This is a genomic window from Corynebacterium sp. ACRPZ (genome assembly GCF_022346205.1).
GTDB lineage: Bacteria > Actinomycetota > Actinomycetes > Mycobacteriales > Mycobacteriaceae > Corynebacterium > Corynebacterium lehmanniae.
In genome coordinates, this window is the sequence record NZ_JAKRMR010000012.1 from 55,134 (window position 1) to 98,327 (window position 43,194).

The 43,194-nt window shown below is 67.0% G+C and carries 41 protein-coding genes, 2 tRNA genes and 1 pseudogene (1 of these 44 cut by a window edge); 26 read left to right on the plus strand and 18 right to left on the minus strand.

Features of this window, described 5'->3' with window-relative positions:
- Nucleotides 1-497, minus strand: partial view of a mechanosensitive ion channel family protein gene (locus MHX64_RS09145; protein WP_239356627.1) — the 5' portion only. 460 nt of this gene lie to the left of the window's left edge; the window shows 497 of its 957 coding nt (coding positions 1-497); the start codon lies at nucleotides 495-497; the stop codon falls past the left edge of the window.
- 65 nt (nucleotides 498-562) lie between these two features.
- Here MHX64_RS09145 and MHX64_RS09150 point away from each other — a divergent pair, with 65 nt between their 5' ends.
- Nucleotides 563-1,705: a cystathionine gamma-synthase gene (locus MHX64_RS09150; protein ID WP_239356626.1), complete on the plus strand. Its 1,143-nt coding sequence runs from the start codon at nucleotides 563-565 to the stop codon at nucleotides 1,703-1,705.
- Here MHX64_RS09150 and pepN read toward each other — a convergent pair.
- The gene (gene pepN / locus MHX64_RS09155) at nucleotides 1,692-4,085 is read right to left on the minus strand and encodes an aminopeptidase N (RefSeq protein WP_239356625.1); all 2,394 of its coding nucleotides are present in this window, start codon (nucleotides 4,083-4,085) and stop codon (nucleotides 1,692-1,694) included. The two genes, MHX64_RS09150 and pepN, sit on opposite strands and share 14 nt — an antisense overlap.
- Nucleotides 4,086-4,118: 33 nt before the next feature.
- On the opposite strand from pepN, the gene MHX64_RS09160 reads away from it, so the two are divergent.
- Both MHX64_RS09160 and MHX64_RS09165 read left to right on the plus strand, forming a co-directional pair.
- Nucleotides 4,119-4,736, plus strand: a complete 618-nt coding sequence (locus tag MHX64_RS09160) for a DsbA family protein (protein WP_239356624.1) — start codon at nucleotides 4,119-4,121, stop codon at nucleotides 4,734-4,736.
- Nucleotides 4,737-4,741: 5 nt separating this feature from the next.
- Nucleotides 4,742-5,209 (plus strand): ribose-5-phosphate isomerase, encoded by a 468-nt coding sequence (locus tag MHX64_RS09165; protein ID WP_181888956.1) that lies wholly within the window; start codon nucleotides 4,742-4,744, stop codon nucleotides 5,207-5,209.
- 6 nt (nucleotides 5,210-5,215) lie between these two features.
- On the opposite strand, the gene MHX64_RS09170 is transcribed toward MHX64_RS09165, so the two are convergent.
- The 3 genes from MHX64_RS09170 to MHX64_RS09180 are packed head-to-tail and all read right to left on the minus strand — an operon-like array spanning nucleotide 5,216 to nucleotide 7,982.
- The gene (locus MHX64_RS09170) at nucleotides 5,216-6,301 is read right to left on the minus strand and encodes a glycosyltransferase (RefSeq protein WP_239406330.1); all 1,086 of its coding nucleotides are present in this window, start codon (nucleotides 6,299-6,301) and stop codon (nucleotides 5,216-5,218) included.
- Nucleotides 6,298-7,161, minus strand: coding sequence for a glycosyltransferase family 1 protein (locus tag MHX64_RS09175; RefSeq protein WP_239356621.1), 864 nt, complete (start codon nucleotides 7,159-7,161; stop codon nucleotides 6,298-6,300). The genes MHX64_RS09170 and MHX64_RS09175 overlap by 4 nt, the downstream gene beginning before the upstream one ends.
- Nucleotides 7,158-7,982 carry a WcbI family polysaccharide biosynthesis putative acetyltransferase gene (locus MHX64_RS09180; protein WP_181888953.1) on the minus strand — a complete coding sequence of 275 codons (825 nt, stop codon included), beginning with the start codon at nucleotides 7,980-7,982 and terminating at the stop codon, nucleotides 7,158-7,160. The genes MHX64_RS09175 and MHX64_RS09180 overlap by 4 nt, the downstream gene beginning before the upstream one ends.
- 36 nt (nucleotides 7,983-8,018) lie before the next feature.
- Here MHX64_RS09180 and MHX64_RS09185 point away from each other — a divergent pair, with 36 nt between their 5' ends.
- From MHX64_RS09185 to MHX64_RS09205, 5 genes are read left to right on the plus strand one after another with little or no spacing between them, the layout of a single operon-like run.
- Nucleotides 8,019-8,939, plus strand: coding sequence for a glycosyltransferase family 4 protein (locus MHX64_RS09185; protein WP_239356619.1), 921 nt, complete (start codon nucleotides 8,019-8,021; stop codon nucleotides 8,937-8,939).
- Nucleotides 8,936-10,051 carry a glycosyltransferase gene (locus MHX64_RS09190; RefSeq protein ID WP_239356617.1) on the plus strand — a complete coding sequence of 372 codons (1,116 nt, stop codon included), beginning with the start codon at nucleotides 8,936-8,938 and terminating at the stop codon, nucleotides 10,049-10,051. Before MHX64_RS09185 ends, MHX64_RS09190 begins: the two co-directional genes overlap by 4 nt.
- Nucleotides 10,048-11,823, plus strand: coding sequence for a glycosyltransferase (locus tag MHX64_RS09195; RefSeq protein ID WP_239356616.1), 1,776 nt, complete (start codon nucleotides 10,048-10,050; stop codon nucleotides 11,821-11,823). The genes MHX64_RS09190 and MHX64_RS09195 overlap by 4 nt, the downstream gene beginning before the upstream one ends.
- Nucleotides 11,792-12,586: an N-formylglutamate amidohydrolase gene (locus tag MHX64_RS09200; RefSeq protein WP_181888951.1), complete on the plus strand. Its 795-nt coding sequence runs from the start codon at nucleotides 11,792-11,794 to the stop codon at nucleotides 12,584-12,586. The genes MHX64_RS09195 and MHX64_RS09200 overlap by 32 nt, the downstream gene beginning before the upstream one ends.
- Nucleotides 12,586-13,593 (plus strand): DNA glycosylase AlkZ-like family protein, encoded by a 1,008-nt coding sequence (locus MHX64_RS09205; protein ID WP_239356615.1) that lies wholly within the window; start codon nucleotides 12,586-12,588, stop codon nucleotides 13,591-13,593. Before MHX64_RS09200 ends, MHX64_RS09205 begins: the two co-directional genes overlap by 1 nt.
- Nucleotides 13,594-13,653: 60 nt before the next feature.
- Here the strand turns inward: MHX64_RS09205 and MHX64_RS09210 are convergent, their stop codons facing one another.
- The 5 genes from MHX64_RS09210 to MHX64_RS09230 form a co-directional block, all read right to left on the minus strand.
- Nucleotides 13,654-14,691: an HNH endonuclease signature motif containing protein gene (locus MHX64_RS09210; protein WP_239356614.1), complete on the minus strand. Its 1,038-nt coding sequence runs from the start codon at nucleotides 14,689-14,691 to the stop codon at nucleotides 13,654-13,656.
- A gap of 154 nt (nucleotides 14,692-14,845) precedes the next feature.
- On the minus strand, nucleotides 14,846-16,243 hold the full coding sequence (locus MHX64_RS09215) for a cytochrome b/b6 domain-containing protein (RefSeq protein WP_239356613.1): 1,398 nt from the start codon (nucleotides 16,241-16,243) through the stop codon (nucleotides 14,846-14,848).
- A complete protein-coding gene (locus MHX64_RS09220) occupies nucleotides 16,243-17,172 on the minus strand; it encodes an electron transfer flavoprotein subunit alpha/FixB family protein (RefSeq protein ID WP_239356612.1) in 930 nt (309 codons plus the stop codon). Before MHX64_RS09220 ends, MHX64_RS09215 begins: the two co-directional genes overlap by 1 nt.
- 9 nt (nucleotides 17,173-17,181) lie before the next feature.
- Nucleotides 17,182-17,955 carry an electron transfer flavoprotein subunit beta/FixA family protein gene (locus tag MHX64_RS09225; protein WP_239356611.1) on the minus strand — a complete coding sequence of 258 codons (774 nt, stop codon included), beginning with the start codon at nucleotides 17,953-17,955 and terminating at the stop codon, nucleotides 17,182-17,184.
- 60 nt (nucleotides 17,956-18,015) lie between these two features.
- Nucleotides 18,016-18,822, minus strand: coding sequence for a DUF1542 domain-containing protein (locus tag MHX64_RS09230; RefSeq protein WP_239356610.1), 807 nt, complete (start codon nucleotides 18,820-18,822; stop codon nucleotides 18,016-18,018).
- 85 nt (nucleotides 18,823-18,907) lie between these two features.
- Here MHX64_RS09230 and MHX64_RS09235 point away from each other — a divergent pair.
- The 5 genes from MHX64_RS09235 (at nucleotide 18,908) to MHX64_RS09255 (ending at nucleotide 22,313) form a co-directional block, all read left to right on the plus strand.
- Nucleotides 18,908-18,982, plus strand: a tRNA-Gly gene (locus tag MHX64_RS09235).
- 138 nt (nucleotides 18,983-19,120) lie between these two features.
- Nucleotides 19,121-19,197: transfer RNA gene (locus MHX64_RS09240), tRNA-Pro, on the plus strand.
- Nucleotides 19,198-19,276: 79 nt separating this feature from the next.
- On the plus strand, nucleotides 19,277-20,632 hold the full coding sequence (gene tig, locus MHX64_RS09245) for a trigger factor (protein WP_181888945.1): 1,356 nt from the start codon (nucleotides 19,277-19,279) through the stop codon (nucleotides 20,630-20,632).
- A 433-nt stretch (nucleotides 20,633-21,065) separates the two neighbouring features.
- Entirely contained in the window at nucleotides 21,066-21,662 is a 597-nt protein-coding gene (locus tag MHX64_RS09250; protein WP_181888944.1) for an ATP-dependent Clp protease proteolytic subunit, read from the plus strand.
- A gap of 30 nt (nucleotides 21,663-21,692) precedes the next feature.
- Nucleotides 21,693-22,313: an ATP-dependent Clp protease proteolytic subunit gene (locus tag MHX64_RS09255; RefSeq protein ID WP_181888943.1), complete on the plus strand. Its 621-nt coding sequence runs from the start codon at nucleotides 21,693-21,695 to the stop codon at nucleotides 22,311-22,313.
- A gap of 62 nt (nucleotides 22,314-22,375) precedes the next feature.
- Here MHX64_RS09255 and MHX64_RS09260 read toward each other — a convergent pair whose 3' ends face one another.
- Both MHX64_RS09260 and MHX64_RS09265 read right to left on the minus strand, forming a co-directional pair.
- Nucleotides 22,376-23,014 (minus strand): hypothetical protein, encoded by a 639-nt coding sequence (locus MHX64_RS09260; protein WP_239356609.1) that lies wholly within the window; start codon nucleotides 23,012-23,014, stop codon nucleotides 22,376-22,378.
- Between the two features lie 75 nt (nucleotides 23,015-23,089).
- Nucleotides 23,090-23,851, minus strand: coding sequence for an alpha/beta fold hydrolase (locus tag MHX64_RS09265; RefSeq protein ID WP_239356608.1), 762 nt, complete (start codon nucleotides 23,849-23,851; stop codon nucleotides 23,090-23,092).
- Between the two features lie 109 nt (nucleotides 23,852-23,960).
- Between MHX64_RS09265 and clpX the strand changes: the two genes are divergently transcribed.
- The gene (gene clpX / locus MHX64_RS09270) at nucleotides 23,961-25,241 is read left to right on the plus strand and encodes an ATP-dependent Clp protease ATP-binding subunit ClpX (RefSeq protein ID WP_239356607.1); all 1,281 of its coding nucleotides are present in this window, start codon (nucleotides 23,961-23,963) and stop codon (nucleotides 25,239-25,241) included.
- A gap of 10 nt (nucleotides 25,242-25,251) precedes the next feature.
- Here the strand turns inward: clpX and MHX64_RS09275 are convergent, their stop codons facing one another.
- Nucleotides 25,252-25,992: a TetR/AcrR family transcriptional regulator gene (locus MHX64_RS09275; protein ID WP_239356606.1), complete on the minus strand. Its 741-nt coding sequence runs from the start codon at nucleotides 25,990-25,992 to the stop codon at nucleotides 25,252-25,254.
- Nucleotides 25,993-26,135: 143 nt separating this feature from the next.
- Here MHX64_RS09275 and MHX64_RS09280 point away from each other — a divergent pair, with 143 nt between their 5' ends.
- From MHX64_RS09280 to MHX64_RS09295, 4 genes are read left to right on the plus strand one after another with little or no spacing between them, the layout of a single operon-like run.
- Complete coding sequence (locus MHX64_RS09280; protein WP_239356605.1) at nucleotides 26,136-27,089, plus strand: malate dehydrogenase; 954 nt, start codon at nucleotides 26,136-26,138, stop codon at nucleotides 27,087-27,089.
- A gap of 22 nt (nucleotides 27,090-27,111) precedes the next feature.
- Nucleotides 27,112-29,823 (plus strand): valine--tRNA ligase, encoded by a 2,712-nt coding sequence (locus tag MHX64_RS09285; RefSeq protein ID WP_239356604.1) that lies wholly within the window; start codon nucleotides 27,112-27,114, stop codon nucleotides 29,821-29,823.
- A complete protein-coding gene (locus MHX64_RS09290; protein ID WP_370642098.1) occupies nucleotides 29,824-31,317 on the plus strand; it encodes a folylpolyglutamate synthase/dihydrofolate synthase family protein in 1,494 nt (497 codons plus the stop codon).
- Nucleotides 31,314-31,739 (plus strand): DUF4233 domain-containing protein, encoded by a 426-nt coding sequence (locus MHX64_RS09295; RefSeq protein WP_181888936.1) that lies wholly within the window; start codon nucleotides 31,314-31,316, stop codon nucleotides 31,737-31,739. Before MHX64_RS09290 ends, MHX64_RS09295 begins: the two co-directional genes overlap by 4 nt.
- On the opposite strand, the gene MHX64_RS09300 is transcribed toward MHX64_RS09295, so the two are convergent.
- Nucleotides 31,736-33,151 (minus strand): AMP-binding protein, encoded by a 1,416-nt coding sequence (locus MHX64_RS09300; protein WP_239356603.1) that lies wholly within the window; start codon nucleotides 33,149-33,151, stop codon nucleotides 31,736-31,738. The two genes, MHX64_RS09295 and MHX64_RS09300, sit on opposite strands and share 4 nt — an antisense overlap.
- Nucleotides 33,152-33,170: 19 nt before the next feature.
- Here MHX64_RS09300 and MHX64_RS09305 point away from each other — a divergent pair, with 19 nt between their 5' ends.
- The 8 genes from MHX64_RS09305 to proB all read left to right on the plus strand — a co-directional run bounded on the left by MHX64_RS09305 (nucleotide 33,171) and on the right by proB (nucleotide 41,143).
- On the plus strand, nucleotides 33,171-33,476 hold the full coding sequence (locus MHX64_RS09305) for a hypothetical protein (RefSeq protein ID WP_181888935.1): 306 nt from the start codon (nucleotides 33,171-33,173) through the stop codon (nucleotides 33,474-33,476).
- A gap of 28 nt (nucleotides 33,477-33,504) precedes the next feature.
- The gene (ndk, locus tag MHX64_RS09310) at nucleotides 33,505-33,915 is read left to right on the plus strand and encodes a nucleoside-diphosphate kinase (RefSeq protein WP_239356602.1); all 411 of its coding nucleotides are present in this window, start codon (nucleotides 33,505-33,507) and stop codon (nucleotides 33,913-33,915) included.
- A 137-nt stretch (nucleotides 33,916-34,052) separates the two neighbouring features.
- Complete coding sequence (locus MHX64_RS09315; RefSeq protein WP_239356601.1) at nucleotides 34,053-34,610, plus strand: TetR family transcriptional regulator; 558 nt, start codon at nucleotides 34,053-34,055, stop codon at nucleotides 34,608-34,610.
- Between the two features lie 172 nt (nucleotides 34,611-34,782).
- Complete coding sequence (locus MHX64_RS09320; protein ID WP_239356600.1) at nucleotides 34,783-37,536, plus strand: translation initiation factor IF-2 N-terminal domain-containing protein; 2,754 nt, start codon at nucleotides 34,783-34,785, stop codon at nucleotides 37,534-37,536.
- A gap of 185 nt (nucleotides 37,537-37,721) precedes the next feature.
- On the plus strand, nucleotides 37,722-38,027 hold the full coding sequence (gene rplU / locus MHX64_RS09325; RefSeq protein WP_181888932.1) for a 50S ribosomal protein L21: 306 nt from the start codon (nucleotides 37,722-37,724) through the stop codon (nucleotides 38,025-38,027).
- Between the two features lie 21 nt (nucleotides 38,028-38,048).
- On the plus strand, nucleotides 38,049-38,393 hold the full coding sequence (rpmA, locus tag MHX64_RS09330; RefSeq protein WP_181888931.1) for a 50S ribosomal protein L27: 345 nt from the start codon (nucleotides 38,049-38,051) through the stop codon (nucleotides 38,391-38,393).
- A gap of 92 nt (nucleotides 38,394-38,485) precedes the next feature.
- A complete protein-coding gene (gene obgE / locus MHX64_RS09335) occupies nucleotides 38,486-39,991 on the plus strand; it encodes a GTPase ObgE (RefSeq protein ID WP_181888930.1) in 1,506 nt (501 codons plus the stop codon).
- A gap of 36 nt (nucleotides 39,992-40,027) precedes the next feature.
- Nucleotides 40,028-41,143, plus strand: a complete 1,116-nt coding sequence (gene proB, locus MHX64_RS09340) for a glutamate 5-kinase (RefSeq protein WP_239356598.1) — start codon at nucleotides 40,028-40,030, stop codon at nucleotides 41,141-41,143.
- Nucleotides 41,144-41,164: 21 nt separating this feature from the next.
- On the opposite strand, the gene MHX64_RS09345 is transcribed toward proB, so the two are convergent.
- The 4 genes and pseudogenes from MHX64_RS09345 to MHX64_RS09360 all read right to left on the minus strand — a co-directional run bounded on the left by MHX64_RS09345 (nucleotide 41,165) and on the right by MHX64_RS09360 (nucleotide 43,012).
- Nucleotides 41,165-41,404 carry a hypothetical protein gene (locus MHX64_RS09345; protein WP_181888928.1) on the minus strand — a complete coding sequence of 80 codons (240 nt, stop codon included), beginning with the start codon at nucleotides 41,402-41,404 and terminating at the stop codon, nucleotides 41,165-41,167.
- Nucleotides 41,405-41,612: 208 nt separating this feature from the next.
- Nucleotides 41,613-41,792 (minus strand): annotated as a pseudogene (locus tag MHX64_RS09350) (DUF2992 family protein); the annotation flags it as partial.
- An 85-nt stretch (nucleotides 41,793-41,877) separates the two neighbouring features.
- The gene (locus tag MHX64_RS09355; protein WP_239356594.1) at nucleotides 41,878-42,675 is read right to left on the minus strand and encodes an ATP-binding protein; all 798 of its coding nucleotides are present in this window, start codon (nucleotides 42,673-42,675) and stop codon (nucleotides 41,878-41,880) included.
- A gap of 7 nt (nucleotides 42,676-42,682) precedes the next feature.
- Nucleotides 42,683-43,012: a hypothetical protein gene (locus MHX64_RS09360; protein ID WP_239356593.1), complete on the minus strand. Its 330-nt coding sequence runs from the start codon at nucleotides 43,010-43,012 to the stop codon at nucleotides 42,683-42,685.
- Nucleotides 43,013-43,194 lie beyond the last annotated feature (182 nt).

Below are 43,194 nucleotides of genomic sequence, written 5' to 3' on the forward strand. Positions count from 1 at the left end.
TGGATGGTGTCGCCCACGCCGAACTGGTTCTCAATGAGGATGAACATGCCGGAGAAGAAATCCTTCACCAGCGACTGCGCGCCGAAACCGATGGCCACGCCGACTACACCGGCGGACGCGATCAACGGCGCGACGTTCACGCCAAGCTGGTCCAGCACGGCGAGCGCCGCCCACGTCCAAATCACAATCGCGGCGACGGACCGGCCCACGTTGCCCAGCGTCTTCATGCGCTGCTGGCGGCGGGCCTCCTGCGCCCGGTACTGCGGGGTGTCCTCCACGGTGGGGGCGATGAACGGGGTGCGCTCGATGCCGTGACGGGTGGCGCGGTTGATCACCTTGCGCGCCAGCCAGCTCAGCACCAGCGCGACCACGATGATCAGCAGGATCTTCACGGGGCGTTCCACCACGAGTTCGTGGGTGGCTGGGTCGTTCCACCAGTTGGTGACGCCGTCGACGGCCTCGTCGACCTTTTCTGCAGTATCTGTTTGCGCTTTCATCGAGTCACGAGTCTAGTGCATAAAAATGCCCGCGGAATGAACCGCTTGGTCTACTGTCTGTGGGCATGACTGGATTTGCTACCGACGCCATTCACGCCGGCTACGAACCCGACAGCCTGTACGGGCCGATCAACACGCCGATCTACGCGTCCACCACGTTCGCCCAGGACGGGCTGGCGGAGCTGCGCGGCGGCTACGAGTACACCCGCGTGGGCAACCCCACCGTCACCGCGCTGGAAAAGGCCGTCGCGGCGCTGGAGAGCGCCGAGTACGCCGTGGCCTACTCCTCGGGCATGGCGGCTATCGACGTCATCCTGCGCATCCTGCTCAAACCCGGCGACCACATCGTCGTGTCCAACGACGCCTACGGCGGCACCTACCGCCTGATCCAGCAGGTTTTCACGCAGTGGGGCGTGGAAAACACCGTGGTGGACATGACCAACCCGGAAGAGGTCGCCGCGGCCGTCAAGGACAACACCAAGGCCATCTGGGTGGAAACGCCGACGAACCCGATGCTGGACATCGTGGACATCGAAGCCATCGCCGCCGTGAAGAAGCAGGCCGCGCTGGTAGTGGACAACACCTTCGCCTCGCCGTACCTGCAAAAGCCGTTCGAACTCGGCGCGGACGTGGTGGTGCACTCCACGACGAAGTACATCGGCGGCCACTCGGATGTGGTCGGCGGCATCGTCTGCGGCGACGATTCCCGCGTGCCCGGCTTCCACGAGCAGCTGCGCTTCTTCTTCGGCTGGGTCGGCGCGAACCCGTCCCCGTTCGACACGTACCTCACCGGCCGCGGCCTGAAGACGCTTTCCGTGCGCATGGACAAGCACTGCGACAATGCGGAAGCCGTCGCAAAGTTCTTGGATGCCCAGCCCCAGGTCGCGCGCGTGTGCTACCCGGGCCTGGAGACCCACCCGGGCCACGAAACCGCAAGCAAGCAGATGACCCGCTTCGGCGGTATGGTCTCCGTGCTGTTCCAGACCACCGAGCAGGCCAAAACCTTCTGCAAGTCCACCAAGCTGTTCTGCCTGGCGGAGTCCCTAGGCGGCGTGGAGAGCCTGCTCGAGCACCCCGCCACCATGACGCACGTGTCCGTCGCCGGTTCCGCGCTCGAGGTGCCGGGCGAGCTCGTGCGCATCTCGGTGGGCATCGAGGAGGAGGCCGACCTCATCGCCGACCTCGAGCAGGCGCTTACGAAGCTGTAGCGTCGACCTCGCGGTTGCGCACCGCTCGCGCGATGCGGTCCTGCCCCTCGGCGATGACGCGCTTCAGCCCGGCCGGCGCGTCGCCGTTGAGTAGGGCGTTCGCCTTCTCAACCGCGCCGGCGGTGACGTCCCAGCGCGGGTACATGCCCTCGAGGGTGCGCTGCGCCATCTCGTTGGTCAGCCGCTCCCACAGCGCGGGCGCGGCGCGGAAGTACTCGTCGGTCAGCCCCTCGAGCCCGTCGTAGGTGAACGTCAGCCCGTCCATGAGGTAGCGGGCTTCGAGGTTGGTCAGGTCGTCTTCCACAAGCTTCTGCCAAGCCCATCGCTTATCGACGACAGCTCTCGCCCGCAGACGCGAAATCGCGCCCTCCGACGTGTTGTCCTGCTCCTTCTCCGCCGCCTCCAGCGGCAGGGCGCCGGCGGCGATGAGGTTCGTGATGGCCAGCCAGCGCACCTCCTGGTTGTCGGAATGCTGGAGCAGCTCCTTGAAGTAGGCGATCGTCTCCTCGGTCGGCGTCAGGCGGGCCAGTGCGCGGTCGAAGATGGCGGCCGGTTCCGCGCCGCGGAAGGCGGCGTTGAGCAGGTCCATGCCCTCGCCCTCCCAGGCGGGGTCGACGTACTGGCGCACCGCCTGCGTGGCCTGTGCCAGCAGGCGCTCCTGCACGCTCGGGTGGGTTTCGGCGGCGGCGTGGGCGGCGACCAGCTTCACAAACTCGCGGGCGGCCAGCTCGCCGTCGCGCACCGACTCCCACAGCGACGACCAGATCAGGGTGCGCGCCAGGGAATCCTCGATCTCGCCGATGTGCTCCAACGCGAACTTTTGGTGCTCCGGGGTCAGGCGCATCTTGGCGTAGGTCAGATCGTCGTCGTTGACGATCGCCAGGTCGTGCTCGATGCCGGCGAGCTCGGGGATCTCGGTGCGTTCGCCGTCGATGTCGGTCTCGATCTGCTTGACGCGGGTAACGGAGCCGTCGACAAGCTTGTAGAGCCCCACGCGCACACGGTGCGGGCGCGGATCCTCCTGCAGCACCGCGAAGCGCTCGCCGATCTCCGGGCGCAGCGTCGACGGGCCCGTGGTGCGCAGCCACTTTTCGGCCCAGCCCGAAAGGTCGCGGCCCGACGCCTCCTCGAGCGCGCCGAGCAGGTCCGCGAAGGTGGCGTTGGAGTAGGCGTGGTTGTCGAAGTGCTTGCGCACGCCGGCGAAGAACTCCTCGTAGCCCACGTACGCCTGCAGCTGCTTCAGCACCGACGCGCCCTTGGCGTAGGTGATGCCGTCGAAGTTCTGCTCCGCGGTCTCAATGTCCGGGGCGTCCGCGGCGATCGGGTGCGTGGACGGCAGCTGGTCCTGCTGGTACGCCCACGCCTTCTCCACGGACGCGAACGTGGTCCACGCATCCGCGTACTCGCCGATCGCCGTCTGCGCGGTGGCCGCGGACCAGGTGGCGAAGGACTCGTTGAGCCACAAATCGTCCCACCACTGCATCGTGACCAAATCGCCGAACCACATGTGCGCCATCTCGTGCAGGATGGTGTCGTTGCGGCGCTCCAGGCGGTACGGGGTGGGCTCGGAGGTGAAGATGTACTCGTCGCGGTACGTCACACACCCGACGTGCTCCATCGCGCCCATGTTGTACTCCGGGCAGAACACCTGGTCGTATTTGTCGCCGAACGGGTAGGTGCGGCCGAAGTTGGCGTGGTAGAAGTCGAAGCCGTCCTTGGTCTGGCGGAACAGGCGCTCCGCATCCATGTGCGGGATCAGGGACGCGCGGGCGTACAGGCCGAGCTCGATGGTCCTGCCGTCGCCGGCGTCGTAGGTGTCGGAGATGCGCTCGAACTCGCCGGCGCAGATCGCGATGAGGTAGGTCGACAGCGGGTAGTCGATCACCGTGGTCCAGGTGGAGGTGCCGTCGCCGTTGTCGGCGCGTTCAACCGCTTCGTTGAGGATCACCGTGTAGCGCTCCGGCGCCTTCACGCTGACCTTGTAGGTGGCCTTCAGGTCCGGCTGGTCGAAGCCGGCGAACACCTTCATCGCCATCGCCGGCTCGAACTGGGTGTACAGGTAGTCCTTGCCGTCCACAGGGTCGGTGAACTTGTGCAGGCCCTCGCCGGTGCGGTTGTAGGCGTCGTGGGAGGTGACGGTCAGCGTGTGGGCACCGTCGCTAAGCGAAAGCTCCCGGCCCGTCTCATCGCCGTCGAGGGTGGCCTCGAAGCCTGCCGCCACCAGGTCGAAGTGGGTGGTGCCCGCCTTCGAATCGAAATGGACGGTGCTCACCGTGGTGAACTCGTCCGCGTCCGTGATGTCCACGGCGATGTCGTAGCGGACGTTGGAAATCAGTTCAGCGCGCTCCCGCGCGTCCTTGCGAGTCAAATTTGTCTTCATCTGCCCCAACCTACACGCGCTATCGTGGGCGCCATGACGGAACAAGTGAAATTTTGGTTTGACGTATCCTGCCCGTTCGCATGGCAGACCTCCCGCTGGATCAAAGAGGTGGAGAAGGTCCGCGACATCGAGGTCGAGTGGGTGCCCATGTCGCTCGCAGTGCTTAACGACGGCCGCGACATCCCCGAGGACTACGCCGCCATGATGGAGGCGAACTGGGGTCCGGCGCGCGTGTTCGCGAAGGTCAAGGAGGAGCAGTCCGAGAAGGTCGACGAGCTGTACACCACGATGGGCACCATGATCCACGCCGGCGGCGAAGGCGGCAAGAAGGGCGACGGCGCCTACGACGAGATCATCGCGAAGGCGCTGGCGGAGGTGGGCCTGCCGGAAAATTTCGCTGAGGTGGCCAACACGTCCGACTGCGACGACCTGCTGCGCGGATTCCACGCCACCGCCATGGACGCCGTCGGCGACGACGTGGGCACCCCGGTGGTTGCGTTGAACGGCACCGCGTTCTTCGGCCCCGTGATCACCCGCGTGCCGGAAGGCGAAGAGGCGGGCAAGCTGTTCGACCACGCCGTCGGCCTGGCCGAGTTCCCGTACTTCTTCGAACTCAAGCGCACCCGCACGGAGATGCCCCAGGTACGCTAAACGCCATGCGTATTTACCTTGGAGCAGACCACGCCGGATTCGAGCGCAAGAACCAGATCAAGGCCCACCTTGAGGCCCAGGGCCACGAGGTGACCGACTGCGGCGCCCACGAGTACGACGCCTTGGACGACTACCCGGCGTTCTGCATCGCCGCCGCTGAGGCCGTGGTGGCGGACCCGGGTGCGCTGGGCATCGTGCTCGGCGGCTCCGGCAACGGCGAGCAGATCGCCGCGAACAAGGTCAAGGGCGCGCGCTGCGCCCTGGCGTGGTCGGAAGAGACCGCGAAGCTCGCCCGCGAGCACAACAACGCACAGCTCATCGGCATCGGCGGCCGCATGCACACCGAGGAAGAGGCACTCGCAATTGTCGACGCCTTCGTGTCCCAGCCGTGGAGCGAAGAGGAACGCCACCAGCGCCGCATCGACATCCTCGCCGAGTACGAGCGCACCGGCGTCGCGCCCGAGCTGCCGTAGGCCGCGTCACCAGCCCGCGAAGTAGCGCTCCAGCTGCAGCGGGCCGGCCACCGGGGTCAGCCCGATGTCTTCGGGGTTCGCGGTGACCGACTCCATCTCGAGTGCTGCGGCGCGCTTGGTGCGCACCACGGTGCCGTCGGGGGAGAGGACGTACTCCACGGCCAAAAGCGCGGCCATATCCTGCGGCGCCCAGCCCGCGCCGACGGCGATGCTCACCCGCGCGTCGATTTCCGCCGTGCCCACCCGCGGGTCGTGCGCGAACAGCGCCGGCACCTCCGCGACGCGCACGTACGCGCCGACCTTCAGCCACTCCGCGATGACGAAGTCGCGCACCCCCTCGCCGTCGAGCTCCGGGACCTCCACCTGCATGTCGAAGGTGTCGAAGATGACCCCGTCCGGCCGCGCCAGCGGGTGCGTCACGCGCCGGGCCAGGGCGAGCGATTCGGCGTTCTTGACGGCGGTGGCGGTAGCGGGGTCGTCGTAACGCTGCCCGAAGTCCTCCTCCGCGTGGTGCGCGACGGCCGCCGGCTCGTGCACGAAGCTCGCACCGGCGTTCCAGGCGCGGAAGCCGAACTCCCAGTCCTCGCCGCCGTAGCCGACGAGCGTGCCGTCGAAGCCGCCGACCTCGTCGAAGAACTCGCGCGAGCACGTCAGCACCGCCGAGATGATGTAGCGCCATGAGCTGTGGTCGGCGTTGCGGAGGTTGGCGGTGGCGGACCAGGCGTCGATAAGCCATTGCGGCTCTTTGTCCTCGGCGCCGGTGCGGCGCGCGCCGACGACTACCGCCCGCGCGTCCCCCACGACGTGCGGCACGACCGCGGAGAGGTAGCCGGGCTCGGGCACGGTGTCGGCGTCGAGAAACGCCAGCACCTCGCCGCGCGCCGCATCCGCGCCGAGGTTGCGCGCCGCGGCCGCGCGGAAGCCCTTGTCCTCCTGCCGCACCACGCGCACGCCGTCGACCGCGGGCGGTTCGGCGGAGCCGTCGTCGGCGACGATGATCTCCACCTCGCCCGCGTAGTCCTGCGCGCGCACCGCCGCGACGACCCGCTCGAGCGCTTCCGCGTCGTTGTAGTGCGGGATGACCAAGCTCACAAAAGGCCAGCTAAACGCCATGTTTCCTCCCACAATTCGGCGACTTCGGCCCAGCCGTAGCGCGGCGGGTCCATCTGCTTGGGCACATGCTTATCGACGGCCTCCCGCCACCCGCCGTCAGCCACCAACGTCACGCGCCCGGGCAGCCACGCGTCGATCTCGCGGGCGTAGGCGGAGTCGCGCACCAGCACGGTGCGGCCCGCGCCCAGCCAGGCCATCAGCGAGCCGGAGGCGGAAAAGTGGCGGTGCGGGCACACCGGTACGGCGATGCGGCCCATCTCGGCGGCGAGTTGGGCGTCGGAAAGCCAGCCCGTGATCTCGGCGTCGAGGTTTTCGGCCCATGTTTCGTGGCCGTGTGAGACCGCGCCGAGGAAGCGCAGGCGGCGGTCCGGCAGTGCTGCGATGAGGTCCTCGTGGCCCTTGCCGGGGTAGAGGAACCCCAGCACGCCGACGCTGCCCGGCTCGGGGTTGAAAGGGGAGTCGATGACCGGGATGGGCAGGCGGATCACGGTTGTTGCGGCGTCGAAGAAGGACGCCTCGTGGTCGGAGTTGACCACCGCGGCGTCCGCCCTTTCGACCAGCTCGCGGTAGACGCGTGCGCGGCGGGCGTAGCGCTCGGCGCCTTCCTCGGGCTGGGGGATGTCGTGCAGGCTCACGGACAGCGGGCCGTCGATGCGCGCCAAAAGGCGCTCGGCCGTGTCGCCGAAAAGGTGGTCGGTGAAGGTGACGTGGACGGGGCCGGCGAGCGGGGTATCGCCGAACGTCTCCTCCCGTATGACCTCGGCGCCCGTGGCGCGGGCGAGCCCGAGGGCGTACTCGGTCACCCCATGGCCCGCGGGGCCGACGATGAGATGTTTCATTGCACCAACCCTAGATTCGCCAAGCGCTCCGCGTGGCGCTGCAACCCGTGGGCGACCAGCGCCGGGCGCTCACGGTAGAACTCCAGTTGCGCGGCGCGGATCTCGTCGGCGTCGATGGCCCCGGCGCCGCGCTCGCGCCACTCATCGCGGCCCGAAACTGACACGCCGAGGGCGTCGGCGGCCGCGGCGTCGATGGGTGCGTCCAGCCCGCCGAGCATTTCGTAGTCGGGGGCGGTCGGGGCGTCGGAAAGCCCCAGCTCCTCCAGCACCCGCGATGCCATGAACGCAAGGGTGGCGTTGTCGGGGTGGTTGACGGTGTGCCACACCGGGTTTGTCTCCAGGTAGTCCGAGACGACAACCGCGCCGTGGGCGCGCTCGCGCACCCGCATCTGCTCGACGGACATCGCGGCTGCGCGGCGCAACGCATCCGGCGGAGGCGGCGCGGCCGGGGCATACCCCGCGGCCACGGCCAAGGTGCGCAGGTCGTGGTACGGCACCACCGGCGGGTTCAACGACGGGTCATCCGGGTCGCGGATGATGGCCTGGTGGGGCATGAGCCCGTCGAAACGCAGCACCGGCACGACCACGCGCCGCGCCGACGTACGAAGTTGCCGGGTGCCCACGGGCAGGCCGCGGTAGTTGTCGCGGATCGGCTGGGTCACCAGCACGTCGGCGCGGGCCACGAGGTCCAAAAACCACCCCATGTCCGCCGCTTCAAGCTCGTGGACAGGGGCGATGCGCTCGCCGGTGAAGTGCCCGGTGGACATCAAAAGCTTTCGGGTGGACTCCGCTTGGCAGTTACCGACGACAACAAGCAGCATGCCAACACAGTATGCGAAAACGTTTATATTAGTGGGGTGCGCGTTCTGTCTATCCCCTCCGGCCACCCGTACACGCAGGCTATCCGCCCTGCTGGCGTGGAGTTCTTGCCGGACCCGGACATCGGCGGCAACTGGTGGCCGCACCCCGCCCTCAACGCCGAGTTTTGGCGCGACCCGCCCGCCGTGGACCTCGTGCACATCCACTTCGGCTTCGAGCACCGCTCGCCCGCGCAGATCGCGGAGCTTTGCCGCGCGCTGCCGGTGCCGCTGGTGCTCACCGTCCACGACCTGGACAACCCGCACCTCGTCGACCAGACCGAGCACCACGAGCGCTTGCAATTGCTTATCGACGAAGCATCCGCCCTGATCACCCTCACCGACCAAGCCGCCGAGATTCTTACCCGCGACTTCGGCGCGACGGACGTGCGGGTGGTGCCGCACCCGCGGATTGTGGAGGAACCGGTGGCGGTAGAACGGGGGGATCGCGCGGCGGTGTTTCTGAAGTCGGTGCGCTCGAACGTGGTCGCGGACGCGCAGTTCTACCGCGATATCGCGGCGCGGGTGCCGTTGGATGTGTATGTGCATGGGGGAGCGGAGCTTGCGTCGATAGGCACTGTGGTGCACGAGCCCATGACTGACGACGAGCTGCACGCAGCCGTCGGCCGTGCCGGGGTGTGCATTTTGCCGTACACGCGCGGGACGCACTCGGGGTGGCTGGAAATGTGCCGCGACCTGGGCGTGCCAGTGGCGGTGCCGGACTGCGGCTGCTATGCCGGGCAAGCAGACACCCCAGACGCGGTGGAGGTGTACCGGACCGGCGACGGGCGCTCGGCCGGTGAGGCGGCGGCGCGGCTGCTTGCGCGCGGACCGGTGCCGTATGCCGGCGACAGGGCGAAGCAGCTGGACGAGGTGCGCTGGGCGCACGAGGAGATCTACAGGAAAGTGGTGAGCGAGTGACCGTTGCCGCGAAACCCGCGCCGCGCGCCCCGCGCACCGGCAAGCTCCGCATCGCGCTGGTCGGGCCCGCGCGCTACCCGGTGCGTGAGCCGTACGCCGGCGGGCTGGAGGCGTTCTGCCACACCATGGTGGCCGCGCTGCGCGAGCTCGGTCACGACGTGGACTTCTTCGCCGCCGAAGGCTCCGACGGCAACGACAAAACACTCGAACTGCCCGGGGTGGACTGGGGCTCCCACGCCGCCGAGGCCACCGACACCACCTACCCGGAAGGCGGGCGCGAGCGGGAAAACGCCGCGTTTGTGCAGCTGCGCCGCCTGCTGGTCGCCCGCGGCTACGACGTGGTGCACAACAACAGCCTCAACCCGTACATCTTTCCCTCGGCCGCGTCGCCGGAGCCGCTGCCGATGCTGACCACGCTGCACACGCCGATGGTCGAGGAGATCCAGGCCGCCATCACGGCCGCCGGCCTGCGCGCCGGGCGTTTCGCCGCCGTCAGCCGCACCACCGCGCGCGACTGGCGCCTGCCCAGTGAGCCGGTGATCATCCCCAACGGCGTCAACGTGGACCTCTGGCGCCCGGGCAGCGGCGGCGGGACCGCGGTGTGGTTTGGCCGCCTCGTGCCGGAAAAGGGCGCGCATTTGGCTATCGACGCCTGCCGCACCGCCGGCATCCCCCTCGTCCTGGCAGGTCGCAACGGCGACCACCACTACTTCCGCGACGAAATCGAGCCGCGGCTCGGGCACGACGCGCAGTGGATCGGCGAGCTCTCCCACGCCGAGCTGCGGCGCCTGGTCGCCGGGTGCGGCGTCGCGGTGGTCAGCCCGCGGTGGGAGGAACCGTTCGGCCTCGTCGCGTTCGAGGCGATGGCGTGCGGAACCCCCGTTGCGGCGTTTCGCCGCGGCGGCATGGGCGAGCTGCTTCGCGACGCCCCCGCCGCCCTCGCCCCCGCCGACGACGTCGACGCGCTCGCCGCCGCGATCACCCAGGCGCGGGGGATTGAGAGGGACGTGGTGCGCCGTTGGGTCGTCGAGAGGCATTCGCTTTCCCAAACCGCGAAGCATTACACCGACATCTTCCGCCAGGTGGCGGCGTTTGGAAAGGTAGGACAATGATCGGGATCTACGCCCACCACCACGGCTCCGGGCACCTGCACCGCTGCCGCGCCATCCAGCGCGAACTGCGCGCGATGGGCCGCGAGGCGCAGATTTTGTCCACGACGGGCGGGGACGTTGCGCTTCTCGACGACGCCAGCGCCGGCCCACGCGAACTGCGCAGCGGGCGCGCGATGACCGCCGGGGGCACGTTGCACTACGCGCCGTACGGGGCGCCGCAGATCGCATCAAGGTTCGCGCAGATCGCCGACTGGGTGGCCGAGAACCAGCCGGAGGCGTTCTACGTGGACGTGTCCAACGAGGTCGCCGCGTTCGTGCGGCTGATGGGTATCCCGGTGGTGGTGCACGCGATGCCCGGCTACCGCGGCGACGCCCCGCACCAGCTCGCCTATTCGCAGGCCGACGCGATCGTCGCGGCGTGGCCGGACTGGGTCGAGGTGCCCGATCACCTGCGCGCGCACGCCGACCGTCTGCACGCTGTCGGCGGGATCTCGCGGCTGACCCCGCGCGAGGGTGTCGAGCGCGACCCGAACCACGTGGTGGTGATGGCGGGCCTGGGCGGTTCGACGTGGTCGCCTGCCGACTGGGAAGCGGTGCAGGCCGCCTGCCCCGAGTACCGTTTCACGTTTTTGGGCGGCGACAACCACGTCGACGACCCGACGGAGCTGCTGCAGTCCGCGGGCATCGCCGTCACCGCCGGCGGGCAGAACTCCGTGGCGGACCTCGCCGCCACTTACACCCCGGCGGTGATCCTGCCGCAGCCGCGCCCCTTCACCGAGCAAAAGGCGGGCGCGAAAGCGCTCGAAAGCTTGGCGACGGTACGAAACGCCTTCCCCGCCCCCGAAGAATGGCCCGAACTGCTGCGCCGCCGCGACACCGACTGGGCCCGCTGGCAGACAGACGGCGCGGCGCGCCGGGCCGCCGAAGTCATCGCTGGTGTGGCGGAGAACCCCGGCCAGCCCGCGACCTGCGTGATCACGCTCGCCGACGTCAACCGGCGCGACCACCTGACTCACCAGGTCAACCTCATGCCGATGGGCGTCGACCACGTCACCGTCGCACTGAATGATGTGGACGAGTTGGCCAAAGCGGTGCCGAAAAGCTGCGTGGTTCCAGGACCGCGCAACCTCGCCGCCGCCCGCAACCTGGGCGCGAAGGTGGCCATCGAACGCGGCGCCGAGGTGCTCGTGTTCCTGGACGCGGACTGCCTCGCATCCGACGCGCTGGTCCCGCGCTACGTCGCGGCGTTGCGTGAGCGCCCCTTTGCTGTCGCCGCCGGCCCGGTGACCTACATGGACGAGGGCCAAATCCGCGTCACCGACCCCAACCCGCACCCCGCCCGCCCCAACCCCGCCGACGGCGAGGTCGTCGACGCCGACAACTACAACCTGTTCTGGTCCCTATCCTTCGCCCTGACCGCGAAGACGTGGGCGCGCATCGAGCGCGACTTCGGCGGCTTCGACGCCGGCTTTGAGGGTTACGGCGGGGAAGACACCGACTTCGCCCGCGAACTTCAGCGCCACCGCATCCCGCTCGTCTGGGTCGGCGGGGCGCATGCCTACCACCAGTGGCACCCCGTGTCCTCGCCGCCGTGGGAACACATCGAGGACATCGTCGCCAACGCCAACCGATTCCACGACAAATGGGGGACCTTCCCCATGGAAGGTTGGTTGGAGGCGTTCGAGGCCGAAGGTGCCGTCGAGAAGCAAGATGCCCCGAAGCGCTATATCCTGCGGAACCATGAACTTCACCATCCACGAGGGAAGCACTGACTGCCCGGTGATCGTGCACGTGCCGCACGCGTCGCGCGAGATCCCGGCCGAGGTTGCCGCTGATTTCATCGCCACCGACGACCAGATTGCGCGCGAGCTCGACCGCGTCACCGACGACCACACCGACACCCTCGCCGCGGCCGCCGCCGAGCAGTCCGGGTGCGCGCCGTGGATGATCGTGAACAACCTCTCGCGCCTGGTCGCGGACCCGGGGCGGTTCTCCAACGAACGCGAATCCATGGACTCGACCGGGCGCGGCGCCATCTTCCTCAAGCTTGGCGACGGCAACCCGCTGCGGCCTTTGGACATGGACGTCGCAGACCTGAAAGCCGAGTACTACTTCCCGTACGCCGACGCCGTATCGAAGCTGGTCTCTGGCCGCATCCAGGACTGCGGCTGCGCCGTGATCGTGGACGTGCACTCGTACAACAACCAGCCCGACGAGTACCGCATCCACCCCGGCAAACTCCTGCCGGACGTGTGCATCGGCACCCACTCCGTGCACACACCCGCCGTGCTTGCCGACGAAGCCGCCCGCACCTTCACCGCCGCCGGCTTCAACGTCGAACGCAACACCCCGTTCGCCGGGGCGTACGTGCCGGTGGACTACGACAAAAACACCTCCGTTTTGGCCGTGATGTTCGAGGTGCGCAAAGACCTGCTGGAAAACGACGAGTCGCGCGTGCGCGTCGAAGCCGCGCTGGCCGAGGTGATCTGCAAGGCCGTGGAGATTTCCCGCACCGACATGGGCCGCCCGCTGTAGTGGTTGCACGTCCACTCGCCCGCGCGCGGCTGGCGGCGCAGGGACTAGTCGGCCAACGGTGGGCCACGCCCGCCGAAACCGTCGGAGCGTTCGGGCTCATGCAAGGCCAGGAGCTGTCCGTGTTCTCCTCGGTGGCACTGCGCATCGGCGGCGACATGGATGCGGTACGCGCCAGCCTCGACGCCGGCGAAATCGTCCGCGCCTACCCCATGCGCGGCACCGTTTTCCTCGGTTTGGCAAGTGAGATGCGCTGGATGACCGAGCTGTTGGCCAAACCCGGCCCGGAGAGCGTCGCGGCTAACGCGGCCAAGGCGGGGGTGTCACGCGCGGCGCTGGAACGGATCGGTGACACGGTGCGGGAGCGCGGCCCGGTGGACAACGCGGATTTCAAACGCATCGTGTTTCAGGTAGCCCCGGAGGCGGCGACAGCGGCGGTGTACCGCGCGCGGCAGTACCTCTTGACGACGGGGGATTTCGGGTACGTGGGGTCGTCGCAACGCATTGGCGTCGCACCTGACGCGCCCGGGCTCGAGGAGGCGTTCAACGGCGACCGGCAGGTGGCTGTCGATGAGGTGGTGCGCCGCTACGTCGACACGCATGGGCCCGTTACTGAGGCGGATATGCGGTGGTGGTCGAAGCTGCCCGCGCGTGAGGTCCGTGCCGCTTTTTCGCATTTGCCTATCGACGACCTCACGGCCACCCCGTCATCCGCCCCCTTCAGACGGCCGCTGCTGCTGCCCGCCTTCGACGAGTTCATCCTCGGCTACAAGGACCGCATGTTCACCATGACCGACGCAACGCACGCCCACGTCGTCCCGGGAAACATGGGTGTGTTCCGCAAAACGGTGGTGGTGGACGGGGTCGTGCGCGCCACCTGGTCCGGTGCCGGCGGGCGGCTGAAGGTCACGGAAGTGGCCGACGGTGTGGGCAACGCCGGTGGTTCTGGCGTGCCCAAGTACGCGCTGCCCGGTATCAAGCGCGCGTTTCAGGCGTACCCGTTCTGGTAGCGTTTCCGGGCATGCCGATGTGCCCGCCCTTTTGGGGCGGGTTTTCGGTGTGTGGGCGGGTTAGTCGAAGAGCAGTTCCATGGCGCCTGGGGTGGTCATGGGGACGCGTGTGCCGTTGGGTGTGATCCAGTGGATGCGGGCGTTGGGGTTGTCGATGTAGCCGAACGGGCCGTTGCGGTTGTCGGCGTTGACGCCGTTGTGGAATGGGCACAGTTCGGCGAGGTTGTCCATGTTGGTCATTCCCCCGTAGCGCCAGGCGTTGATGTGGTGCGTTTGGGTGGTCTCTGCGGAGTGTTTGCAGTCGGGAAACGCACATCGCGGGCAGAGCAGCTTCGACATGACCTTCTGCTTGGGGTTGGCGCAGCGCTCGGCGTAGTACAGGTTGACGGGTCCTTCTTGGGGGTGGAACGCGGCGACTTCGAGTATGTCGCCGAATTCGTGCTGCATGTATTCGGCCCCTGTCATGGTGGTGCCGTCGGTGCAGATCAGGGTGACTTCGTCGGCGTGGCCTGATTGGATGCGGGCCCAGTCGGCGATCGGCACGAGAATGATCGGCCGGAAATTCGCCTTCGGCACACCCTTGCCGTCGCGCAGGATCCCGATAAGCGTGTGGGCCATTTGGGCGGCGGCGGGGTCGTCGGCGTCGATGAGTTGTCGCAGCAGATGCTCGAGGTCGGCGAGGTCGCGCTCGTTGTAGGTGAGGATCATGGTGCGCATGCCCGCTTTTGAGCGGCTGAACTTGCACGAGGGTGGGGCTGGTTTGACGGGTTGTTTGATCAGCCGTTTGATCCGTTTTGTCAGGGCCCTGTATGAGCCGCGGTGGCGCACCAGATCGAGGCGGATGCGCCAGCGTTCGGCGGCGCCTTCGACGGCGAGCAACTTTTTCTCGATGTGGATGAGCTGGTCGACAGGCAGACCATGAGCTGCTTCGAGGGCGTCGCGTTGTTTGCGGGTGAACTGGGTCGGGCCAAAGTAGGTGTGGTGCACCCGGGCCAGGTCGCGCACGCGCCCGGTGGATAGGCCGGCGGCCATGGCCACGTCGCGGTCGAAGTCGGCAAGCATCGCCACGCCTGCGGAAACAAAGTCAGTGAAGTTCATGGCCTGCAAGCTATGGCGGCCGCACAACCCCGGCAAGAACCTTTTTGAAATCTGTGGATAACCGCCGCCGGTTGTTGACGGCGCAACACAGTTGTCCACAGGAACGTATACCGCGGTGGCGCACCAGCACCACCGCGGTATACGTTGCAAAGTTTTAGCGCTTCGACACCTTGCCGGTCTTGCCCGCCACCGGCGCGACCACCGAGGCGCGCGCGAAGCGCCAGCCCAATGCCGTCACACCCGCCGCGACCAGGAACAACACCACACCGATCCAGCTGGTGGCGTCCTCGCGCGAGGCGAACATCGCGTTGAAGTTGCCGCGCAGCCCGGTGGTGAGCACGAGGAAGACGTGCACCACAATGAACGCCACGAAGTAGATCATGGTGGGGAAGTGCACCGCGCGCGCCCACGACACCGGCACGGCCGTCCACGACTTAGGCCACATGCTGCTCATGCGGAAACCGGACGCGATGGCCAGCGGCGACGCGATGAACACGGTGACGAAGTACGACAACTCCTGCAGCGCGTTGTAGTGCACCCACGGGTTTTCGGTCGGCCAGTCCAGCGAGAGGTACTGCAGGCCCGCCGACACCGCGTGCGGGATGGCGTCCCAGCTGGTGGGCACGATGCGCATCCATTGGCCGGTGGTAAACAGCAGCACGTAGAACACGACGCCGAGGGCGACCCACGTGACGTCGAGAAGCTGGTGCAGCCAGAGCGTCACCGAGATCTTCTTGCCGCCGTTTTTGGGTTGCCAGTAGGCGGCGGGGCGTTTCTCGCGGCGCACGTCGATGCCGGTTTTGATGATCAGAGCCATGAGGAACATGTTGAAGAAGTGCGCCCAGTTCAGCCAGCCGGGCAGCCCGGTGGGGGCGTTGTCCGGCAGCGGCTGGACGCCGTCGTAGCGCGCGATGAAGTCGGCGCCAGCCTCGGTGCCCACGAACCAGCGCGCGCCGAACACGGCCGCGGCGAGCAGCAGGAGCGCACCGATCGCCCAGGGGAGCCATTGCCTTGCGACGCCCTCCGGTTCCCCCGCCGTCGCCGGTGCGGGTGCCGGCTGCGGGGCCGGTTTTGGCTTCGGCGCGGGTGCCGTCTTGGCCACAGCGTCGTCGACCACCGTCGCCGCAGGCGCCGCGGTCTCGGGCTGTGGCTCCGGCTCGGCTTCCGGCTCCGGCGCGGCGACGCGCACGGTGCCGGCGGGCGGCCACGGGTCGCCGCCCTCGACGCGGGGCAGGCCGCGGCGCAGCGGCACCTCGACCGTGTGCGCCGGCTCCGCAACGTCGGCAACGTCGGCAGCTTCTGCGGCGGCAGCGGCGGAAGCAGCGGGCACCGCGACGCGCACTGTCCCGGCGGGCGGCCACGGCTCGCCACCCGGCACGCGGGGCAGGCCGCGGCGCAGCGGCACCTCGGCGGTCTGGGTCGCGTCGGCAGCGGGTGTGACAACGGGCGCAGCGTCCTCGACCGGCGCGCCGGCCACGTCGACGGTGCAGGCGGGCGGCCACGGCTCGCCGCCCGGAACGCGCGGCAGTCCTCGGCGGAGTTCTACCTGCATTACTTACGCGCCTCGATCTCGGAGATGATGTCCGGCACCAGGTCGAACAGGTCGCCGATGATGCCAAAGTCGGCGATGTCGAAGATGGGGGCGTCCTCGTCGGAGTTGATCGCCACGATGGTGTCGGCGGTCTGCATGCCCACGAGGTGCTGCACCGCGCCGGAGATGCCGATGCCGATGTAGAGCTTCGGGCTGACCATCACACCGGTTTGGCCGATCTGCGCCTCGTAGGGCACCTGGCCTTCGTCGACGGCGGAGCGGGTGGCGCCGACGGCGGCGCCCAGCGCGTCGGCAAGTCCGCCGACGAGGTCTTCGAACATGTCCTCGTCGCCCAAGGACATGCCGCCTGCGACGACCTTGTCGGCGGTGAGCAGGTCGGGGCGGTCGGAGGCGCGCTCAACCGGGGTCACCGAGAGCACCTTTGCCTCTCGACGCCCCGTCGGCTCCACCTCCAACTCCCGCACCTCAGGCGCGGCCGCCTCGGCGCGCGTTTCCACTGCACCCTTGCGCAGGGTGATCACCGGCGCGGAGTGCGTCGCCGCGGCGGCAGCGGTGTAGACGCCGCCGAAGTTCTGGTGCTCGGTGACAATGCCCTGGTCGTCGCGGCTCACAGACACCGCGTCGGTGAGCAGCGCCTTGCCAGTGCGTGCCGCGAAGCGGCCGGCGGCCTCGCGCCCGCGCACGGTGTGGGCGAACAGGACGGCGGCTGGGAAGAGGTCGTCGAACGCGGCGGCAGCTGCGTCGATAAGCGGGGCGTCAGACACCAGCACCACGCCGGCGCCGAGCGCACCAAGCTCCTCGGCGCGCGCGCGGTCTGACGCCAGCACCACCGGGGTGCCGAGGGCAGACGCGGCGCCGATGAGCTCGGCCGCACCGGGGCTGACCGCCCCGTCGAAGGAGCGGTCCGGGACAACAAGAATCTGGGTCATGGCTGCTCCTTAAATGAGGTTCTTGGATTCGAGGAAGTCCACCAGGCGGGCCGCGGCGGTGGAGCCCGCGTCGATGATCTCGCCGCGCTCGCGCTCCGGGCGGCGCTCGATGCCCACCATGATGGCGCGTGGGTGGGTGAAGTCCGCCGGGTCCACGCCGAGCTCGGCGAGGGTGACGGTGCGCAGTTCCTTCTTCTTCGCGGCCATCAGCCCCTTGAAGTTGGGGTAGCGCGGGTCCGCGAACTCGTCGGCGACGGACACCACGGCCGGCAGCTGCGCTTCGAGCTGGGCGGTGGCGGCGTCGGAGGCCTGGGTGGCGCGCACGGTCTCGCCCTCGAGCGTGAGCTCGGTGAGGTTGGTCAGCACCGGCCAGTCCAAAAGCTCGGCCATGAAGGGGGCGATCACGCCGGTGCCGCCGTCGGAAGACTCGGCGCCCGCGATGACGAGGTCGTAGCCCTGCTTCTCGACGAGCTTCGCCAACACCTCACCAGTCAACGTCGCATCCGCGCCCGTGAGCGCGTCGTCCGAGACGATGTAGGCCTCGCTCGCGCCCATGGCGATGCCGCGGCGCACCGAGTCGGCGGAGGATTCTGGGCCGACGCTCAAGATCTCAACCTCGACGTTCTCGCCGGCCTCGGCGATGCGCAGCGCGGCCTCGACGGCGCGCTCGCTGACCTCGTCGGCGACGACGTCGCCGGAGCGGTCCGTCAAACCCGTCTCCAGGTTCATTTCGCGGTCACTGTACGTGTCCGGCACTTCTTTCAGCAGCACAGCAATGCGCACGGCCACTCCTTGCTCTTGAGCTCTCTGGGGTTCGCGATCGCTGTGCAGTGTAACGCACGGCTAAAAGTCGAATCCCCCGAAGTCGAAGCCGCCGCCGTCGCCGAACCCGCCGAAGTCCCCGAAGTCGCCGCCGGCATCGCCCATGTCGCCCATGTCTCCCATGTCGCCGGCGCCGTCCATGCCGTCCATGCCGTCGCCGAGCCCGCCGGCCTCAAACGCCTCCGCAGACGCCACGCTGGCCATCCCGGCGAACATGGTGGAGTAGAACATCATGGAGCTTGCGGCCCACACGCCGGTCATCATCGCCGGGCCCCACCACGCGGTGGAGTACCAGCCGGCCGGCACCGGGCGGCCCGCGACGGCGCCGCCGGGGTAGTAGTGCGGCGTCTGCGCGGTGGCGTGCGGCGACGCCATGACCTGCGTGCCGTCCTCCTGCGTGACGGTGCGCTGCTCGGTCACGCGCCCTGCCTGGCGCTGGCCCTCCAGCTCCGGCAGCTGCGGGCCGGCGGGCAGCCCCATGATCTCGCGGGCCGCGTTAACGTAGTGCAGGCCCTCCAGCGCGGACTCGCGCGCGAGCATCGCCTGCTTGACAGAACGCGCCTCGCTCAGCCCGGCGGATGCCGCGTTGAAGCGCTCGGAGGCGTCGGCCATCGCCTGCTGCGAGGCGGTGTCGTTGCCGGAGAGGTTCAGCACCTGCGAGCCCAAACGGTCGGTCCACCGTTTGGCGTCGGCGTATGCGTCGTCGAAAGACAGCTGCTGCTGCCTCGCCACCTGGCGCCGCGACTGTGGCATCTGCCGCTGCCCGCTCATGTTCGGCAACATCACCAACGCGCCGACCATCAAGAAAATGAGCAACAGGGTGAACATGACTCCTCCTAAAATTTCGTTCGTGTTTGGTTCAACGCATACGCCTGCGCTAAAGTTCCGCACAGCGCTGCAGATTTCGGCGCCTGGGAATGTCGTATAGTGGCTAATACCTCAGCCTTCCAAGCTGAAGACGCGGGTTCGATTCCCGTCATTCCCTCCACACATGACACCGGTTCCGGTTGCGGGGCCGGTGTTTTTGTGCCCTCAATGCGGACGGTGATTGAAGCACCGCTACAATGACTGTCCTGAACTACACACGTTCAACGAATGTGGTTCATACCGTGCGGTTTTACCGCAACGGGGCGTGGCGCAGCTTGGTAGCGCACCTGCTTTGGGAGCAGGGGGTCGCAGGTTCAAATCCTGTCGCCCCGACCAAGGCGGGCCCGTGGTTTCGCGGGCCCGCCACATATAAACATCTGACAAACGTTGTTTCGATCTAGTACAGGAGAAATCCGTGAAGACTTCCGTCGACAAGCTCAGCGACACCCGCGTGAAGCTCAACGTCAGCGTGCCGTTCGACGAGCTGGGCAAGGAGATTGACCAGGCCTACAAGGCCATCGCCCAGCAGGTCAACATCCCGGGCTTCCGTCGTGGCAAGGCTCCGCGCCAGCTCATCGACGCTCGCTTCGGCCGCGGCCCGATCCTGGAGCAGGTCGTCAACGACATGCTGCCGACCCGCTACGAGCAGGCCCTGGCGGAAAACGAGATCAACCCGCTCGGCCAGCCGGAGATCGAGATCACCAAGATCGAGGACAACGACGTCGTCGAGTTCACCGCCGAGGTCGACGTGCGCCCGGAGATCGAGGTGCCGGACTTCTCCAAGATCTCCGTGAAGGTTCCGGAGCTCAAGCTTGACGACGAAGCAGTCGACGCCGAGCTGGACACCCTCCGTGAACGCTTTGGTGAGCTCAAGGACACCAAGCGCAAGCTGAAGACCGACGACTACGCCATCATCGACCTCGAGGCCACCGTCGACGGCGAGAAGCTCGACGATGCTTCCGCCGAGGGCCTGACCTACCGCGTCGGCGCCGACGACCTGATGAAGGGCCTGGACACCGCGCTGCGCGGTCTGAAAACCGGCGAGGACGCAGAGTTCGAGTCCGAGATCCAGTACGGCGAGCACAAGGGCGAGAAGGCCACCGTGAAGGTCACCGTCCAGCAGACCAAGGAGCGCAAGCTGCCGGAGCTCGACGACGACTTCGCGCAGATGGCGTCCGAGTTCGACACCGTCGAGGAGCTGCGCAACTCCACCCGCGAGCAGGTTGAGGAGAACGCCAAGGCCAAGCAGGCCGCGGACATCCGCGACGAGGTGCTCAAGGTCGCCCTGGCAGAGTCCACGTTTGCCCTGCCGGAGTCCGTGGTGGACGAGCAGGTGCACAACCAGCTCCACCAGCTGCTGGGCCAGATGGCGCACGACGAGAACGCGTTCGCCCAGCTGCTCGAGGCGCAGGGCACGACCCGCGAGGAGTTTGACAAGCAGTCCCGCGAGCAGGCCGAAGAGTCCGTGCGCACCCAGCTGTTCCTCGACGCTGTGGCAGAGCAGGAGCAGCCGGAGGTCTCCCAGCAGGAGCTGACCGACCACATCCTGTTCACCGCGCAGTCCTACGGCATGGACCCGAACCAGTTTGTGGCCCAGCTGCAGCAGTCCGGCCAGATTGCCAACCTGTTCTCCGACGTGCGCCGCGGCAAGGCTCTGGCCATCGCCATCTCCCGCACCCAGGTCGAGGACGAGGCCGGCAACAAGGTCGACCCGAACGAGTACTTCGGCGAGATCGAGGAGGACGAGGCTGAGGAGTCCGAGGAGAACTAAGCCGTTCTCTTAGCGGCCGGGGCATGGTGTTGCCCCGGCCGCTTTCGCGTTTTCTGGGCTCCTTCGCCAGATTTGTTCACTCCCACGGACCGTGCCGGTGAATGAATTCCGTTTTGGTCGGATGGTTTGTTCACTTTCCCCAGGTGGCATAAATCCCGGAACCCGGTTGATTCACGCCGCAGTGAACAAATCTCCCTGGGGGACCCCGGCCCCGACACTTCGCGGCGGAATCTGTCAGGCGGCCACGATAGCCCCAGGTCGCCGCAAACGCCCGCCGTAATCTGTCAGGAACCGGCCGCCGGCCACCCCAAAACCGGTCCGAACCGGCCCCAAACTTCCGACCCGTACGCCGGTAGCGAACAGGCTCGGAGATACAGGACCTCGCGAGTAGGGTAGTGGCGTTACCGGATGAACTAGCAAAGGAGCGTCTTACATGACTTCCCCGACCCAAGGCATGAACCTGGGAGACTCCGTTTATGAGCGTCTCCTCCGGGAGCGCATTATTTTCCTGGGCCAGCAGGTGGACGACGAGATCGCCAATAAGCTGTGCGCCCAGATTCTGCTGCTGTCGGCGGAGGATCCGACGCGCGATATCAACCTCTACATCAACTCGCCGGGCGGTTCTGTCACCGCTGGTATGGCGATTTACGACACGATGAAGTACTCCCCGTGCGACATCGCCACCTACGGTATGGGCCTGGCGGCGTCGATGGGCCAGTTCCTGCTCTCGGGCGGCACGAAGGGCAAGCGTTACGCCCTGCCGCACGCGCGCATTATGATGCACCAGCCGTCCGCAGGCGTCGGCGGCACGGCAGCCGACATCGCTATTCAGGCGGAGCAGTTCGCGGAGACGAAGCGCGAGATGGCGCAGCTCATCGCGGAGCACACGGGCCAGACATTCGAGCAGATCACGAAGGATTCGGACCGTGATCGCTGGTTCAACGCTATGCAGGCGAAGGAGTACGGCATCGTGGACCACGTCATTGAGAATGCGGCCCAGGCTGGCGAGCACTCCATCGGCGAGAACTAAGGCACACGAGGAATTAAGGAGATACCCACTATGACTTTCCAGATGCCCAACTCCCGCTACGTGCTGCCGCAGTTCCTGGAGGAAACGAGCTTCGGCACGAAGCAGATCGACCCGTACGGCAAGCTCTTCGAAGAGCGCATCGTCTTCCTGGGTACCCAGGTGGACGACACGTCGGCGAACGACATCATGGCGCAGCTTCTGGTGCTGGAGTCCCAGGACCCGGACCGCGACATCACCATGTACATCAACTCCCCGGGCGGCTCGTTTACCGCGCTGATGGCTATCTACGACACGATGCAGTACGTCCGCCCGGATGTGCAGACTGTCTGCCTGGGCCAGGCTGCGTCGGCAGCCGCGGTGATCCTCGCCGCTGGTGCGCCGGGCAAGCGCGCCGCGCTGCCGAACTCGCGCGTGCTGATTCACCAGCCGGCGACCCAGGGCACCCAGGGCCAGGTGTCCGACCTGGAGATTCAGGCAGCGGAGATCGAGCGTATGCGCCGCCTCATGGAGGACACGCTCGCGCACCACACTGGCCGCACGTCGGAGCAGGTCCGCATTGATACGGACCGCGACAAGATCCTCACCGCCTCTGAGGCCGTGGAGTACGGGATCATCGACCAGGTCTTTGATTACCGCAAGCTCAACGGCTAAGTGCACAGAGAAAACGCGCCCGGTTCACTTCCGGGCGCGTTTTGCTTTGCGACGACCTCCGGTTACTCCGCTTCCTCCCCGGATGCCGGGTCGCAGAATGCCACGGCGTTGCGGATGGCCTCCGGCGCAGTTTCGAAGTCTTCGCGCGCCCAGCAGATGCCGCCATCGTCGGTGGTGACGGGGTCGACGGAGACCCAGCCCTGGCCCTTGGCGGCCCAGTAGTAGTCCTGGCCGTCGGAGGTGACGGTGCGGGCCCATTCGCGGTCGCAGAAGGTGCTGTACTCCTGGTTGCCGGACGCCGCACCCTGGGTGGGCCAGGCGCAGGTGGCGCCGGGGCGGTCGTCGACGATGGTTTCGCGCACCGGCTCCGGCTCACGCGCCGCGTTGTTGGAGTCGTTGGAGCTGCGCGACTCCGAGCGCTTGGAGCTGGACTTCGTTGAGGTGCGCGTGGACGACTTGGTCGACGAAGACGAGCTCGACGAGGACTTCTTCGCCGTGGTGGACGTGGAGGTGGTGGTTTCCTCATCCTCGTCGTCCTCGGTGGGCGTCGGCGTCGGGGTGGCGGTGGTGCTGGTCTGCGGGAAGTCCAGCGTGGGCTCCGCCAGGGGCTCTGCGTCCGCGCCGGAGTCCGAGCAACCGGTCAGCAGCGACGCGACGAGGGCGGCTGCGGCGAAGGCAGAAAGTGTGCGGCTGCGATTCACGGATCGGTTCCTTTCAGGGTGCTCAGCGTTGGGGCACCGGTGGGCACGATTGTTTAACGTGTACAGGCTAGCGGATTAGCTTCCAAGGAACCGCGTCAGTGCGGTGTTGAATTCTTCCGGGTTCTCTATGGCCACTTGGTGGGCGGCCGGGTCCACCACCACGGATTGGGACGGGCCGGCCACGCCGTCGGCGATCTCGGCCAGCTTCTCGGGCGGGCAGGTTGGGTCGGACGCACCCGCGATGGTGAGCACCGGACAGGTGATCTTCCCCAGCTCGCCGGCGAAATCCCAGGTGGCGAGCGCGGTTCCGTTGTGGGCGTAGCCCTCGTCGTCGACGGAGTCGATCATGTCGGCCACGCGCCGCACCGCATCCGGGTGCTCCGCGCGGAAGGATTCTGTGAACCAGTTGCCCATCAGGGTGGAGGTCAGGCCGGAGGTGCCGTCGTGAAGCGCAGTGCTGATCTTTTGCTCCCAAGCTTGCTTGCCGCCGAGGTAGGTGGCGGTGGCGGCGAAGACGGCCTTGTCCACGCGGCCGCTGTTTGCGGCGAGCCACTGCGCGATCGCGCCGCCGAGGGAGACGCCGACGACGCTGAAGCGCTCCACGCCGAGCTCGTCGAGTGCGGCGAGGACGTCGCGGCCGAGCGTGCCCACCTCCGTCGGGCGCTCCGACGGAACCCCGGAGCCGCCGTGGCCGCGGTGGTCGACGGTGATCACGCGGTAGCCGGAAAGCGCCGGGATCACCTCGGACCACGCCTCGGAGGTGGTGGCGATGGAGCTGAGCAGCACCACCGCTTCGCCGTCGGGGGTGCCAAATTCCTGCGTGTGAAGAAGCGTCATGAGCCCATTTTCACACGCGCGCACCGGTTGTGTCGGCGCGGCGGGTACGGTTTGACGCAACGATTACACTCGGTGGGGATTGACCGAAGACGGGAGTAGATAGGCGCATATGGCAACTACGCACGACAGCGCGAACCTGCTCAAGTGCTCTTTTTGCGGGAAGAGCCAGCAGCAGGTGCGCAAGCTCATCGCCGGCGGCGGCGTCTACATCTGCGACGAGTGCATCGAGCTGTGCAACGAGATCATCGAGGAAGAGCTCGCCGGCGCGCAGAAAACCCAGGACGCGGACGACCCGGACCGCCTGCCGCGCCCGAGCGAGATCACGGCGTTTTTGGACGAGTACGTCATCGGCCAGGACACCGCGAAGCGCACGCTCGCCGTGGCGGTGTACAACCACTACAAGCGCATCAAGGCGGAAAACTCCAACGTGTCCAGCCGCAAGCGCGACGAGGACGTGGAGATTGCCAAGTCCAACATCCTCCTGCTCGGCCCCACCGGCTCCGGCAAGACCTACCTGGCGCAGACGCTGGCGCGCATGCTGAACGTGCCGTTCGCCATCGCGGACGCCACCAGCCTCACCGAGGCCGGCTACGTGGGCGAGGACGTGGAGAACATCCTGCTGAAGCTGCTTCAGGCGGCGGATTTCGACGTCAACCGCGCGCAGCAGGGCATCATCTACGTCGATGAGGTGGACAAGATTTCGCGCAAGTCCGAGAACCCGTCGATCACCCGCGACGTCTCCGGCGAGGGCGTGCAGCAGGCCCTGTTGAAGATCTTGGAGGGCACCACCGCGTCGGTGCCGCCGCAGGGCGGGCGCAAGCACCCGAACCAGGAGTTCATCCAGGTGGACACCACGAACATCCTGTTCATCGTCGCCGGTGCGTTCGCCGGGCTGGACAAGGTGGTCGCGGAGCGCGTGGGCAAGAAGGGCATCGGCTTCGGCGCGGAGATCGACTCGAAGGAGCAGCGAGACGAGGCGGACCTGCTCGCCCAGGTGCAGCCGGGCGACCTGGTCAAGTTCGGCCTGATCCCGGAGTTCATCGGCCGTCTGCCCATCCTCGCGCACGTGAACGACCTGGACCGCGATTCGATGAAGCGGGTGCTTACGGAGCCGAAGAACTCGCTGGTCAAGCAATACAAGCGACTGTTCGCCATGGACGGCGCGGAGCTGACTGTCACGGACGGGGCGCTCGGCGTGATCGCCGATAAGGCGGCGGAGCGCAAGACCGGCGCCCGCGGCCTGCGCGCGATCATGGAGGAGCTGCTCGTGCCCATCATGTACGAGCTGCCGGACCGCGAGAACGTCGCCGAGGTCGTCGTCGACGAGGCCGTGGCGCTCGGCACGGAGGAGCCGAAGTACATCGAGGCCGAAGAAAAGCAGTCTGCTTAACGACGGGCCGTTAGACGATCCAGCCTTCGTCGCCGTAGATATCGAATAGCTCGTCCGGCTCCGCGTCCTCGGCGGGTGCCGGGGCGGCCTCCAGGTAGGACTCGTAGCCGGAGTACGAGATGTTGGAGGTCAAAAACGCAAGCACGGCGTCGATGACCATGCGGCGCATGCCGTCGACGTTGCGGCGGCTTTCCGCGTCCACGCCGAAGACGTGCTTGGCGGTGGCGGCGTTGCCGACGCGGTAGAAGCACAGCGAAGAAATCAGGGCGAGCAGGTCAACTGCGGTGATGCCGGGGCGGAAGGCGCCGGCGTCCTGGCCGGCGAGGAGGAGCCGTTCGGCGTGCAGGCTCACCTCGCGCACGCCGGCGAGCATTGACGCGTCCTCCGCCTTAACTTCTGGGTCCAGGTTTTCGCGCAGCACCAGGCGCACGGCATCGGGGTTGTGCAAAAACGCGTGGTAGAGCGCGTCGACGAAGCGGCGCATGCCTTCCACCGGCACGGCGTGCGAGCGGTTGAGGATGTTCTCCGGCGGCGCCAGCTGCTCGAGCGCGAGGCGCAGCGCCGCGGTGTAGAGGCCGCGCTTGTCGCCGAAGTGGTAGTGGATCATGCGTTTGGTCATGCCGGTTTTCTTGGCCAGCGTTTCCACCTTCACGCCGGAGTATCCTTTGCGGGCGAATGCCCCCAGCGCTGCGCGGACCACCGCGTCGGGGGAGGGCGCGCCGGAAGTTGCGTCGTCGACAACGTCGGTCACGTCCGTCCCCTTTCTGCTCGAAATACCCCTCAATCGTGCACTAGATGTCCGCTCTCGGACGTATAGCGCTGAAATTCTGCCCCGGCTGGGGGTAGGTTACTGTGAGGCAACACACAAACGTTTCGATCGAAGGAGTAAGACACATGACAAAGATCGTGGTCACGGGCGCTGCGGGAAACATCGCCTACTCCCTGTTGTGGCGCATCGCCGCCGGCGACGTGTTCGGCGACGAGCCGGTGGACCTGACCCTGCTGGAGATCCCGGACGCCGTGCGCGCCGCCGAGGGCACGGCGATGGAGCTCGCCGATTCTGCGCTGCCGCTGGTCAACTCCATTGAGGTTACCGACGACGCGACGAAGGCTTTCGACGGCGCCGAGGCCGCGTTTTTGGTGGGCGCGAAGCCGCGCGGCAAGGGCGAGTCGCGGGCGGACATGCTCGCCGCCAACGGGAAGATCTTCATCGGCCAGGGCAAGGCCATCAACAACGGTGCGGCGGACAACGTCCGCGTGCTGGTGGTGGGCAACCCGGCCAACACCAACGCCTACATCGCCTCCAAGGCAGCGCCCGACGTGCCCAAAGACCGCTTCAACGCGTTGATGCGCCTGGACCACAACCGGGCGCAGTCGATGTTGGCGGACCGGCTGTCCGTGCCGTCGAGAAGCATTGAGCGCCTCGTGGTGTGGGGCAACCACTCCGACACCCAGTTCCCGGACATCACCTACGCCACGGCGGACGGTAAGCCGGTGGAGGTGGACCACGAGTGGTACACCGGCGAGTTCATCCCGCGCGTGGCCAAGCGCGGCGCCGAGATCATCGACGTGCGCGGCAAGTCCTCGGCCGCCTCCGCGGCGTCGGCGTCCGTGGACCACATGCGCGATTGGGTGCAGGGCACCGGGGAGCGGTGGGCGACGGTCGCGTTGCCGTCGACAGGCGAGTACGGCGTGGACGAGGGCCTCATGTTCGGTTTCCCGGCCACCAGCGACGGCGCCTGGCATGTGGTCGAGGGGCTTTCGCTTAACGACGACCAAAGGGCCCGCCTCGACAGCAACATCGCCGCCCTGCGCACAGAAGCTGCCATCGCCGACAAGCTGTTCTAGCGCGCTGGTTAAGATAGGGCGCGTGACTGAGACGAACGATCTGAACCGCGCGAACCAACTGCCCAAGTCGTGGGAACCCAGCGCCCACGAACGCGACCTGTACGAAGGTTGGGTAGACGCCGGTTACTTCACGGCGGACCCGGCCTCGGACAAGCCCGCGTACTCGATCGTGCTGCCGCCGCCGAACGTGACCGGCCAGCTGCACATGGGCCACGCCCTCGACCACACGCTGATGGACTCCCTGGTGCGCCGCAAGCGCATGCAGGGCTACGAGGTGCTGTGGCTGCCGGGCATGGACCACGCCGGCATCGCCACCCAAACCAAGGTGGAAGCCAAGCTCAAGGCGGAGGAAGGCAAGGACCGCTACGACTACGGGCGCGAGGAGTTCATCGAGCGCGTGTGGGAGTGGAAGGAGCAGTACGGCGGCACGATCACCACGCAGATGCGCGCCATCGGCGACTCGGTGGACTGGTCGCGGGAGCGCTTCACGCTTGACGACGGCCTGTCGCGCGCCGTGCAAACCATCTTCAAGCAGCTCTACGATCGCGGCCTGGTCTACCGCGACTACCGCCTGGTCAACTGGTCGCCGGTGCTGGAAACCGCCGTCTCCGACATCGAGGTGGTGTACAAGGACGTCGAGGGCGAGTTCGTCTCCATCCGCTACGGCTCGCTCAGCGACGACGAGCCGCACCTGGTCGTGGCCACCACCCGTGTGGAGACAATGCTTGGCGACGTCGCGATCGCCGTCCACCCCGACGACGAGCGCTACGCCGACCTGATCGGCCAGGTCTTCCCGCACCCGCTGCGCGAGGACCTGCAAATTGAGGTCATCGCGGACGACTACGTGGACATGGATCTGGGCACCGGTGCGGTGAAGATCACCCCGGCGCACGACCCGAACGACTACGAGATGGGCCTGCGCCACAACCTGGACATGCCGATCATCATGGACGAGAAGGGCCGCATCGCCGATACCGGCACCCGCTTCGACGGCATGACGCGCGAAGACGCCCGCGTGGCCGTGCGCGAGGCGCTGGCGGAGCAGGGCCGCATTGTCAAGGAAGTGCGCCCGTACGTGCACTCCGTGGGCCACTCGGAGCGCTCCGGCGAGCCGATTGAGCCGCGGTTGTCCCTGCAGTGGTTTGTCAAGGTCGACGAGTTGGCGAAGATGTCCGGCGACGCGGTGCGCGAAGGCGACACCAAGATCCACCCGGAATCCATGGAGAAGCGCTACTTCGACTGGGTGGACAACATGCACGACTGGACGATCTCGCGCCAGCTGTGGTGGGGCCACCGCATCCCGATCTGGTACGGCCCGGAGGACGAAAATGGCAACCGCGACGTCGTCTGCGTCGGCCCAGACGAGGAGCCGCCGGCAGGCTACGAGCAGGACCCGGACGTGCTGGACACCTGGTTCTCGTCCGCCCTGTGGCCGTTTTCCACCATGGGCTGGCCGGAGAAGACCCCGGAGCTGGAGAAGTTCTTCCCCACCACGGTGCTGGTCACCGCGTACGACATCCTGTTCTTCTGGGTGGCGCGCATGATGATGTTCGGCACCTTCGCTGGCCAGGAAACCCCGGAGATCCTGGGCGAGGGCGCTGAGGGCCGCCCGCAGATCCCGTTCGAGCACCTCTACCTGCACGGCCTGGTACGCGACGAAAAGGGCCGCAAGATGTCCAAGTCCCTGGGCAACGGCATCGACCCGATGGACTGGGTCGAGCAGTACGGCGCGGACGCGCTGCGCTTCGCCCTGGCCCGCGGCGCGAACCCGGGCGTGGATCTGCCGATCGGCGACGACCACGCCACCGCCGCCCGCAACTTCGCCACCAAGCTGTTCAACGCCACCAAGTTCGCGCTGATGAACGGCGCGCACGTCGGCGAACTGCCGGCCCGCGAGGCACTCACGGACGCGGACCGCTGGATCCTGGACCGCGCCGAGGAAGTGCGCGCCAAGGTGGACGCCTACCTGGACGACTACCAGTTTGCTAAGGCCAACGAGCTGCTCTACCACTTCGCGTGGGACGAGCTGTGCGACTGGTACCTGGAGATCGCCAAAACCCAGATCCCACGGGACGGCGAGAGCGCACAGGGGGAAACCACCAAGGTCGTGCTCGGCCGCGTCCTCGATGTCGTGCTGCGCCTGCTGCACCCGACCATGCCGTTTGTCACCGAGGTGCTGTGGAAGGCGCTCACCGGCGAGGAAACCGTCACCATCGCGCCGTGGCCGACCGCGGACGACACCAACGGCGGCGCCGAGACCGACACGAAGGCCCGCACCCGCGTGGAGGACGCGATCAAGCTCATCACCGAGCTGCGCCGCTTCCGCTCCGACCAGGGCGTCAAGCCCTCGCAGAAGGTGCCGGCGCGCGTGGACTTCGCGTCCGCGGACCTGGCGGAGCTCGAAGACGTGGTCCGCCAGATTGCCAGGGTGGAGGAGCCGGGGGAGGACTTTAGCGCGTCGGCAAGCATTGAAATGCGCCTGAGCCAAGCCAACCTCGACGTCGCGTTGGACACCTCCGGCACCGTGGACGTCGCCGCGGAGCGCAAGCGCCTCGAAAAGGAGCTCGCCGCGGCGCAGAAGGAGCTGGACACCACCGGCGGCAAGCTCGCCAACGAGCAGTTCCTGGCCAACGCGCCGGAGCCCGTGGTGGAAAAGATCAAGGTGCGCCAGCAGGTCGCGCAGGAAGAGTTCGAGCGCGTCACCGCACGCCTGGAACAGCTGCCGGAGGCCTAAGTGGCAGACAACGATTTCGAGCTGCCCGAACTTCCGGAGCAGTACGACATCCAGCAGACCGACACTGGCCTGACGCTCAACCTCGGCGCGCCGGGGGAGGGGCGCGAGGACGACGCGCTCGCCCCGCGCGGCGTGAGCGAGGAAGACTTAGTCGCGCTCGCGCAGGTGGAAGCGGAGCTCGCCGCCCGCTGGCCGGAGACGGACATCGACCCGTCGCTGGAGCGCATCGAGCTGCTCATGGACTTTCTCGGCGAGCCGCAGAAGTCCTTCAAGGTCATCCACGTCGCCGGCACCAACGGCAAAACCTCCACGGTGCGGATGGTGGAGTCGCTGCTGCGCTCGTTTGGCAACCGCGTGGGCCGCACGACCAGCCCGCACCTGCAGTCCGTCACCGAGCGCATCGGCATCGACGGCGAGCCGATCCACCCGGCGGATTTCGTGCGCATCTACCGCGAGATCGAGCCGTACATCCAGATGGTGGACGAGCGCACCGGTGTGCCCATGAGCTACTTCGAGGTCATGGTGGGCCTCGCGTTCGCCGCGTTTGCGGATGCGCCTGTCGACGTCGCCGTGGTCGAAGTCGGCATGGGCGGCACCTGGGACGCCACCAACGTCGTCGACGCGGACGTGGACGTGATCATGCCCGTCGGCCTGGACCACACCGCCTACCTGGGCGACACGATCGGGGAGATCGCCGGCGAGAAGGCCGGGATTATCCGCAGCGCGGATGCCGTGGCCGTGATCGGCCAGCAGGACCCGGACGCGATGCGCGTGATCCTGGAGCGCACCGTGGAAATCGGCGCGCCGGTGGCCCGCTTCGGCCAGGAGTTCGGCGTGGCCGCCTCCGAGGTGGCCGTGGGCGGGCAGACGCTCACGCTGAAGGGCCTGTCCGGCGAGTACCCGGAGGTGTTCCTCCCGCTGTCCGGCCCGCACCAGGCCCACAACGCTTCGGTGGCGCTGGCGGCGGTGGAGGCGTTCCTCGGCGCGTCGTCGGAACGCACGCTCGACGCGGACACCGTGCGCGAGGGCTTCGCCGCCACCACCTCGCCGGGCCGGCTGGAGCGCGTGCGCGCCACCCCGACCACCTTCATCGACGCCACCCACAACCCGCACGGCGCCCAGGCGCTCGCGGCGGCGCTGGAGCGCGACTTCGACTTCACGCGCCTGATCGGCGTGCTGGGCATCTTGGGCGACAAGGACGCCCGGGGCATCATGGAGGCGCTCGAGCCCGTGCTCACCGAGGTCGTGATCACGCAGAACAGCTCCCCGCGCGCCACGGACGCCTACGAACTGGCCGAAACCGCCCGCGAGGTTTTCGGCGACGAGCGCGTGCACGTCGAGGAGCACCTGCCGTCCGCCTACGAGCTCGCCGTGGAGCTGGCCGAAGAAGCGCTCGCTGAGGTGGGCGTGCAGTCCGGCTCCGGCGTGATTATCACCGGCTCGGTGGTCACCGCCGGCGAGGCCCGCGCCATGTTTGGAAAGGACCCGCAATGACACCCAAAAAGCAGCAGATGGGCCCGCTCGGCCCCGGCAAGGCGCCCGTCAAGGACCCGATGTCGGGGCTGACCGGCGTGCTCGCCGGCACGCTGATCATGGAGGCCATCACGGTCCTGCTCATCCTCACCGTCATCCTGAAAGTCGACGGCGGCGAGCACTGGACCACCTTCAACTGGGTCTACGTCACCGTCATCGGACTGGCGCATGTGGTGATGGCGTTCTTCCAGAAGAAGCCGGCCGCGCTGTGGATCGACCTGGCGCTGCAGATCCCGCTGATCTTCGGCTTCTTCATCCACTGGTCCGTTACGGCCGTGGGCATCATCTTCGGCATCGTCTGGTACTTCGTCATCCGCATGCGCTCCGAGATTGTCCAGCGCATGCGCGGCGGCTACCTCACCACCCAGCACTTGGGCACTTAAAGGTCCTTGCGCAAAATTTTGCCGGCGGCGTTGCGGGGGATCGCCTCCACGAACGCCACGGCGCGCACCTTTTTGTAGGCGGTCACGCGCGCCGCAACCCACTCCATCAATTGCGCCTCATCTAAAAGCCCTTGCTTTACGACGAAAGCCTTCGGCACGCCGCCGCGCTCGTCCACAGCCACATCATCGATCTGCGGGTGCGTGAGCATGAGCGCCTCGAGTTCGGCCGGGGCGATCTGGAACCCGTGGTACTTGAACACGTCCTTGGCGCGGTCCACGACCGTGACGGTGGCGTCCGGGTTCACGCGCGCGATGTCGCCGGTGCGCAGCCAGCCGTCCACGATGGCATTGCGGGTGGCCTCCGGGTTGTACAGGTAGCCGCGCATGACCTGCGGGCCGCGGACCTGCAGCTCGCCGTCGCGGCCGTCGGGAAGCTCCGCGCCGGTGTCTATATCCACCACCCGGAATTCGGTGTTGGGGATGGCGAACCCGATGGTGCCCGGGTTGGACTTGCCGGCGATGCCGACGTGCGTCACCGGCGAGGATTCGGTTGTGCCGTAGCCCTGCAGCATGGCAATACCCAGGCGCTCCTCCACGCGCCGCGCCAGCGTCTCGTCCAAGGGTGCGGCGCCGCAAACCATGTGGGCGCAGACGGCGAAATCGGCCGGGTCGACGGCAGGCGAGTTCGCCAGCGCCAGCGCGATCGGCGGGGCGATGAAGCTCAGCTCGATGGCGTGCCCGCGGTGGGCGCGGACGAACTCGGCGAGGTCGAAGCGCGCGGCGGTGAACACGTGCCGGCCCGCGGCCAGCGACGACAGCAGCAGCGTGTTCAGCCCGTAGATGTGGGAAAACGGCAGCGGCGCGGCCACGCGGGTGCCCTCGCCGATGCCGCTGGCGGCCAGCGCCGCGTTGAACTGCACCGCGTTGGCGGTAATCGAGCGATGCGTCAGCTCCACGCCCTTGGGCAGGCCGGTGGTGCCGGAGGAAAACGGGATGGCGGCCACCGAGTCCGGGTCCGCCGGCGCGAAGTCGTCGGCGGGGCCGGGGGCGAGATCGTCCGGCTCGACACGGTGGGTGACGCCGGCGAGGGCAGACAACCGGGACGCCTCGACGTCGATAAGCGAATGCCCGACAAGGCACGCCGCCGCACCCGTGCGGGAGACGGCGAGCAGTGCGACGGCGAAGTCGATCGAGTTGGGCAGGCGCAGCTCAACGACGCTGCCCGGCCCCACGCCGCGGCGACGCAGGCGGGTGGCGGCGGCGTCCGCGAGTGCGCCCAGCTCGTCGTAGGTGACGGTGCGGCCGGTGTCGTACTCCGTGACGGCGGGCAGGCCGCTGCGCGGGACCAGGCGATCGAGCGAAACATCAGGCAGCGCGACATCCGGCAGGGGAGAGCTGTGCACCATGGGCATCAAGGCTACGGTATGGCCCATGCGCATCGTGAGTTTCGCCCTGGCCGCCGTGTTCTCCATCGTCGCGGTGGTGGCCGTCTACACCACCCTGCCCGGGTGGGTGGGCACCGCGGCGATCATCGCCGCCGGGCTGTTTTTGGTGCTCGGGTTTTACGAGCAATACACGCGCCGCGAGGAGATTGCGCCCGAGCTTGACGACGAGCAGCGCGCCACCGTCAACCGCATGAAGGCGGAGGGCAACTTCCAGCTGGCGGTGCAGCAGGTGCAGCTGTGGTTCCGCAACACCACGCCGGAAGACGCAGCGCGCATCGTGCGCGAGGCGTAAACACGACTTTGGGGTAAGATTTTGGGCTATGACTGAACGCACTCTGATCCTGATCAAGCCCGACGGTGTTGCAAACGGCCACGTCGGCGACATCATTGCCCGCATCGAGCGCAAGGGCCTGAAGCTCGTGGAGCTGGACCTGCGCACCGCAGACCGCGAGACCGCCGAGAAGCACTACGCCGAGCACAAGGACAAGCCGTTCTTCGGCGAGCTGGTGGACTTCATCACCTCCGCTCCGCTGGTCGCCGGCATCGTCGAGGGCGAGCGCGCCATCGAGGCGTGGCGCCAGCTGGCCGGCGGCACCGACCCGGTTGCCAAGGCCACCCCGGGCACCATCCGCGGCGACTTCGCGCTGTCCGTGGCGGAGAACGTCGTCCACGGTTCCGACTCGCCGGAGTCCGCCGAGCGCGAGATCGGCATTTGGTTCCCGAACCTCTAAGTGCACGTAGCCAACACCGCAGCCACCCGGCTGCGGTGTTTTTCACGCCTTGGGCGGGGGGAATTAGAATCACGCGGGATCAGTTGTTGTATAAATAGAGTCGCATGTAATCCGCATAGTGAGAAAGGGAGATGGTGGTGGCATCTCGCAGCGAACAGGCACGAGCGGTGGAGAAGCGCTCTGCGATCCTGGATGCGGCGATCGGTCTGCTGCTTTCGGAGGGACTCAAAGGGGTGACGCACCGCCAGGTCGCTGCGGCGGCGTCGGTGCCGGTGGGATCCATCGGCTACTACTACTCCACGCGTGACAAACTTGTGGCTACCTGCTTCGAACGGCTGGAGCAGGGCCGGCGTGACGCGTTCGAACGCGCAACCGCCGCGGGTGAGGCGTTGACAGACCCGGTGAACCTGGCGGAGGCGGCCGTCGCGGTGGTGACGTGCGGCCAGCCGGAGCGGGCGCGCGCCGTGATCTCCGCGTTTGTGGAGGCGCAGCGCGAAACCGGCGAGGTCGGCGACTTTGTCGGCCGCACCCTCAGCGAACTGAAGGAGCTCATCTCCCAGCTGCTGCAGCGCGCCGGCGTGGATTTCAACGCCGCGCGGGTGCTGCAGATCGTGGTGGGCACCGCGCTGACTGAATCCCACGAGAACGCCCCCGTGGCCGCGGTGGCCGACCTTCTGCGACTGGCCGAGAAGTAAACACTGCCCCGCTGTGCCACAATGGGGAGCGCAAGCGTCGCCACGCGACGCTAGGAAACTTTCACATGTACCGCACCGTGGGGTTCGCCGCGCGGCCGCTTCGGCACCGTTTTGCCAGCGCCCGGCACACCCCGGCGGGTTGCGGCTGAGCAAAATTGGAGAGTGACGCACATTGGCTGGTCACAAGAATATTTATGCCGAATTCGACCGCTCCCAGCTCGCGGAGAAAACCCGCGTGTTCACCCTGGCCAAGGCCCTCGGCGTGCCGTCGAAAGAGCTCGTGGTGGCGCTGTCGGAGCTCGGGGTGGTCAAGGTCGCGCAATCCACGCTGACGCGCGCTGAGAGCGAGCAGCTTCTCGACGCGCTCGCCGACGCCGCCGCCTCAGACACCACCGGCGACGAGACCGCCGACGACGCCGCTGACGAGAAGATCCGCCAGCGCGTGCGCAAGGACGTGGAAAACGAGATCCACCAGATCGAGGAAAAAGTCGAGGCGGACCTGCGCGAGGGCCCGCTGACCGACGTCGAGCCGGAGATCACCCCCGTGCCGGAGGAGACCACCAACCGCGCGCCCGTCTTCAAGGCCCCGGAGCGCAAGCGCCGCCGCGCCACCCGCCAGGCTGCCCCGAGCGAGGAGAAGGAGCCCAAGCCTGACGACGAGGCTTCGCCGGAGGACGTCGATACGCAAGAGCCCGAAGTCATCGAAGAGCCGAAGGCGATCAAAGGCTCCTCGCGCCTGGAGGCGCAGCGCCGCCGCCGCACCGAGAAGCGCGAAGAGCAGCGCAAACGCTCCCGCATTGTCAGCCAGGCCGAGTTTTTGGCGCGCCGCGAGTCCGTGGAGCGCCACATGGTGGTGCGCGAGCGCGACCGCCACGACGGCCACGGCAAGATCACCCAGGTCGGCGTGCTCGAAGACGGGCTGCTGGTGGAGCACTTCGTCACCGCCGAAAGCCAGTCCTCCATGATCGGCAACATCTACCTCGGCCGCGTGCAGAACGTGCTGTCCAGCATGGAGGCCGCGTTCATCGACATCGGGCAGGGCCGCAACGGCGTGCTCTACGCCTCCGAGGTGGACTGGAAAGCCGCCGGGCTGGGCGGGCGTTCGCGCCGCATCGAGCAGGCGCTGAAATCCGGCGACCAGGTGCTGGTGCAGGTGACCAAGGACCCAGTCGGCCACAAGGGCGCGCGCCTGACCACCCAGATCTCGCTGGCCGGCCGCTACCTGGTGTACGTGCCGGGCGGCCGCAGCGCGGGCATCTCCCGCAAACTGCCGGCGCCGGAGCGCAAGCGCCTGAAGGAGATCCTGAACAACGTCGTGCCCGGCAAGGGCGGGGCGATCATCCGCACTGCAGCCGAGAACGTGCCGGAAGAGGCCATCGCGGCTGACGTGAATCGCCTGCACAACCAGTGGACCGCCATCCAGAACCAGGCGGAAAAGGAGAAAAGCTCCAAGGGCGCGAAGCCGGTCACCCTCTACGAGGAGCCGAACATCCTGGTCAAGGTCGTGCGCGACCTGTTCAACGAGGACTTTACGTCGCTCATCGTCGACGGGCGCAAGCCGTGGAACACCGTCCACGCCTACGTGCAGTCCGTCGCCCCGGACCTGCTGGACCGCCTGGAGAAGTTCGACCGCTCGAAGCACGACGGCAAGGACGCCTTCGAGGTCCACCGCATCGACGAGCAGCTGCAGAAGGCGCTGTCGCGCACCGTGTGGCTGCCGTCCGGCGGCACCCTGGTTATCGACCGCACCGAAGCCATGACCGTCATCGACGTCAACACCGGCAAATTCACCGGCTCCGGCGGCTCGCTGGAGGAGACGGTCACCTCCAACAACCTGGAGGCCGCCGAGGAGATCGTGCGCCAGATCCGCCTGCGCGACATCGGCGGCATGATCATCATCGACTTCATCGACATGATCCTGCCCGAAAACCAGGAGCTCGTGCTGCGCCGCCTGAACGAGGCGCTCGGCCGCGACCGCACCCGCCACCAGGTCTCCGAGGTCACCTCCCTGGGCCTGGTGCAGATGACACGCAAGCGCCTGGGCAACGGCCTGCTGGAGACCTTCTCCACCGAGTGCGAGTGCTGCGGCGGCCGCGGCATCATCGTCTCCGACGACCCCGTCGAGCACGACCCCTACTCCGAGCGCGGGCGCGAAGAACGCTCCAAGCGCCGTTCGCGTGACGACGAGCACCGCTCCTCCCGCGGCCGCAACAAGCCCGCCGAGGCGGAGCACGACACTGAGCACGACACCGGACGCGACTCGGGCCGCGACGAGCAGCCGTCGCGCGGTTCGCGCCGCTCCAAGCGCAAGCACCTCAACGAAGACGAGATGGACAACCTGCTCAACTCGATCTTCAGCGACGACAGCGACTCCGCTGACGCTGCGGATTCCGACACCGACGACGACAGCTCCGAGCCGCGCCGCCGTTCCTCGCGCCGCCGCGGCCGCCGCGGAGGCAACCGTGGGCGCGGCCCACAGACGGACCGGACGGACCAGACGGACGCGCAGGAGCAGCGCGACGAGCGCCCGGCGGACACGCAGGACACCCCGCAGCAGAGCTTCGAGGAGGCGGTGGACGAGTTCGACAACTCGCCGCGCCGCAAGCGCCGCACCCGCGGCAACTCCCGTTCGGATCACCGCCCGCGCCGCGAGGACTACCCGGACGCCGCCGAGGAGACCACCGCAGCAGCAGCCGACTCGGATGCCAAGAAGGTTGAGCCGGCAGAAAAGGAGAAGCCGGCGGCGGGCCGCCGGGGCCGCCGCCGCGCCGTGCGCAAGTCCAACGCCACGTCCGCCGCAGCCGCCAACGCCCGCGCGGCCGAGAAGGAAAGGCCGAAGAAGGAAGAGGGGCAGGCGGAGCGCCGTCGAGAAGCAAAGGCTTCCCCGCGGCGCGGACGCAGGCGCGCCACACGCCGCAGCAGCTAACGCGGTTTGGTAAAGCGCAAGGTGCCGGTGTAGTCTTGCCGAGTCGCTGTTTCGGGGCGTGCCGCCTCGTTGCCTACGCATGCGGGCACGGCAGGCTCACCATCGGCCCCGAAACGCTCAAACTGTTCCATTTCCGCCTCCGAGCATGCAGGGGGCGGGCGAGTAGAGATAAGGGGTAACCCTCTATGTACGCGATCGTCAAGACCGGCGGCAAGCAGTACAAGGTTGCCGAGGGCGACCTCGTCAAGGTCGAGAAGCTTGAGGGTGAAGCAGGCGACAAGGTCGAACTCACCCCGATCCTTCTCGTAGATGGCGCAGACGTCACCTCCGGCGCAGACGCACTGTCCAAGGTCAACGTGACCGCAGAGATCGTCGAGCACGGCAAGGGCAAGAAGGTCGACATTCTGAAGTACAAGAACAAGACCGGCTACAAGGTCCGCCAGGGCCACCGCCAGCAGCAGACCACCGTCAAGATCACCGGCATCAAGTAAACACATAGGAGAATTTGAACAATGGCACACAAGAAGGGTGCATCCAGCTCCTCGAACGGTCGTGACTCTGAGTCCAAGCGCCTCGGTGTGAAGCGCTTCGGTGGCCAGCAGGTCAAGGCCGGCGAGATCCTCGTCCGTCAGCGCGGCACCAAGTTCCACCCGGGCGACAACGTCGGCCGCGGCGGCGACGACACGCTGTTCGCACTGACCGCAGGCTCCGTCCAGTTCGGCATCAAGCGTAAGCGCCGCATCGTCAACATCGTCCCGGCCGACGGCCAGGGCGTCGCTTCCGAGGTCCTCGAGCAGGCCGAGGCAGCAGGCGTTGTCGACGAAGGCACCGCCGAAGAGGCAACCGCCACCGCGTAACCGCGAAGCGTAGGCGCCGCCGGTCCATTCGGGCCGACGGCGCTTTTTGCATATCATCGTCCGTGTCCTAAAGAAAGGCGGGAAAACCCACCATGGCCCAATTCGTTGATCGCGCAACCCTGCACCTGCAAGCAGGCGACGGCGGCCACGGCTGCGCGTCCGTCCACCGCGAGAAGTTCAAACCGCTCGGCGGACCGGACGGCGGCAACGGCGGGCACGGCGGCGACATCGTGCTTGAGGTGTCCACCCAGGTCCACACCCTGCTGGACTTCCAGTACCGCCCGCACATCAAGTCGCAGCGCGGCGCGAACGGCGCCGGCGACTGGCGCAACGGCGCCCGCGGCGAGGACCTTGTGCTGGAGGTGCCGGTGGGCACGGTGGTGCGCAGCGAGGACGGCGAGGTGCTCGCGGATCTCACCGTCCCGGGCACCCGCTTCATCGCGGCCGAGGGCGGCTTCGGCGGCCTGGGCAACGCCGCCTTGGCGACGGCGAAGCGCAAAGCCCCCGGTTTCGCGCTGAAAGGCGAGCCGGGGGAGGCGCACGACCTGATCCTGGAGCTGAAGTCGATGGCGGATGTGGGCCTGGTCGGGTTCCCGTCGGCAGGCAAGTCGTCCCTCATTTCCGTGGTTTCTGCCGCGAAGCCGAAGATCGCGGACTACCCGTTCACCACGCTTGCGCCGAACCTGGGCGTGGTCAACGTCGGCCACGACACGTTCACCATCGCGGATGTGCCTGGCCTGATCCCGGGCGCGAGCGAAGGCAAGGGCCTCGGCCTGGATTTCCTGCGCCACATTGAGCGCACCGCGGTGCTCGCGCACATCGTTGATGTGGCGACGATGGAGCCGGGCCGCGACCCGATCTCCGACATCGAGGCCCTCGAGCATGAGCTGGACACCTACGCCGACGCCCTGGACATGGACTCCGGCCTTGGCGACCTGCGCGAGCGTCCCCGTCTGGTGGTGCTGAACAAGATGGACATCCCGGAGGCGAAGGAGCTCGCTGAGTTCCTGCGCGCGGACATCGAGGAGAAGTTCGGCTGGCCGGTGTACATGATCTCCACCGCCACCCGCGAAGGCCTGGACGAGCTGAAGTGGGCGCTGTGGGACATCGTCAAACGCACTCGCAAGCAGCGGCGCACGATGCCTATCGACGAGCCACAGGTCATCCGCCCCAAACTCATCGGCCGCCGCCACGACGATGGGGGCGTGGAGGTCGTGCGCGACCCCATGTACCCGGAAGGGTGGCTGGTCACCGGCGAGAAGGTGGAGCGTTGGGTGCGCCAGACGGACTTCGAAAACGACGAGGCCGTCGGCTACCTGTCGGACCGCCTGAACAAGGCAGGCGTGGAAGACATGCTTCGCAAGGCCGGCGCCCACGAGGGCGACACGGTGACCATCGGCGAGATCTCGTTCGACTGGGAACCGTCCATCGGCGGCGACCCGACGCTTGCCGGCCGCGGCCAGGACGCGCGCCTGGGCGGCACGGACCGCACCTCCGCGGCGGAGCGCAAGCGTGCGTCCCAGGCCCGCCGCGGGCTTATCGACGAGTACGACTACGGCACCGGCGAAGAAGCCGACCGCGAGCGCTGGCAGGGCTAGGGCCGCGGGTTAGCCACAGGCGTAGACTTTCCGCGTATGACAACGCTTCGCCAAACGATCGCCTCCGCCCGCCGCATTGTGGTCAAGCTAGGCACGAGTTCCCTGGTCAATGCCGCAGGCGAGCTGGATCCGGCGAAGATCGACCGCATCGTGGACGCTATTGAACACCGCATCGTGCGCGGTTCCGAAGTGGTCGTGGTTTCCTCGGGCGCCATCGCGGCGGGCATGGGGCCGCTGGGGCTGAAGGCACGCCCGCGCGATCTGGCCACCAAGCAGGCGGCCGCGTCGGTGGGGCAGATCCACCTCGCGCAGGTGTGGGGTGCCTCGTTTGCGCGCTACGGCCGCACGATCGGCCAGGTGCTGCTCACACAAAGCGACGCCGGGTCCCGCGAGCGCGCCCGCAACGCGCAGCGCACCATCGACCGGCTGCGGCAGATGGGGGCGGTGCCGATTGTCAACGAGAACGACACGGTGGCCACCTCCGAGATGCGCTTCGGCGACAACGACCGCCTCTCCGCCATCGTGGCCACCCTCGTGTCCGCGGACGCGCTGGTGCTGCTGTCGGACGTGGACGGCCTCTACGACAAGAACCCCGCCGATCCAGGGGCGAAGCTTCTCGACGAAGTCCGCTCCGGCAACGACCTCACCGACGTCGAAGCCGGCGACGGGGGCGTCTTCGGCACCGGCGGCATGGCGGCGAAGGTCTCGGCCGCGCGCCTGGCCACCCGCGGCGGCGTGCCGGTGCTGCTCACCGCCACGGAGAAGATCGAGGACGCGCTCGAAAACGCGCAGGTGGGCACCGTGTTCCACACTCGTCCGGAGAGCAAACTCAACGCCTGGAAGTTTTGGGCCCTCTACGCAGCGGACGCTGAGGGCGTGCTGCGCTTGGACAAGGGCGCCGTCGAGGCCGTGACCCGCGGCGGCACGAGCCTGCTCGCAGTGGGGATTACCGGGATCCAAGGCGAGTTCCATGCAGGCGACATTGTGGAGATCCTTGGGCCGGACTCCGAAGCTATTGGTCGCGGGGAAGTGGCGTACGACGCCGCGGAGCTTGCCACGATGTGCGGCCGCCACTCCGACGAGCTGCCCGAACACCAACGCCGCCCAGTCGTCCACGCCGACTACCTGAGCAACTACGCCTCCAGGTTGTAGGGGGTAGCCGTAAGTGAAGTTTCAGTGCACCTGGAGGGTGTGTTCAAGGGCGTCGATGAGTGTTCGCTTCTCATTCGGGCTTTGACCATTGAGGTAGTACTGCCAGTTTTGGGCAGGGTCCAGCGCATCGAGGAGTAGTGCGAGTTGCGCTCCTGTTTCGTATGGCATCCGGCCGGCGAGAAAGCCTTCGTCGAGCTGCCCTGACTGGTAGAACGGCACTATTTCTGAAAACGGCGCGTGTGCGGTGTTGTCGAAGTACATAGGTCCGAAGTCGTATCCGACGGCTTCGGAAGGAGGGAAACGCCAAGCTCAAACGATGTAAATCTTCCGAGTTGACGCGTCCCTCACTAGGCTAGGGGCACCCTTTGTCCTTGTAGGCATATAGCGGGGAGCGTACGTGCGCATAAGTTGACTCACGCCTACACAGCTTTGCTCTCGCTGTATGGCAACTTCGCTTTGACGCCTTCGACTACTTGCCTTTATGTTTGGCCTTCTTTTTAGCGGCACGGATCTGAAATTTCCGTTGCGCTTTCTCGCGCCGAGCGATCCGAGAAGCTTTCTTTTTGTTTGCGTTAGCTAATTCAAAATTTAATTTTGTTGCTTCTTGGGCTTTCGAGGACACCCCTGAGGTCTTGCGTTGCTCTTTATTTGACGGGCGTTTCTTTTCGGTACCGGTAGGGCGGTATCGGGTACCGGGGTGTTGGTGGTTGCCGGTACCCGTTTTTTACCCCCGGTTACGGCTTCTGGGGTTGACGCAGCCGTTTGGGTATGGCAGGGCCCATCCTTTCTTGTTTGATGTCGTCGCGGGTTCGCATGTCTTCTCCCGTCAGGGTGAGTTTCGAGCCGTGGTTGGCAAGACGGGACATCACCGCGTCCGCCAGTGCTGCCTCTGAGAACACGTCGTACCAGTAATCGGGTTCGTGCTGGCTGGCGATCACGGTAGAGGCATGCTCACGCCCGACGAGCAGGTTGAACACTTGGTTCAACGCGTGCGCTGAGACATCGGTGGCGAGGAAGTCATCGATGACGACAAGTGCCGGGGCCTGCAAGTCGGCGAGGAGTTGTTTGCGGGCCTGGGGATGCTCAGCCGCAGCGTCGAAATCGTTGGCCAGGTCGTTAAGCCGGAAGTAGCGGGTGGTGAGTTTTTTGCGGCACGCCGCGACGGCCAGGGCTTGAGCGAGGAAGCTTTTACCGGTGCCGGTAGCTCCCACGATGATGAGGTCTTTGCCGTAGTCGACCCATTCACAGGTGGCGAGCCGGTCGATGCGGTCTTGGGTTACACCGCGGCCAGGATAGGCATCGAAGCGCTCGAGTGCGGCGGTTGAGCCAAGGAGTTTCGCTTCACGCAACCTTGTCTGGATGACCTTGTTGTCGCGGGCGGTGAGTTGAGCTTCGAGGGCTTCTTTGATCTTGTCTTCGAAGGAGTCGTTATCGCGCGAGGGGTCGTTGACGATCTCTTGGATCGTCGCGGCGAACACGCGCATCCCGCGCAGCGAGCCGAGCTTGTCGAAATCTTCATCGGTTAACGCCATGATGCTTCTACGCCTCCTCACCGAATTCAAGCTCACTGAACTCGAACGCTGCTTTGCCCCGTACATGCGACACCTGCGCAGCTGGGGCGCGACGCGCCACCGGCCTAGTTGACGCAGCAGATGATGTTGGTGATTGCGCACCACCTGTGGCAGTGGCGGTGCGAGTTTCGAGGTCTTTGATGGTGTCGTGGACTTTGCGCACCGACGGCACCATGCGGGAATCGAGGACGTCTTGGCAGGCTTGTTCAAGCAAGCTGCGGGAGTACTTCTTCGACAGGCCCAACACGCCAAGGGCGCTATTGTAGGCTTGGGCTTCAACTTGGCGGGCGTGAAACATCTGGCGGATGAGTTCGTAGGTTGCGGCCCCAATACTTTGAGCCCATGACTCAATCCGGCCCGAGGGTGTCAGGAAGTTTGTGTGTGAGGCTCTGATTGAGAGGGAGTTTCACCGATAATGACTACGGTGTCACCGAAGAAAAACCATGACCCGGCGAGGGTCAACGAGATCAGCGAGAAGCT

Coding starts and splice junctions, on each gene's coding strand:
- MHX64_RS09150 (WP_239356626.1), top strand. CDS start 563: ATGACTGGATTTGCTACCGACGCCATTCACGCCGGCTACGAACCCGAC.
- pepN (WP_239356625.1), bottom strand. CDS start 4,085: ATGAAGACAAATTTGACTCGCAAGGACGCGCGGGAGCGCGCTGAACTG.
- MHX64_RS09160 (WP_239356624.1), top strand. CDS start 4,119: ATGACGGAACAAGTGAAATTTTGGTTTGACGTATCCTGCCCGTTCGCA.
- MHX64_RS09165 (WP_181888956.1), top strand. CDS start 4,742: ATGCGTATTTACCTTGGAGCAGACCACGCCGGATTCGAGCGCAAGAAC.
- MHX64_RS09175 (WP_239356621.1), bottom strand. CDS start 7,161: ATGAAACATCTCATCGTCGGCCCCGCGGGCCATGGGGTGACCGAGTAC.
- MHX64_RS09180 (WP_181888953.1), bottom strand. CDS start 7,982: ATGCTGCTTGTTGTCGTCGGTAACTGCCAAGCGGAGTCCACCCGAAAG.
- MHX64_RS09195 (WP_239356616.1), top strand. CDS start 10,048: ATGATCGGGATCTACGCCCACCACCACGGCTCCGGGCACCTGCACCGC.
- MHX64_RS09200 (WP_181888951.1), top strand. CDS start 11,792: ATGAACTTCACCATCCACGAGGGAAGCACTGACTGCCCGGTGATCGTG.
- MHX64_RS09210 (WP_239356614.1), bottom strand. CDS start 14,691: ATGAACTTCACTGACTTTGTTTCCGCAGGCGTGGCGATGCTTGCCGAC.
- MHX64_RS09215 (WP_239356613.1), bottom strand. CDS start 16,243: ATGCAGGTAGAACTCCGCCGAGGACTGCCGCGCGTTCCGGGCGGCGAG.
- MHX64_RS09220 (WP_239356612.1), bottom strand. CDS start 17,172: ATGACCCAGATTCTTGTTGTCCCGGACCGCTCCTTCGACGGGGCGGTC.
- MHX64_RS09230 (WP_239356610.1), bottom strand. CDS start 18,822: ATGTTCACCCTGTTGCTCATTTTCTTGATGGTCGGCGCGTTGGTGATG.
- MHX64_RS09250 (WP_181888944.1), top strand. CDS start 21,066: ATGACTTCCCCGACCCAAGGCATGAACCTGGGAGACTCCGTTTATGAG.
- MHX64_RS09255 (WP_181888943.1), top strand. CDS start 21,693: ATGACTTTCCAGATGCCCAACTCCCGCTACGTGCTGCCGCAGTTCCTG.
- MHX64_RS09265 (WP_239356608.1), bottom strand. CDS start 23,851: ATGACGCTTCTTCACACGCAGGAATTTGGCACCCCCGACGGCGAAGCG.
- clpX (WP_239356607.1), top strand. CDS start 23,961: ATGGCAACTACGCACGACAGCGCGAACCTGCTCAAGTGCTCTTTTTGC.
- MHX64_RS09280 (WP_239356605.1), top strand. CDS start 26,136: ATGACAAAGATCGTGGTCACGGGCGCTGCGGGAAACATCGCCTACTCC.
- MHX64_RS09295 (WP_181888936.1), top strand. CDS start 31,314: ATGACACCCAAAAAGCAGCAGATGGGCCCGCTCGGCCCCGGCAAGGCG.
- MHX64_RS09300 (WP_239356603.1), bottom strand. CDS start 33,151: ATGCCCATGGTGCACAGCTCTCCCCTGCCGGATGTCGCGCTGCCTGAT.
- MHX64_RS09305 (WP_181888935.1), top strand. CDS start 33,171: ATGCGCATCGTGAGTTTCGCCCTGGCCGCCGTGTTCTCCATCGTCGCG.
- ndk (WP_239356602.1), top strand. CDS start 33,505: ATGACTGAACGCACTCTGATCCTGATCAAGCCCGACGGTGTTGCAAAC.
- rplU (WP_181888932.1), top strand. CDS start 37,722: ATGTACGCGATCGTCAAGACCGGCGGCAAGCAGTACAAGGTTGCCGAG.
- rpmA (WP_181888931.1), top strand. CDS start 38,049: ATGGCACACAAGAAGGGTGCATCCAGCTCCTCGAACGGTCGTGACTCT.
- obgE (WP_181888930.1), top strand. CDS start 38,486: ATGGCCCAATTCGTTGATCGCGCAACCCTGCACCTGCAAGCAGGCGAC.
- proB (WP_239356598.1), top strand. CDS start 40,028: ATGACAACGCTTCGCCAAACGATCGCCTCCGCCCGCCGCATTGTGGTC.
- MHX64_RS09345 (WP_181888928.1), bottom strand. CDS start 41,404: ATGTACTTCGACAACACCGCACACGCGCCGTTTTCAGAAATAGTGCCG.
- MHX64_RS09355 (WP_239356594.1), bottom strand. CDS start 42,675: ATGGCGTTAACCGATGAAGATTTCGACAAGCTCGGCTCGCTGCGCGGG.
- MHX64_RS09360 (WP_239356593.1), bottom strand. CDS start 43,012: ATGTTTCACGCCCGCCAAGTTGAAGCCCAAGCCTACAATAGCGCCCTT.